This window comes from Candidatus Accumulibacter meliphilus (assembly GCF_036625345.1).
Lineage (GTDB): Bacteria > Pseudomonadota > Gammaproteobacteria > Burkholderiales > Rhodocyclaceae > Accumulibacter > Accumulibacter meliphilus.
This window is the reverse complement of sequence record NZ_JAZKTZ010000007.1, coordinates 286,805-343,876: the sequence shown is the minus strand read 5'-3', so window position 1 is coordinate 343,876 and position 57,072 is coordinate 286,805. Positions and strand designations below refer to the sequence as shown.

Below are 57,072 nucleotides of genomic sequence, written 5' to 3'. Positions count from 1 at the left end.
GGCGGTGTCCTGGTGCGTGCCGGTCATACGGAAGCTGGCTGCGATCTGGCGCTGCTCGCCGGGCTCGAACCAGCGGCGGTGATTTGCGAGATCCTCAACGAGGATGGCAGCATGGCACGCCTGCACGACCTGGTCGACTTCGCTCGCCAGCATGGCCTCAAGATCGGCACCATCGCCGATCTGATTCATTACCGCAGCCAGCACGAGACCCTGGTCGAGCGCACGCTGTCGAAACCGGTACAGTCTGCGCACGGCGAGTTCATGCTGCACGCGTATACCGATTGCACCTCGAACGAAGTACATCTGGTGCTCACCAAAGGCGAGATCTGCCCCGATCAGGAGACGCTGGTGCGGGTACATGAACCGCTCTCGGTGGTCGATTTCCTTGACCCGGGTGGCGAGCGCCATACGTTTTCGCTCGATGTCGCGCAAGCGGCGTTGGCGCGGGCAAGGGCGGGGGTGATCGTCTTGCTGCATCGTCCCGAAAGCGGCCAGGATATTCTCGCCATGCTCCGTGAGCCAGCCGCCAGCAAACGTCCGGCTGCGCGTTGGGACCCGCGCATCTACGGTATCGGAGCGCAGATCCTGCGCGATCTGGGGGTCGGCAAAATGAAATTGCTGGCCAGTCCGCGGCGGATGCCGAGCATGACCGGCTTCGACCTCGAAGTCACCGGCCATATTGCCAAACTGACCGACCTTGAAGGACTCTGATGAGCACCCAGACAACGCGTAACAACACCCCTCCCGTGCATCGCGACGAGAACATCGACGAATGTGCGGCTTCGCTGGACGGCGAAGGGCTGGCGATCGGCATCGTCATGAGCCGCTTCAGCCCGGAAATTGGTGAAGGCCTGCTCAGCGCCTGCCTCAGGGAACTGCAGCGCCTCGGCGTCGACGCAACACGCATTACGCTGGCCACCGTCCCGGGCGCTCTGGAGATCCCCCTGGCCCTGCAGACGATGGCACAAAGCGAGCGTTTCGACGCCCTGGTCGCACTCGGCGCGGTCATCCGCGGCGAAACCTATCACTTCGAGATCGTCGCCAACGATTCGAGCCGGGGCTTGATGGAAGTGCAGCTCGACAGCGGCGTGCCTATCGCCAACGGAATTCTGACCTGCGAAGACGACGATCAGGCGTTGGCACGCATGCAGCAGAAAGGCGGCGATTGCGCACAGGTGGCGGTCGAGATGGCCAATCTGCTGGTGGCGCTCGGGGAGCGCTCGTGATGGCCGGGGTCTCGCCGAACAAGGCCAACGCCAAAGCCACTGCCGCCAGGTCACCGCGTCGCCGGGCACGCGAGTTCGCCCTGCAGGGGCTCTACCAGTGGCAGCTGAGTGGCAACGACGAAGCAGCAATCGAAGCGCACCTCGGCGATGTCGAAGGCTTCGACAAGGCTGACCGTGAGTTCTTCGTCAAGTTGCTGCGCGGTGTTCTCGTTCAGCGTCCGGTGCTGCAGGAGCAGCTACAGGCGTATCTGGATCGGCCTTTTCACGAGCTGTCACCGATCGAGGCCAGCGTCCTGCTGGCGGGAGCTTTCGAGTTGGGTAATTATCCGCAGACGCCCTATCGGGTGATCATCAACGAGTCAATCGAACTGGCCAAGGCTTACGGTGGTACAGACGGCCACAAGTACGTCAATGGCGTACTCGACAAGCTGGCTGCCAGTTTGCGTCCGGCCGAGGTCGAAGCCAAGCGCGCAGCACGCGCCAAAGCACGCTGAGCAGCGTCGCCGAGCAAGCCCGGTAAGTCGTGCATTGGCAAGGAAGCGGCGATGCCCAGTGAGTTTGAACTGATCCGAACGTATTTTTCCAGGCCGACGCCGCAGGCGGTTCTCGGCCCCGGTGACGATTGCGCGCTGCTCGTGCCATCGGCAGGCTGCGAACTGGCGATCAGCACCGACATGCTGGTTGCCGGCCGTCATTTTCTGCCCGATACCGACCCCCGCCAGCTCGGCTGGAAAGCTTTGGCGGTCAACCTCTCCGACCTCGCCGCGATGGGCGCCAAGCCTCGCTGGGCGCTACTTGCGGGCAGCCTGCCGGAAGCGCGCGCGGAATGGCTGGCGTCGTTTTCGGAAGGCGTCTTTGCCTGCGCCAGTCGCTACGGCGTCGATCTGGTCGGCGGCGATACGACGCGCGGTCCGCTCAATCTGTGCTTCACGGTGCTTGGTGAGCTGCCTGCCGGCGAGGCGCTTCGTCGCGATCGGGCCTTGCCCGGTGACGATCTCTGGGTTTCCGGGTGGCCGGGCCTGGCGGCCCTGGGGCTGGCCCATTTGCAGGGGCGGACTGATCTCCCGGAGGCGCTCGCCAAACGCTGTCTGGCGGCCTTGCAACAGCCGCGGCCACGCGTCGAACTGGGTCTGGAATTGCGCTCGCGTCGCCTGGCGAATGCGGCCATCGATGTTTCGGATGGCTTGCTCGCGGATCTCGGGCATATCCTTGAACGCTCTGCGGTTGCCGCCGAAGTCCATGTGGGGCAGCTGCCATCGAGGCCCGCCGGCGTCGACCCGGCGTTCGCGCGCCAATGTCAGCTGGCCGGCGGTGACGACTACGAGCTTGTTTTCTCGGCAGCGTCGGCACGACGGCTCGAGCTTGCCGCGCTGGCCGCCGAGCTTGATCTGCCGCTCTGGCGCTTCGGTCGAATCGTCGCTGCGGCCGCCAGCCGCCTGACGCTACTTGACGAAGACGGCCAGGAACTAGCCGTCGATGGCCGGGGATTCGACCACTTTGCCTGATCCCCATCCTTACAATCCGCCCCCTCCGCCGTCCCTGCAGTTTCTCATGGCGCATCCCGCGCATCTGGTAGCCTGTGGTTTCGGCAGTGGTTTGTCGCCGCGCGCGCCGGGGACTTTCGGCACGCTCTTCGGCTGGTTGTCGTTCCTGCTCCTGCGTCCGTACATGAGCGACTTCGAACTGCTGGTTTTCATTGTCATCTGTTTCGGCGGCGGCGTGCTGGCGGTACACAAGACCGGCGTCGACCTGGGTGTCGTCGATCACGGCAGCATCGTCTGGGACGAGATCGTACCTTTCTGGCTGGTGCTGCTGTTCTGTCCCGATAACTGGTTGTGGCAGACCACCGCTTTCTGCCTGTTCCGCTTTTTCGACATCAGCAAGCCGCAACCCGCGCGTTACTTCGACGAGCAGGTGAAGAACGGATTCGGAGTGATGACCGACGACCTGGTTGCTGCCGGCTATAGCTTGCTGGTGCTGGCGATTCTGCGGTTCATCTTGGCATGAGCGCCAGCGATCAATTTTCGCTGGAAGCGCTGGCCGCCGAAGTTGGCGAGCAGCTACTGGCCAATGGCGAGCGCCTGGCGACCGCCGAATCCTGCACCGGTGGGTGGGTGGGGCAGTGCGCGACGGCGATTGCCGGCAGCTCGCGCTGGTTCGAGCGGGGTTTTGTCACCTATTCGAACGATGCCAAGATCGAGATGCTCGGCGTCGGCGCCGAAACACTTGCCGCGTACGGGGCGGTAAGTGAGGCCAGCGCGGCGGCAATGGCGCTCGGCGCCTTGTGTCGCAGCCGTGCGGATTGGGCTCTGGCGGTCACTGGGGTTGCCGGTCCGGCTGGCGGGTCTCCGGGCAGGCCCGTGGGAACAGTCTGCTTCGCATGGGCTGGGCCGCAAGGGCGACTCGAGACCGAAACCCGCTGCTTTGCTGGCGACCGCTCGGCGGTGCGCGCGCAGTCGGTGGCGCATGCGCTGCAAGGGCTGCTGCAGCGCACCAGGAGGCCATTGGACTGAGGCCCACAGCGAGCTCTGTGGAAATTTGATAGAACATTAATAAAATAAAGAAATGTGATACTTAGGCGCACCACAGGCGAGCCCCTTGGAATAGAATAAGCGACGAAAACCTGCTCTCTGTCATCGTTTCGGAGCATGCGATGCGCTCGAGAATCCACACTCCTCTCGCTATGTGGGGTATTTGTTCGCTGCTGGCGATTGCCTTCGTAGCGACGGGTGGCGCCGCGCTGGTCGTCGACAACGCTGGCGCCGCCACCGTGCTCGATCACAGCGCTTGGTGGCTCAAGCTGGCGGCCTTCCTCGGTTTGCTTGGCGGCGTCAGCTCGCTACTTCGCCGTCGCCGTGAGGAGTGCTTCGAGCCGCCGGAGCTTCCGCTCACCGTCGTCCCCCCGTTTGACAGCAGCGACGATTCCGGTTGGGAGCTGCAGGCCAACAACGAGCTCGATGTGTCGCCTGTCGAGAGCGACAGCAGCATGTTCGCCGATGCCGTCCCGGCGAGCCATGGCGTGCCGGGGTCGCCGGCCCAGCTGCAGCCAGAGCGCGGTGACGCCGAGGTCGCTGCGGTCCTCGAACTCGCCGAGATCATGCTCTGCTTCGGGCGCGCCCGAGGCGCAGAGCAGGCGCTGGAGTGCTTTGTCAGCGCCCACCCCTTGGTGGCGCTGACCCCCTGGCTGAAACTCCTCGAACTCTATCGACAGAATGGGCAGCGTCAGGCTTTTGAAGCGCTGGGCCTGCGACTCAGACGCCATTTCAACGTGGCTTCACCAGAATGGGAGTCGGTCGGCGAAGTCTTTGAAGTGCTGGCTTTTGTTGGCGAAGAACCAGGCGCATCGATCGATCAGCTGCTGCCGCAGCTGCCAACGCTTCGCGGAGTGGCACGCATCAGCACGCAGATTTCACGTACCTGGGGCTCGCCAGAATGCCTGACTTACCTTAACAAACTCCTGCGTGACAACCGCAATGGCGAACGACAAGGTTTTGCCGCAGGAGCGGTGCGCGAGTTGCTATTGCTGATCGGTCGCATGGAAAGTCGCCTCGCTCGCACCGCTTGAACCAGCGCCTCGCCGAGCCGCAACTCCCAGCCACAGTTTGTAAAGGCAGATCATTCCTCGGTGACTGTATATAATGACAGTCCTCGTTGGCGCGGAGCTTGCCATCTTCAGTGCCTTCGAACATGGGATAATTCCGCTCACTCAAGCAAGGGGACTGGCAATGGACGATAACAAGGCAAAGGCGCTGGCAGCAGCGCTGGCCCAGATCGAAAAGCAATTTGGCAAGGGCTCGATCATGAAAATGGGCGAGGGCAGCGTGGTGACCGATGTACCGGTTGTCTCCACGGGCTCGCTGGGACTGGACATCGCACTTGGCATCGGAGGCCTTCCGCGTGGCCGCGTGGTTGAGGTCTATGGCCCGGAATCCTCAGGCAAGACGACCTTGACCCTACAGGTCATCGCCGAAATGCAGAAGCTTGGCGGTACGGCAGCCTTTATTGACGCCGAACACGCGCTCGATCCGGGCTACGCGCAGAAGCTTGGTGTAAACCTCGATGAACTGCTGATCTCGCAACCCGATACCGGCGAACAGGCGCTGGAAATCGCCGATATGCTGGTGCGTTCTGCCAGTGTCGATGTGGTGGTCATCGATTCGGTCGCCGCGCTGGTGCCGAAGGCCGAAATCGAAGGCGAGATGGGTGATTCCTTGCCCGGCCTGCAAGCGCGCCTGATGAGTCAGGCGCTACGCAAGCTGACGGCGAACATCAACCGCACCAATACTCTGGTGATCTTCATCAACCAGATTCGCATGAAAATCGGGGTCATGTTCGGCAGTCCGGAAACCACCACGGGTGGCAATGCACTCAAGTTTTACGCGTCGGTACGTCTCGACATTCGCCGTATCGGCAGCATCAAGAAGGGCGACGAAGTCGTCGGAAACGAGACCCGCGTCAAGGTCGTCAAGAACAAGGTTGCGCCGCCCTTCCGCGAAGCCATCTTCGATATCCTCTACGGCGAAGGAACCTCGCGCGAAGGCGAGATCATCGAACTCGGTGTGCTGCACAAACTGGTCGAGAAGTCGGGTTCCTGGTATGCCTACAATGGCGAAAAGATAGGCCAGGGCAAGGATAATGCGCGTGAGTATCTGAAGAGCAAGCCGCAGATCGCCGCGGAGATCGAAGCAAAAATTCGCGCCGCCGTTAACGTTCCTTCACCGCCGGCGAAGACGGCCGCCTAGTGCTCCGGAGATGGGCGAAGCTTTGCGCGAGCGGGCTCTGCGCATGCTCGGACGCCGCGACTACGCGCGGCTTGAGCTGGCCGGCAAGTTGGCGCCGTACGCGGAATCGGCGGAGCAGGTGCAGGCCTTGCTCGACGACCTGACCGCCAGCGGCCTGTTGTCGGATGAGCGTTACGCCCTGGCGCGCGTAAATGCCCGTGCTGGGCGCGTCGGTGACGCGCAGCTGGCTCATGAATTGCGATCGAAAGGCGTTGCCGGCGAGCTGCTGAGCGCCGCGCTAGCGACGGGCGACGACGAGCTGTCGCGGGCGTGGCGCGTCTGGCAGCGGAAGTTCGCTCGTGAACCAGCGCTGGCCGCCGACGATATTGTGGCGCGCAGCCGTCAGATGCGCTTTCTGGCGGCCCGCGGGTTTTCCGCTGAAACCATCCGACGCGTCCTACGCGGCGATCTTGAAGACGATTGAGAAATGTCAGATACGCAGAGCACACTTTCCACACAGAAGCTCAAGAAGCGCTACAAGTCGCGTACCGTGGTACACGATGTCTCATTCGAAGTGCTCAGCGGGGAAGTCGTTGGTCTGCTCGGCCCGAATGGCGCCGGCAAGACGACCTGCTTCTACATGGTTGTCGGCCTGGTCGCCTGTGATGGCGGTGACGTTCATCTCGACGGGCAGGCGCTCACGCACTTGCCGATGCACAAGCGTGCCCAGCTGGGCGTCTCCTACCTGCCGCAGGAAGCCTCTGTTTTTCGCAAGCTGACGGTCAGCGAAAACATCAAGGCGGTCCTCGAACTGCAGAAGCTGTCGGCCGACGAAGTCGAGGCGCGTACCTTGGATCTGCTCGACGAACTGCATATCGGCCACCTTCGTCTCAGCCCGGCGACCTCACTCTCCGGTGGCGAGCGTCGGCGCGTCGAGATCGCGCGTGCCCTGGCCACCGGGCCGCGCTTCATTCTGCTCGATGAGCCATTCGCTGGCGTGGACCCGATCGCCGTGCTCGATATCCAGAAGATCATCCGTTTTCTCAAAGAGCGCGGCATCGGCGTGCTGATCACCGATCACAACGTGCGCGAAACCCTTGGCATCTGTGACCACGCCTATATCATCAACGAAGGGAGCGTTCTGGCCGCTGGCCGGCCTGAGGAAATCATTTATAATGAAAACGTCCGGAAAGTGTATCTGGGTGAGAATTTCCGCCTCTGAGCCCGCCGGTTTTTCAGCCACAATTCGAGAACCCTATGGGCAGTTTCCCGACCACAATGCGGCGACTTCCCCGGTTCTGTAAATGAAACCGTCCCTCCAGCTCAAGCTTACCCAGCACCTTGCCCTGACCCCACAGCTCCAGCAATCGATACGGCTGCTGCAACTGTCGACGATCGAGCTCGAACAAGAGCTCGAAAAGTACTTGCTGGAGAACCCGTTGCTTGAGCGTGAGGAGGAGTACGCGCGGACGGAGGCGCCAACGAGTGGTAGCGAGGAAGCGGCCGCCGACCCGGTGGCGGCGGACGAGCACGCAGAACGTCCCGAACTCTCCGAGCACAGTGAACAATCGTTCTCCGACGACGACGCCTGGCCCGGTGACGAAAGCGGCCAGCACAGTTCAACAGCTTCCGTCGACGACGAAGACAGCGACTATCAGGATGTCCAGGCAGCGACGGTTTCACTGCGCGAACACCTGCTGTGGCAACTCGGGCTGATGACGCTGCCCGACCGCGACCGCGTGCTGGTACGCTGCCTGGTCGATGCGCTCGATGATGACGGCTATCTCACCCAGTCGCTGGCGGAGCTTGCGGAAACCATGCCGGTGGAGCTGGAGCTCGAACCTGAAGAGCTGCAGATCGCGCTAAAGCACCTGCAGCATTTCGACCCGACCGGCGTCGGCGCACGTAGCGCACAGGAGTGCCTGGCCTTACAACTCGAAGCCTTGCCTGCTGATCAGACGCGTACGCTGGCGATCGAGATCGTCGGGCACTGTCTCGAACTGTTGGCCAGTCATGACTTTGCCAAGCTCAAGAAGCAGACGGGTTGTGACGACGACGCGCTACGCGCGGCACATCTGTTGATCTGCGGCCTGAATCCACGGCCAGGCGCCCAGTACGGTTTGGCGGATACCCGCTACATCTCACCCGACGTGGTGGTACGCAAAGTGCGGGGACAGTGGTCGGTCACTGTCAACGCCGATGCCTTTCCACGTCTGCGAATCAATAGTCTCTACGCCCAGATCCTTTCCCGACAACGGGGCTCCGGGCTTGCCGGCCAGCTCCAGGAAGCGCGTTGGTTGATCCGCAATGTGCAACAACGGTTTGACACGATCCTGCGTGTGGCGCAGGCTATCGTCGAACGTCAGCGTCAGTTTCTTGACCACGGTGAAGTTGCGATGCGGCCACTGGTCTTGCGTGAAATTGCCGATGTCCTGGGGCTGCACGAGTCGACCATCTCGCGGGTAACCACGCAGAAGTACATGGCAACGCCGCGCGGGATTTTTGAATTGAAGTATTTTTTTGGCAGTCACGTCGGCACGGACGCTGGCGGGGCATGTTCAGCAACGGCCATTCGTGCGTTGATCAAGCAGCTGATCAGCACCGAAGAACCGAAGAAGCCTCTTTCGGATAGCCAGATATCCGAAGTTCTTGGCCAGCAGGGCATTGTCGTTGCACGGCGAACAATTGCGAAATACCGTGAGGCGCTCAATATTCCGTCGGTCAACCTACGCAAGTCCATTTAGAAGAAGGAGCCACATCATGAACCTGCAAGTCAGTGGACACCACCTCGAGATTACTCCAGCACTGCGCGATTACGTCACCGCTAAACTCGAGCGAATCACCCGTCATTTCGATAACGTGATAGACGTGAACGTGATTCTGTCGGTGGAAAAGCTGAAGCAGAAAGCAGAAGTGACCGTTCACTTGGCTGGCAAAGACGTCTACGTGGAAACGGTCGATGAGGACCTTTATGCCGCCGTGGATGCCCTGGCCGACAAGCTTGAGCGCCAGGTCCAGAAGTACAAGCAGAAGTTGCAGGATCATCACCGCGGGAGCAAAATCATCGACCACATCGTCGTCGAGTGATCGATGCTTCGTCTGCGCACGGCAGGCTCGGCAGCAATCGCCGGCTAGTCCGTGCGCTTCCCAGTTTGAATTAATCCACGTCAGCCTTTTTCGGGTTTTTGTCGCATGAGCCAGATTACCCAGTTACTTCCCCTCGAAAATATCATTCTTGATCTTGACGCAAGCAGCAAGAAGCGCGTCTTTGAACACGTCGGCCTCCTTTTTGAAAACTACCTCGGCATCGCGCGCAGCGCCGTGTTCGACAGCCTGTTCGCGCGCGAGAAGCTTGGTTCGACCGGGCTTGGCCAGGGCGTGGCCATTCCGCACGGCCGCATCAAAGGCCTGAAAGATGCCACGGGTGCTTTCCTGCGCCTGGCTGCGCCGGTGCCGTTCGATTCCCCGGATGGCAAGCCGGTTTCGCTGTTGTTCGTCCTGCTGGTTCCCGAAGTGGCCACCGAGCAGCATCTACAAATCCTCTCCGAACTGGCACAGCATTTTTCCGACCGCACGTGCCGCGAAGCTCTTGCCAGTGCCATCGACTCAAATAGTGTTCGCCAGATCTTTGCCGACGGAACATGAGTGCCCCGCGCCAGTTCAGCGTAATCCAGCTGTATGAAGATCACCGCGAGAAGCTGAAGCTGTCCTGGGTCGTGGCAGTCGGCGTTGACCGCCAGATCGAGCTCAAAGAGCAGAGCAATTATGGTGCCGATGTCGTCGGTCATCTCAACCTGATTCACCCGGAACGGCTACAGGTTATCGGCCGTGCCGAGCATGCCTGGGCGCAACGCGTCACCGTGGACCGCCTGCGCCAACAGGTGCGGGAACTGATGGCGGCGAGGCCACCGGCGCTGATCATCGCCGACAATCTGGACATCCTGGCGGAGATTCGCGACGCTTGCGAGTCCACGCAAACGCCGCTGTTTGTCAGCCCGAAGCCCTGTTCGGCGGTCATCGACTTGCTGCGCATCTATCTTTCGCGCCGCCTGGCCGGTTCGACGTCGGTGCATGGCGTGCTGATGGATGTGTTTGGAATGGGTGTTCTGATTACCGGCGACTCCGGTGCGGGCAAGAGCGAATTGGCCCTGGAGCTGATTTCGCGCGGTCATGGTCTGGTCGCCGACGATGTCGTCGAGCTGGCATGTATCGCTCCGACAACGATCGAAGGACGTTGCCCGAGTATGTTGCGTGACTACCTGGAAGTGCGTGGACTTGGCTTGCTCAACATCCGCACCATTTTCGGCGAGACGGCATCGCGCCGGAAAATGAAACTCAAATTGATTGCCCATCTGCAGAGGCCGCTGAGCAGCAGCGATGGCCCGCGCCTGCCTCTCGACGCCCAGTCGCAGGATATCCTCGGTGTGTCGATACGCAAGGTCGTCATCCCGGTCGCCGCCGGGCGGAACATTGCGGTTCTGCTCGAGGCTGCGGTCCGCAACAGCATCCTGCAGCTACGCGGGATCGACAGCATGGGCGACTTTATTGATCGTCAGCAGCAGGCGCTGCTTGACGATGATCTTTAGCAGTGGCCTAATCACAGCGTTTCCTCAACCTAGGAGAATTTCCGATGAAAGCTTTGATCGCCGTTGTCGCTCTTGTCTTCGCCTCCAGTGGTGTTTTTGCTGCCGAAGAAAAGAAGGAACCCTCTGCAGCCCAGAAGGCACAACAGGAGAAAATGACCTTCTGTAACGCCGAGGCCAAAACAAAGGCTCTGACCGGCGACGAGCGCAAGCAATTCATGAGTAATTGCCTCAAGAAAGCGCCGGCCGCGGCGACTCCGGCAGCAAGCCCGGACGCTGTAGTAGCGCCTGCCAAGACGAGTCAGCAGGACAAGATGACGGAATGCAACGCCAAGGCTGGCAGCAAGGCGCTCAAGGGTGACGAGCGCAAGGCCTTCATGAGCGAGTGCCTCAAGGGCTAGACGAGAGGCATTCGGGCGTCGCTCGCCGGCGCCAGCTCTCCGACCGCAGACGGTGTTTTTTTGCGGTCGGTGGTTGCAGACCGGCGTTTCTGGGTTTTGCGTCGCACTGATATTTCTTCATCAGCGTCGCCAGCGGCCAGTTCTGCAAGCAGATTGCCCGGCGTGGCGGTGTGAATGTGGCCCCTTTGAAGGCTGACCACGTAGGCCTCGCGGCGGGGCTTACGGAGTTTTTCCAGGTGCTGATCAGCCTCATGCGCCGTTGCATACAGGCTGCCAAGAAAGGCATTACACGCCGCCCAACGTCCTGCGGGAGTACGCAATACGACAACCGGGCGACCGCCGTCGACAAAGGCCAGCAGGCAATTCGAATAACGGTCGGCCCAGGAAGCGGCCACCAGGTCCATGGCCTCGGGTCGTGGCACGCACGTGGCGACCAACGCGTCTAGCGGGGAATCATGCTCGGAACGAACAATTGCCGGGAAGTAAAGGTGAGCAGCTTGTCTGGCGAGCGATGTCATGACTTTGAGTTTTTAACACGCTCGGCCGCATTTGTAAAATCTGGCTCGTACGACGAGCGCACAGTTGTCCAGTTCTTCTCTGAGCCCCCTCTACATGCAAGCTAGCGAGTTTGACGTTCTTATAGTGGGTGGAGGCCTGGCGGGTCTCTCGCTGGCTTGTGCGCTGCGTGACACCCGGCTCAGGCTTGGTCTGGTCGAGCAGCGTCCCCCGCAGCGGCCAGCGGGCTGGGATGCGCGCGTTTATGCGGTTTCGCCGGCCAATGCCGCCTTCTTGCGGGAGATCGGCGCATGGAAGCACATGGCCGCCGAGCGCATTGCCCCGCTTTACGCCATGCAGATTTTCGGTGACGGTGGCGCCGAGCTTGACTTTTCGGCCTATGAGACGGGCATCCCCGAGCTTGGCTGGATTCTGGAGTCGTCGCTGATGGCCTGCGAACTCTGGGAGAGCGCCAAGCGGCAGGGCAATCTCAGCCTTTTTTCCCCGGCCGCACCGCACTCGTTGGCAATGGCTTCCGAGGCCGCCGCGCTGACCCTTGCCAATGGCGACACACTTTCGGCCAAGTTGCTGGTTGGCGCCGATGGACGGGATTCATGGGTACGCGAAGCGCTTGCCCTGCCGGCACTCAACACCGCGTATGGCGAGATGGGTGTGGTGGCCAATTTCGAATGCGAGCGCCCACATGGCAGCATTGCGCGGCAGTGGTTTCGTGCGGACGGGGTTCTTGCCTGGCTGCCGCTGGCCGGAAATCGTATCTCGATCGTCTGGTCCACCCCCGAGGAGCACGCAGAAAGGCTGCTCGCGATGTCGGCCGACGATTTGTGCGCCCGGGTCGCAGCTGCCGGCAGCCACCAGTTGGGAGCCTTGCAATTGCTGACTCCTGCCGCGGCGTTTCCGCTGCGCCTGATGCAGGTACCGCGGATCGTCGCCCCCAGGCTGGCACTGGTTGGCGATGCGGCACATGGTATCCACCCGCTCTCCGGCCACGGCATCAATCTCGGCTACCAGGATGCCAAAGCGCTTGCGCGCCTGCTCGCCGGGACGCCCGACTGGCAGGACATTGGCAACGAGCGTCTGCTCCTGCGCTACCAACGTGAACGGCGGGAGGAAACCCTGCTCATGCAGACGACCACGCACGCCTTGCACAAACTCTTCCGCGATGACTTCCCGGGGCTGAAGCCCTTGCGCAACCTGGGAATGAACCTGGCGAACGCTTTGCCAGTCCTAAAGAACTCTCTTGTGCGCTACGCAATCGGCGCCTTCTGAAACACTCGTACCTCAACCCGGAGAAACCAGATGTATATGAAATTCGTGCCATTTGTCGTCGTCGCTGCCGCGCTTAGCCTGCCCACCCTGGCAGATGAGGCAAGCGTCAAGAAGGCGCTCGAAGGCAAGCTCGGTGCTCCGGTCACCAGCGTCACCAAAACCCCTTATCTGGGGCTCTATGAAGTGTATGCGGATGGCCAGATCGTTTACACAGACGAGAAGGTTTCGGCCTTGCTGGTCGGCTCCTTGATTGACGGCAAGACGATGAAGAATGTGACCAGCGAGCGGATGCAGAAACTCACCGCGATCAAGTTTTCGGATCTTCCCCTGACGCAGGCGATCAAACAGGTGCGCGGTGATGGCAAGCGCGTCTTCGCGACCTTCGAGGATCCGAACTGCGGCTACTGCAAGAAATTGGCAAAAGACCTTGCCAAGCTGGACAACGTCACCATCTATACCTTTCTCTACCCGATCCTGTCGCCCGATTCCCTGGAAAAGTCCAATCAGATCTGGTGTTCGGCTGACAAGGTCAAGGCGTGGAACGATTGGATGGTTGACGGCAAGGCTCCGGGCGGCAAGGGCGATTGCGACACCACGGCGGTGAAGAAGAGCGTCGAAATGGGCCGTAAGTTGGCCATCAATGGCACGCCGACAATCTTCTTTGCCGATGGCGAGCGTATCCCGGGTGCAATCCCGCTTGCCAAGATCGAGGAGAGGCTTGCCGAGGCGCCCATCCCCACCAACTAGCCACGGGGCTTAGGCCCCCATGGCCACCGTCGGCGACGACCAGCCCCGGGTCGGCGCTGCGGTGTCGCGGTGGTGGAGCGCGTTCGTTCAGCGCTCGGTCAAGGTCAGCAGAATGTCAGCGTACCAGGCGCAGTTGAGCCCAAGTGCCTCGTCCTGGTTCGGGTCGCGGAAACCGACATCGAGGCGGGCGGAGTGGACGCCGAGAAGCATCCATGGCAAGTCGCTGGACGCGAAATCCTCTGCCGCGACGCGCATGACCACCGGCGCTCCGCTGGTCCCGCGGTGCGTGCGGGCGTCGGTAAGGAAGTAGCCTTCCCCCTGAAAACGAAGCCCGAACGAAGAAGCAACGATTGCCTGGCGTACCACCGGCATGTGGTGCAGGCTGTCCTGGAAGCCTAGCGGGAAGCCGACCACCAGCAATGAGCTGCCTACTTCCACCTGATCAAAGCGCACCGGCAGGTGGCATGGGGTAAAGGCGCGGTATACCCCCGTTTTTGGCAGCGCGGCGCCATCGATCGCGACCACCGCGACGTCGATCGCGCCCGCCGTATCGAGGCCTTGCCGCCAGACTCGCTGACCGTAAGCGTACAGGGGAATCGAGAATGCGGTCGACTCGGCGAGATTGTCCGGGTTGGTATGCAATTCGATCTCGATGCGATCCGGGACGTGCTGGCTAGGTTCGTCGTACAGCACGTGCCGACTGGTGACCAGGAAAAGCTGCTCATCACGCCTGAAGAAGAAGCCGCTGGCGTTGGTCAGCGCTTGCTGCTGATGGAAGGTCGTGATACGCGTTGCGGCAAGGAGGATGGATTCAATCATGGCCAGCCTGCTGCCGGTTCAGGGACCGATGGGGTGGCGGCCAGGAAGGCGAGGCGAGCCGAAAGAGCGCGCGCGGGGGGTGATCACAAGAAGCGCTGACAGTTCCCGCTGGCCCGCGGCGAGAAGCTGCCATATCTTCGATCTGCTGGTGGTGTGGATCTGTAAACGCCTTGGGTAGGCAGGCCGGAACGTACGAAGGGGACCACAAAAGTCTCCTTCGTGTCTCGCACGGTGCTGTGTTTGCAGGTGCTGTGGGAACGCGGTGATAAGGTCGCGTGTTGGTGTGTGCCGAGCGTCCTAGCTGTTGCCGTTATCCAGAAAACTGCGCAACTTGTCTGAACGCGACGGGTGACGTAGTTTGCGCAGGGCCTTGGCCTCTATCTGCCGAATTCGCTCGCGGGTGACGTCGAACTGCTTGCCGACTTCCTCGAGGGTATGGTCGGTATTCATTTCAATACCGAAGCGCATGCGCAGCACCTTGGCTTCACGCGGTGTCAAGGTATCCAGTACGTCCTTGGTAATGAAGCGCAGGCTCGAGTAGAGGGCGGCCTCGGTAGGTGCCAGGGTTGCCTGATCCTCGATAAAATCGCCCAGATGCGAGTCGTCGTCGTCGCCGATCGGCGTTTCCATCGAGATCGGTTCCTTGCTGATCTTGAGGATCTTGCGGATTTTCTCTTCCGGCATTTCCATCTTCTTGGCCAGCGTCGCCGGATCGGCTTCGAGGCCGGTCTCCTGGAGAATCTGCCGAGAGATACGGTTCATCTTGTTGATCGTCTCGATCATGTGCACCGGGATGCGGATCGTTCGCGCCTGATCGGCAATCGAGCGGGTGATCGCCTGGCGAATCCACCAGGTAGCATAGGTCGAAAACTTGTAGCCGCGACGGTATTCGAACTTGTCGACAGCTTTCATCAGGCCGATGTTGCCCTCCTGGATCAGATCGAGGAACTGCAGGCCGCGGTTGGTGTATTTCTTGGCGATCGAGATGACCAGACGCAGATTGGCTTCGGTCATTTCGCGTTTGGCGCGACGGGCCTTGGCTTCTCCGGTGGACATCTGCTTGTTGATGTCTTTCAGCTCCTTCAGCGGGATCCCGATGCGGTCTTGCAAGGCGAGCAGCTTGCGCTGTTCTTCGGTGATGTTCGGAGCATTGCGCGTGAGGATCGCGGCGTAGGTCTTGCCCGCCGCAGCGATTTCGCTGTCCACCCATTCGAGGTTGAGTTCGTTGCCCGGAAAGACCTTGATGAAATGCGGGCGCGGCATGCGTACGGTGTCTACACAGATCCGCTGGATCTTGCGCTCGCAGCGCCGTGCTTCGTCAACCATCGCCCGCACCGTGTCGCAGAGGCGCTCAATGGTTTTCGAGGTGAAGCGAATACCCATCATCTCGTCCGAGATCTGTTCCTGGAGCGTCAGATAGGCTTTGTCCTGCGAGCCCTTGCGGGAGAGCAGAGCGCGCGCCTTGCTGTCGTGCTCCCGAATCAGCTCAAGGCGAGCGAGTCCTTCCGTCCTGAGTTTGAGCAACGAGGCTGCTGCCGCCGCGCCCTCGGTGGATTCGCTGGTGTCGTCCTCTTCGTCGTCATCACTATCGTCGTCGTCGTCGGCGTTGTCGCTTTCGTCGGAATTCTCAGCGGAATCTTCCGGAGAGCTTTCTTCTTCGGGGTAAATCAGCCCGTCGATCAACTCCTCGATGCGCATTTCTTCGCGGCCGATCTTGTCGGCGCAATTGAGGATTTCGGCGATCGTTGTCGGGCAGGCGGAGATTGCCTGAACCATGTGCTTGAGGCCATCTTCGATGCGCTTGGCGATCTCGATCTCGCCTTCGCGGGTGAGCAGTTCCACCGAACCCATCTCGCGCATGTACATGCGCACCGGGTCGGTTGTCCTGCCGAACTCGGAGTCGACGGTGGACAGCGCTTGTTCCGCCTGTTCTTCAACGTCGGCATCGTCTGCCCCGGAAGCCGGTGCAGCGTCCGACATCAGCAGAGTTTCAGCGTCGGGGGCCTCGTCGTAGACCTGGATCCCCATATCGTTGAAGGTACTGATGATGCTCTCAATCTGCTCGGCATCGACGACATCATCGGGTAGATGGTCGTTGATCTCAGCGTAGGTCAGGAAACCGCGCTCCTTGCCGAGCTTGATCAGCGTCTTCAGGCGAGTCTTGCGCGTTTCGTCGTCGATCGGGGGCGGTTGGTTGCCAACCGCCAATAGATCCGCCGCTGCCTTGGCTTTTGCCGCCTTCGTCGTCGTAGTTGCCACCTTTTCCCTTGCCATGACCAATTCCCGGATAGCGTTATGCTGGAAAAACTCTAAATTCTACCATAGCTTACACTGCATGGCCGCCTTTGCTGCGCGCGCTGAGTGCTTGCAGGTACTCCTGTTTTTCTTCGTTCGATAGACCGACGACACCAAGTTTCTGGATCTTGTCCTGTAGTCGAGTGAAGGCCCGTTTGTGCTCACTCTCCAGCAGCTGTGCAAGCGTACCGTCAAATTCGCTGTCGATCTCGTCTTCGGCAAAAGGCTGTTGCATTAGTTCAGCTGCCGCGGCGTGCAGCATCGTCTCGTCCGCGCTGCCGCGCAGCTTTTCGAGCAAGGCGGGATAGGCCAGTGGCTCCGCACCGGCGCCGGCAATTGTTGCGCAGAGCAGGCGAATCGCGCGCGCTTCCGGCGCATGCTCGGGGAGCAGTTCGAGTGGCAAGCGGGAGGCCAGGGCGGGATTCTGGAGCAGGAGGCGCAGCAAGGGCCGCAGCAGCGAGGGTGCCTGTCGGGGCGCCGGTGCCGGCGCTGGCTTGACGATTGCACGCAGCGAGCACAGGCGTTCGACTTCTGCCTGCGAGAAGCCGCTGACCTGAGCCAGTCGCTTGACCAGTTGTAGCCGCAATAATGGCGACAGCATCCGGCCAAGCAAGGGCTTGGCGTCGGCGACGAGTCTGGCCCGCCCTTCGGCACTGCTCAGATCGCAGTGCCGGCTCAGTTCGCGCAACAGGAAATCAGAGAGCGGTGTCGCTTCGATGATCATCCGCTGGAAGGCTTCGCCGCCGCGTTGGCGTACCAGGCTGTCGGGGTCCTCGCCTTCCGGCAGGAGGACAAAGCCGATGCTTTTCTGCTCGGGAAGAACTTCGAGGCTGTTCTCCAGTGCTCGCCACGCGGCCTTGCGACCAGCTGCATCACCATCAAAGCAAAACACGACGCGGTCGGCTTGACGGAGAAGCTTTTGCACATGCATCGGGGTAGTTGCCGTGCCGAGCGTCGCTATCGCGTTGTCGACCCCGTGTTGTGCCAGCGCAATGACGTCCATGTAGCCCTCGACGACGATTACCGTTTCCCGGTCACGTATTGCCGTGCGCGCCTGCGGCAAGCCGAACAGCTCGCGGCCTTTCTCGAAGAGGGGGGTTTCGGGCGAGTTCAGATACTTCGGCTCGCCCGCGCCAAGGACGCGGCCACCAAAAGCGATCACCTCGCCCTTCTGGCTGACAATCGGAAACATTACCCGGTCACGAAAACGATCGTAGAGGCGGCCTTGCTCGTTCTTGATGACCAGGCCCGCCTGCTGCAGCTCCGGATGGCCATAGTCTGCGAAAGCAGCAGCCAGGCCTTGCCCTCCCGCAGGTGCGTAGCCAACGCCGAAGCGGCGGGCGATCTCGCCGCTGACGCCGCGCTCCTTGAGGTAGCGGATTGCGTTTTCCGAGCGTTTGAGTTGTTCGTAGTAGAACTTCGCGGCCTTGCCCATGCTTTCTGCGAGCTGCTGGCGTTGTGGACCGTGCTGCGGTGCGTGCCCTTGATCGTCAGGAAGCTGCAAACCGCAGCGCGCCGCGAGTTCCTTGAGCGCATCAATGAAGCCGGCCCCGGAGTAGGCCATGATGAAGCCGATGGCGTTGCCGTGCGCGCCGCAGCCGAAACAGTGATAGAACTGCTTGCTTGGACTGACGGTGAAAGAGGGCGACTTTTCGCTGTGGAACGGGCAGCAGGCCGCGAAATTGGCGCCGGTTTTCTTCAGCGGGACGTAGCTGTCGATCAGGTCGATCAGGTCAACGCGATACAGCAGATCCTGAATGAATGCGTCCGGGATCATCCGGGCCTCCCTCGGGCGGGTGGCTGGCAGCCCTGGTGGTGATGTTCAGGCGCCAGCAACAAGGCGCATTTTCACGAGCCGCGAAACCTCGCTCATGTCGGCGCGCCCCGCTAGTCCGGGTCGCAGCTGCGCCATCACCTTGCCCATGTCAGCAGGGCTGGCAGCACCCGTTTCTGCAATGGCATGTGAAACGACTTCGACAAGTTCTTCCGTCGACAGGCTCGCAGGCAGGTAGGCGCTGAGGAGTTCGGACTCGAATTGCTCCGCGTCGGCGAGGTCCTTGCGCCCGGCTGCTGCGTACTGGGTGATCGAATCCCGGCGTTGCTTGAGCATCTTGCCGATGACAGCGACGATCGCGTCGTCGTCGAGTGCAATGCGCTCGTCGACTTCTTTCTGCTTGATTGCCGCCAGCAGGAGACGCAAGGCGCCGAGCGTTTTCGCGTCGCGCGCGCGCATCGCTGCCTTTACGTCTTCGTTGATGCGTGCTTTGAGGGTCATCGCCAGGCACCTCCCGATCTACATGATTGCTGCACGAAGGCAGCTCCGCGCGCACAGAGTGCGGGTGCTTCAGAAGCGCAAAAAGCCGCCCATCTTCAGACAGGCGGCCGTTCAAACGACGCTGACGATCTCTAAAAAAGCTTGGGAGGCAGGGTCTGGCTGCGCATGCGCTTGTGATGACGCTTGACCGCGGCGGCCAGCTTGCGCTTGCGCTCGGCGGTGGGTTTCTCGTAGAACTCGCGCGCTCTCAGTTCGGTCAGCAGGCCCGTTTTTTCTACGGTGCGCTTGAAGCGCCGGATGGCAACTTCGAAAGGCTCATTTTCTTTTACACGAATGGCAGGCATAGACTCATCCAAGGTTCAGGTGGGTATGGTACAGCTTAGCCGCGCATTATATACATGCTTGCCGTGCGACGCCAAGCATCAATTTCGCAAGCCAGGATCCGCCGGCCTCGCGATGGCAACTCGGAGGTGTTGTTCCTGGATCAGCCCTTCTCGTTTGGCCCCTCTTTCTGCGCTGCTGGTTTTTCGGCTTGGGGCCCGGCAGCGATATTCTGCTGACGGCGGATTCGCACCTCATGAATACGGCGCCGCGATGCGCGTTCGATTCTTACTTCAAGACCCTCGAGGGCGAGGTGCTCACCCGCTTCGGGAATACGTTCGAGGTGGGTGATCACCCAGAGATTTACCGAGTCATACGGCTTGCCTGTGAGTTCCTGGCCAAAGTGGCCTTCCAGGACGCGCAGTTCCGTCATGCCATCGACCAGCAGCTCGCTGCCGTTCGCCTTTCCGAGGAGCGTCTGATCCGCTTGCGAAGCTTCCGTGTCATCATGAATCTCACCGACCAGCTCTTCGAGGATGTCCTCCAGCGTGAAGATGCCGAGAAGGCCGCCAAACTCGTTGACCACCACCATCAGCCGCTCCTTGTCGGCTTTCAATATCCTCAGCAGGCTGTCTACCGGCTGATTCGGCGGTACGAACAGCGGCTCTCTGCCAGCTTCCCTGAGCGGCTTGTCGAGATTGCCTTGGGCCACTTCGCCAAGGACGATCTGCAGAGTGATGACCTGATTGATCTCGTCCGGATTGCCCGAGTGAAGGGGGATCCGGTAGTGCGAGCTGGCGATGATCTCGTCCAGGGCGTCGCGAATAGAGCGGTTGCCGTCGAGCGAAAAGACCTCGTGGCGGTGCACCATGATGTCGCTGGCGCGCAAGGTGCTGAAATCGAAGATTCGCCGGATCATCATGTGCTCGCCGGCCTCGATCGATCCTTCCCGGGTGCCATGAGCGGCCAGAGCGATCAGCTCTGATTCGGTGATGCTTGGATCCTTTGGCGGGCTGCTGAGGCTGTGCATCCATTCGATGAGTCTTTCCATTGCCCACACCAGCGGGAAGAGCAGTTTGCCAAGAATCTCCAGTGGCGTTGCTGCCAGCAAGGCGACGACTATGGCGTAGCGTGTGGCATAGGTCTTCGGCGTGATCTCGCCAAATACCAGGAGCAACAGGGTGATGAGCCCGACGGCAAGGCCGGGGCCGAGGTGGCCGAAATGCTCGGTGGCCACCACCGTGGCCAGGGTCGCGGTGCCCGTGTTTACGAGATTGTTGCCGATCAGGATGATGACCAGCGTCCGATTCAGGTTGCTCTTCATGCGATGCAGCGCCCTGGCACCTAGCCGTCCTTCGGCCAGCAGCGATTCGGTGCGTGCCCTGGAGAGGGTGGTGAGGGCGGTTTCGGAACCTGAGAAGAAGGCCGAGAGGGTGAGCATGATCAGCAGCAGAAACGCTTCAAACACGGTGAGATGGCTCCCAGAGTTGGCGCGCCCGGCTCGCGATATTCAGGGGCCGGGGTAAGGACTTCCTAGCGTTGATACACTACTTGCAAGGCCGGTGCAATGTTGTCGAGCTGAGGCGCCCGCTGGATGTTCGGGGCGGCAGCCGTGGTGCGCCAGTGCCGGCCGACGCTGCCTCGTCGTCGAGCGGCGTGCTCTTACCAGGCCGCAAGCTCGTCGGCGTTCGGCAATTCTGGCGGCGAAGGCCCTGGCAGAAAAGCGCTAGCTTCGGCGAATGGCGAGCTGCACCCGGGCTTTTCCCTGCACCGTGTCAGGTACGCTAGCCGTCTGCGGGCCAGCTTTGGCGGGTCGCGCGCCGTGGGCGCCGCGGTTTGACTTTGGCATCAAACCCGCTGATAATCGGCGGTCGTGCGCAGGTGCGGGCAAGTTCGTATTTAGGCGAAGCAGCTACGGACGCTTATGCCGCCGCTGAATTGCCGGCGTGGTCGTCAGGAGCTTCGCTGCCGTGGTTTTGTCCGCTTTTGCATCGTGCGCTTTCAAGGCGTTCCGAAGACGGCGTGCAAATTTTCTCGAGGAGTGAAGAATGGATCCAGCACTTTGGATAGAGCTGGCGGTTTTTGTCGTCCTGCTGGTGTTTTCGGGTTTCTTCTCAAGCACTGAAACCGCGCTGTTTTCTCTGAGTTCGTTCCACCTTGATCAGATGCGCAAGGCCAAGAACCCGCGCATCGATCTCATCGAGCGTTTGCGTAGCGAGCCGCGCCGGCTGATTGTCACCATTCTGATTGGCAACGAATTTGTCAATGTCGCCGCTTCGGTGATCTCTGCCGCAGTGATCATCAAGCTGTTCGGCGCCGAGAACGACATGCTCAATCTCCTGGTCATGGTGCCGATCCTGCTGCTGTTTGGCGAGATCACTCCCAAGGTTCTGGCGATTCGCAACAACATGGCGTTTGCCAGCTTCCAGGCACGCCCAATCCATCTGTTTGCGCGTCTGATCACCCCGCTGCGCGAAGTGATCCGCCAGGTCGCCGAGTTTTTCATCACGCTGATCGTCGGTAAGCAGCGCTCGCAGGGCAATCTGGTTACGGAAGACATGATCCGTACCCTGGTGACCGACGCTGTTGGTGAAGGCGCTCTCGACAGCCAGGAAGCGCGCTACATAGAGAAAATCTTCGACTTCGGCAACAAGTCGCTGCGCGACATCATGCGGCCGCGCTCGGACATCGAATTTCTGTCGGCGGATCTTTCGGTGCCCGAGTTGATTGCCGGGATCAAGGCTACCCGTCAGTCGCGCTATCCCATTTATCGCGAGCGGCGGGATACAATCCTCGGCATCTTGCACACCCGTGATCTGCTCGGTGTCGACCTCGGCAGGCTGGAGCGCGACCCGCATGCTTTTCGCAAGCTCCTGCGGCAGCCGAACTTCTTCCCTGAGTCCAAGCCGGCGGTCGAGCTGTTCCATACCTTCCGCCAGCGCAAACTCTCGTTCGCGCTGATCGTGGACGAGTACGGCGGTGTCACCGGTCTGGTGACCATGGAGGATTTGTTGGAGTGCGTTTTCGGTGAGATTGCCAGCCCATCGGATAGTGAGGCACCGGACCGGCACATGGTCAGCGAATTCGACGATGGCCGCCGCCTGATCGACGCCGGTATGTCTCTGGAGGAGTTCAACCGCACTTTCGCGGTGACTATCGACTGTGAAGATGCCGAGACGATCGCCGGTGTTTTGCTCGACGCTTTCGGCGAATTGCCGGCGACGGGCGCATCGATTGTTCTCTGCGGCATGAAGCTGACGGTCGACAGCGTCGAATTCAATCGCATCAGCCGGGTGCTGGTCGAGCCACCGGCTGTGGAGTCGACGGCGGACGCGGGTGATGGCACAGAGGTGGGGGCCGCGGTCGAAACGGACGCGACGAGCGGCGGGGAGTCCGGCGACCAAGGCGCGGCTACGGATGCGAAGAGCGCCCCCGTCGAGCTGCCGAAGAAAGCGGAGGGCGTCTAAATGTCCGATATCTGGCTCACTGTTCTGTTCATGTTCGCCTGCCTGATCGCGGAGGCATTTTTTTCCGGCTCGGAGCTCGGGATCGTCAGCGCCGACCGCATGAAGCTTCGCCACGATGCGGCTAAGGGCTCACGGGGAGCACGCCTGGCTCTCGATATGCTCGAGAAGCGGCCCGAATGGTTGCTGTCGACGACTCTCGTCGGGACGAATATCGCCGTTGTAGCCAACTCGACGATCACCACGGCGATGATGATCTCCTTGTTTGGCGACGCCGGCAGCTGGATGGCGGTGCTCATTGTCGCGCCCTTGATCTGGGTATTTGGAGAAATCGTCCCGAAGAGCATTTTCCAGCAGCGCGCCGATGTCATGGCTCCTTATCTGATCTACGTGCTGCGCTTCTTCTCGATTCTCTTTTCGCCGATCCTGATCTTCTTCGTGACTCTGTCGAAGTTTCTTTCCCGGCTCGCCGGCGGCGCGGACGAACAAAACCCCTTTACCCTGCGCCAGCAGATTCAGAGCATGGTGCAGATGCCGCCGCACGAAGGGGGTGACATCCAGCTGATCGAGAAGAACATGATTCGGCGCATGTTCAATTTCTCGGAGACCACCGTTTCGAAAGTGATGGTGCCCTTGATTGACGTGGACGCGGTCGAGAAGACCTGTACCGTTGCCGAGGCGATTCGCCTGGCTGTGGCCGGCTCGCACATTCGCTTGCCGGTCTTCGATGGGCGTATCGACCGCGTCGTCGGAGTGCTCAACACGATGGATTTGCTGGGTGTGGACGGGTCCGCGTCGATCGAGTCTTACATCAGCCCGACGCAATACGTTCCGGGTAGCAAGAGTGCCGAATCGATGCTCGTCGAGCTGCGCAAGGATGGCGATGCGATGGCCGTGGTGATGGACGAGTTCGGCGGTGCCGAGGGGATAATCACCATCGAGGACATCATCGAGGAAGTGATGGAGGATATGCAGGACGAGTACGATCGCCAGGAGAAGCCGGCGGAGTGGTTGAAGAAGCTGGGCCATCATGACTACCTGGTCAGCGCCCGGGCCGATCCGGCAATGCTCAATGAAAAGCTGGGGCTGAAGCTGCCCGAGGGCGACTACGATACCTTGTCCGGTCTTCTCCTCGAGCATGCGCGCGAAATCCCGAAGGTGGGAACGGTCATCGAAGTGGCGGGTATCAAGTTTACCGTCCAGCGGGCGACGCCACAGGTTGTCCAGGAAGTGCAGATCCTCTGGTAGACCGGGCCAGCCAGCTGGCTGTGGCCCGCTGCGCGGGAACATCGGGCTGGAAGGGCTTGGCCCGCAGGCGCTCCGGTGACGATGCCGGCGGCGAGCTACTTGCCTTGATCGCTGACTTCGTCGAGCGGCGTCACGGTGACCGCGACATCCGGCTCGTGGGCGTCGCCGCCGAGAATCACTCCCCGCAGCGGTGAAACGTCGGCAAAGTCGCGCCCCCAGGCCAGCGTGATGTGCTGGGTGTCTGGCAGGAGGTTGTTGGTGGGGTCGAAGTCGACCCAGCGGCCACCTTCGAGTTCCGGGCAGTACACCGACACCCAGGCGTGTGACGCGTCGGCGCCGACCAGCCGCGGTTGGCCGGCTGGCGGGTGGGTGAGCAGGTAACCGCTGACATAGCGCGCAGCCAGGCCCTGTGAACGCAGGCAGGCCAGCATCAGGTGCGCGAAGTCCTGGCAGACGCCGCGTTTGTCGGCCAGCACCTGCAGCACGGGGGTGGCGACCGTGGTTGCTTCCGGGTCGAACTCCAGCTCCTCGTAGATGCAGCTCATCAGTGCCTGAACGGCCTCGAGTAGCGGCCGTTGCGGGGGGAAGCATTTGCTGGCGTAACTCAGGAACTCGTGCTTTACGCGTACGTGCGGCGATTCGAACTGGAAACGGCTGGCGTCGACGAGAACCGGACGCGAGCCATAGGCCAGCGCTTCGCGTACCCTTTCCCAAGCTGGCGAGCAGGCCAGGAAGCCAGGCCTCTGCCCCGCAGAGCCTGATCGAAGGGCTTGGCGACCGGCTTCCGGCGAGTCGCCAAGCAGCATCGGCTGCGGGTCAAGCGGCAGGTGTGGCAGCACTTCGATGGTGCTCTCGGCGCGAACGGTGAGGCTGTCGTGCGGAAATTCGATGGCCAGTTCCCGGATCGGATTGCCAAAGCTGTCGTGCCGCTGGCGGCTCGCGCTGGCCTCGGGAGCGACCGTGATCTGATGGCTCAGGCAGCGCTGCCAATGGCAATCGCGCGGCGTCAGATGCAGCATCTGGCGCGACAATGAAACCGGGCTCTCGTAGCGGTAAATCGTTTCGTGAACGACGTGATAGCGGCTGGCAGGCAGGTTCGCGGGGGTCATGAGGTGAGTGTGTAGTGACTGACGTCGCTGACGTGGCTGAAATAGCGCATCGCCAGGCGGTCGGAAAGTGCTGCCCCGGCAGCGGCCGTCTGCTCGAGAATCGTCGCCAGTTGCAGGCAGGGGTTGCAAGCGCGGCAATCGTCGAAGCTTTTTCCCTCGAAAAGGCCGAGGTCGAAAGCTTGCAGTCGTTCCTGCGCTTGCCGCAGGGTTTCGTCGCGCGGGCCACCGAGCAGGCGGGCCTGCTGGTCCAGGTAACGGAGCAGGATCTGCAGTTGGAAGGCAACCGAGTGCGGGTTGGCGTCGTCGAAGACGACCAGGTCGAGCGTCGGTAGCAGCTCCGGTTGCGTCATGTAAGACGAACGGTAGGTAATGATGCTGTCGGTGAACTCCAGCAACCACTCCAGGCCGCCGGGAGCGCGGGTTGATTCCAGGCGCAGGAAATGCGCGCAGGCTTTGGCGAGGAAGATGAGTCGCTCGATGCGCCGGCCGATGATCAGTAGGCGCCAGCCGTCGTCACGCGTCATGTTGTCCATCGCAAAGCCGGCCAGTGAGGACGAGGCGAGCAGGACCTGGTCGAGAAAAGCCAGCGCGTCGCCAAGTTCCTCGGCTAGCGCTTCGCTGCTGCGCAGCCGGCTGTAGGTCTGCAACTGGTGTTGCAGGCGATTCAGGGCATGCCAGTTATCGAGCGAGAAGCGTTCGCGCACCTGTGCGGCAACCCACAGCAGGCGGCGTAGGTCGCCGGCCAGCCCGGCGCCCCATTCCTTGCCGCAAATTGCAGTCAGCATCAGCGCCTCACGCTGCACCCGCGAGGCGGGGACCTTGGCCTCGGTGTCGCTCTCCGGGTCGGCTTCGGCGACTGGCAGGAGCTTCAGCGCCAGGCACAGGTCGAGCGCTGAACTCAGCGCCGGGGCGGCGTCATCGCCCGCGTCCACCAGCCGCGCGAGCGCGACGCGCAAGAGGCGGGCGGTTTTGTCGCAGCGCTCGGAGTAACGGCCGAACCAGTAGAGATTTTCGACGACTCGCGAGGAAAGCTTGAGGCCGCCGCGTACCAGATCGGCTTTGCCGACCGAGTGCTTGAGCAGGCTGAAAGTGTTGACCGCGGCATTGGTGAGCACCCAGGTATCCTTGCTCGAGCCCCCGCGCTGCATCGAGATGGTGCGCGCGTTCGCTTTTGCCGATACGCGCGTCAGTCCGCCCGGCATCACCACGTGACCAGACGGCGTGGCGGCGACGTAGACGCGCAGGGCAACGCCGCGCGGCAGCAGGCGCCGCTTGTGGTCCGGACTCCAGCTTGGCGCCTGCGAGTAATTAACCAGCTCCTGAGCAACGTAGGCCTGCGGCCGCGCGCGAAGACGGGCTATCATTTCGTCGCGGCTGCTGCCGGTCAGCTCGTTGCCGAAGAGCGGGTCGAAAGTCTGCGAGGGGTAGGCGCCCTTGATGACGAGATGCTCAAGGTTGGCGATGGTATAGTCGAGCGCCTCCTGCTCGCCGCACCACCAGGTGGCTACCGACGGCATGGCCAGCCGCTCACCAAGCAGCTTCTCGCAAGCGCCGGGCAGGAAACCGGGCAGGGCTGCGGACTCGAGCAGGCCGCTGCCGAGAGCGTTGGCGACCAGCACATTGCCAGCGCGCACCGCCTGCAGGAGGCCGGGAATACCCAGCGCCGAGTCGCCGCGCAGTTCAAGCGGGTCGCAGTAGTCGTCGTCGAGCCGGCGCATGATGGCGTGCACACGGCGCAGGCCGTTGAGTGTCTTCAGGTAGACGCATTCACCACGCACCGTCAGGTCCTGCCCTTCGACCAGTGGAAAAGCGAGATAGCGGGCGAGGTAGGTGTGTTCGAAGTAGGTTTCGTTGTAGGGGCCTGGCGTCAACAGCACGATCAGTGGTGGCTCGTCGCCGTGCGGTGCCCAATGCGCCAGGGCCTGCTGAAATTTGCGGAAGAACGAAGCCAGGTGCTGGACGTGCAGGTCGCGGAACTGTTCTGGAAAGAGGCGGCCAATGATGGTCCGGTTTTCGAGCGCATAGCCCGCGCCGGATGGCGTCTGCGTGCGGTCCGCGATCACCCACCAGCGGCCGTCCGGCGAACGCGCGAGATCGGCGGCGTAGAGGTGCAGATAGGTGTCGCCGAGTGGTTTGATCCCCTGACATGGCCAGAGAAAATTGTTGTGCCCGTAGATCAGTGCCGACGGTACGATGCCGTCCCTGAGCAAGGTCTGTTCGCCGTAAAGATCGCGCAGCACGGCGTTGAGCAGGCGCGCACGCTGCTGCACGGCGCTGGCTATCGCCTGCCACTCGTCGGGGCAGAGAATCAGCGGCAGAGGATCGAGTTCCCACGGCCGGTCGGCGCCTTCGGGATCCGCATAGACGTTGTAGGTGACGCCGTTTTCGAGGATGCGCTGGCGCACGTAGTCGAGGCGGTGACGCATCTGTTCGGGCGTCGCCGCCTCCAGGTGCGCAAAGAATGGCTGCCAGGCGCGGCGGATGCTGCCATCTTCGGCAAGCATTTCGTCGAAGCGATCAGGCTTCTGCGGATAGGTCGACAGCAAGGATCGTGGCATCAAGCAAACAGGCCCGGGAGTTAGCCCGGGCCGACTGGTTTCAGGAACGCCGCAAGTCTAGCGTAAACGGGAAGCCGGCATTGTCCGGCAGCGGTGCTACGTCAATCTCTCCGGGCGAGTGGCCGAAGGGCGTGAATCGCGCCAGACGGCGGCCTTCGGCCTCGTTGGCGTTAACCGGGTAGCGGTCGGGGTTGCGACCGCCGGGGTGCTCGACGTGATACTGGCAGCCGGCGAGCGAGCGCTTCATCCAGGTGTCGACCAGGTCGAAAACAAGCGGCGCATGTACGCCGATCGTCGGATGCAGGGCAGACGGTGGGTTCCAGGCGCGGTAGCGGACGCCAGCGACGAATTCGCCGACTTTGCCGGTCGAGCGCAGCGGCACGCGGCGACCGTTGCAGGTGAGCACGTAGCGCTCGGCTGCCATACCGCTCAACTTGACCTGCAGACGTTCGAGCGACGAGTCGACGTAGCGCGCAGTACCGCCGACCGAGCCTTGTTCTCCCATCACGTTCCACGGCTCGAGCGCATGGCGCAGCTCGAGTTCCATGCCCAGCACCGAAATGCTGCCATGCACCGGGAAACGGAACTCGAAATGGGGCGCAAACCACGCGCTGTCGAGTGCGTAGCCGGCGCCGCGCAGGTCGCTGATGACGTCGTCGAAGTCCTGCTGCACGAAGTGCGGCAGCATGAAACGGTCGTGCAGCTCGGTTCCCCAGCGGAGCAGCCGCTCGGGCGCATAGGGCGTGCGCCAGAAGTGTGCAATCAGTGCGCGCAGGAGCAACTGCTGAGCGAGCGACATGCGTGCGTGCGGCGGCATTTCGAAGGCCCGCATTTCGAGCAGCCCGAGGCGGCCGGTGGCGCCGTCGGGAGAGTACAGCTTGTCGATGCAGAACTCGGCACGGTGGGTGTTGCCGGTCGCGTCGATGAGCAGATTGCGCAGCGCCCGGTCGATCACCCAGGGCGCAATGCCTTCGGCAGCCTCGGCCGTCGCGCTGGACAGCTCGCTGAAGGCGATCTCCAGCTCGTACACTGAATCGTTACGGGCTTCGTCGACGCGTGGCGACTGGCTGGTCGGGCCGATAAACAGACCCGAGAAGAGGTAGGAAAGGGACGGATGGTTGTGCCAGTAGCTGATCAGGCTGCGCAGCAGGTCGGGTCGCCGCAGGAAGGGGGAGTCCAGTGTCGTCGCACCGCCGAAGACGAAGTGGTTGCCACCGCCGGTACCCGTGTGGCGACCGTCGAGCATGAACTTCTCGGTGCACAGGCGCGACAGATGCGCCGCCTCGTAGAGGTGAGTCGTGCGCGCGACGAGTTCGTCCCAGCTTGCCGACGGCTGGATGTTGACTTCGATTACGCCCGGGTCGGGAGTGACCCGGAAGTTGGTCAGTCGTGGATCGGACGGTGGCTCGTAGCCTTCGACGATCACCGGCGCAGCGAGGGCCTCGGCGGTGGCTTCGACAGCGGCGATCAGCTCGAGGTAGTCCTCGAGCGTTTCTGTTGGCGGCATAAAAATGTAGAGCACGCCGTTGCGGGCCTGCGCCGAAAGCGAGGTCCGGGTGACCAGGCTTGCCGATTCGCCGGCGCGCGGTGGGCTTTCATTGCCACCATCGGCGCCGTGGGCAAGGGCATCATCGACACGCTCCAGTGCCTTTTCGGCGAAGCGTTCGCCGCTCACTGCCGCGCTGACGGCAGGCAGGCCCAGACTGCGGCTGATGGCGAACTGCGCGTGCATCTCGCTGTGTGCGGGCAGTGCCGGGAAGGCCTGTGTCGGGTCGGGCGCGTGCACGTAAGGATAGTCGGCCTTGGCTACCCAGGGCTGCGAGTCGAGCGGCAAGCGATAGCCGACCGGCGAATCGCCCGGAACCAGATAGCAGCGGCCGCCGCGCAGATACCACGGTCCGCTTTGCCAGCCGCCTTGGGCACGCGCCTGCAGCGGCAGCACATGGCCGACCACCGCATCGAGGCCCTGGCGAAAGACCTTGGCCAGGCGCTCACGTTCCAGCGGGTCATCGAGGCGGGACGCAAAGGGGTCGACGTTGACCGGCAGGCGATCTTCCCGCCACAGGTGGTAGTAAACATCCTCGTAGGCGGCGAATACGTACTTCGGGTCGATGGCCAGGTGCTCCGCGAGTGTTCGCAGGAAGCGCCCGGCCAGTTGACCGTCGGCACCATAGTCGCGGCTCTCGTCGGCGTAGAGTGCCGGATTGTTCCACATTACTTGGCCGTCGCGGCGCCAGAAGCAATTCAGCGACCAGCGCGGCAGCTGTTCTCCCGGATACCACTTGCCCTGGCCAAAATGCGGCAGTCCTTGCGGCGCATATTTGTCGCGCAAGCGCTGAAAGATTTCCGCTGCGCGCGCGCGTTTCGTCGGGCCGAGCGCTTCGGTGTTCCATTCGCCGCCGTCGTGGTCGTCGATGGAGACGAAAGTCGGTTCGCCACCCATGGTCAGACGCACGTCATCGCGGACGAGGTCGGCATCGATCTGGTGGCCGAGGGCCTCGATCGTCTGCCACTGCTCGTCGCTGTACGGGCGGGTCACCCTTGGCGCTTCCCAGACACGCTCGACCTGCATGTGGTGCTCGAACTGGCATTCGCATTTCTCGGTCAGGCCGGTAATCGGCGATGCCGACGATGGCTGCGGCGAGCAGGCGAGCGGGATGTGCCCCTCGCCGGCGAACAAGCCCGAAGTCGGGTCGAGGCCAATCCAGCCTGCTCCGGGCAGGTACACTTCACACCAGGCGTGCAGGTCGGTGAAGTCGTGATCCGTTCCTGACGGTCCGTCGAGTGACTTCACGTCGGGTACCAGCTGGATCAGATAGCCTGAAACGAAGCGCGCCGCCAGGCCGAGATTGCGCAGTACCTGCACCAGCAACCAGGCGGAGTCACGACACGATCCGAGCGCCAGCGTTAGTGTTTCCTCCGGCGTCTGCACGCCGGGTTCGAGGCGAATGACGTAACCGACCTTGTGCTGCACGCGCTGGTTGAGATCGACCAGAAAGTCGACGCTGGCGCGCGCTGCGCGGGGAATCGTTGCCAGGAACTCCGTCAGCAGCGGGGTCCGCGGCAAGGGGGTCAGATAGGGTTCGAGCTCTTCTCGCTGCCAGGCCTCGTATGCAAATGGAAAGCTCGTTGCGTAGGGCTCGGGAAAGAAGTCAAAGGGATTGATCACCGACATCTCGGCCACCAGATCGACTTCAACGCGAAATTCGCGGGTCTTCTCGGGGAAAACCAGGCGCGCCAGGTAGTTCGCCTGCGGATCCTGCTGCCAGTTGATGAAGTGTTGTGCCGGCGTAATTTTCAGCGAATAGCTCAGAATTGGCGTGCGCGAATGCGGTGCTGGCCGCAAGCGGACGACTTGCGGTGCGAGGCTGATCGGCCGATCGTAGCGATAGTGCGTGACATGGTTGAGGGCAACATGAATGGACACGGTTTACTCCTGGGGGAAGACGAAGAAGGTTTTCGGCAAAGCATACGCCAGGCTGGGCAGCTCGCGCCGGTGATCACCGCGGCGCGCACAGGCCATGCAGCAGCAGGAAGGCTATCGGCAAGAAAGAGTCGCATCGTCAGAGTTGCAACTGTTTCAGCAAATCGGCCTCGAGTTTCACACGACAGGCACTTTCCTCGAGATGGCTGCCGCTGATCAGGAAGGTGTCTTCGACCCGTTCGCCAAGGGTGACGATCTTGGCTGTGTGCAGATTGGCGCGATGGGCTGCCAGCTGCGTGGCGATGGTGAACAGGAGGCCGGGGCGATCGGCTGCGACGACGGTCAGCACGAACATTTTTCCGGTTTCATCGGCTTCGAGGCTCACCAGAGGCTGGATGCTGACCAATGGCTGCAATGGAAAATGTCTCACTTGACGCGAGACCCGTCCGCTGGCCGGTGCCTCGCTGGCTGAGTGCCGAGACAGGCGTTGGCCAAGTTCGTGCTCGATGTAACTGATCATCTCGCGCTCGCTGTGGCGATTGGTGACATCGAGTAGGACGAAAGTATCGAGGGCGTAGCCATCGCTGGTGGTGTGGATCTTGGCGTCGACGATGCTGTAATCGGCGCTGCTGAAGAAACCGACTATGCGCACGAACAAGTCGGCTTGATCGTGCGCGTAGACCATCACTTCGAGTCCTGTGGCGAGCGGGCTGAGGCGTGCCTTGACCAGGGGAATGTCGGTCTGGCGGCGGTCGTGCAGCACGCGTGCGTGCCAGGCGATCTCCTCGGCTGATTGGCGCAGGAAGTAGACCGTATCGACCTGCTCCCACAAGCGTTCATGGATGGTTTCGGGAAGCGCGAGAAAGCGCATCACGCGCCTTGCTTCCTCTTGCCGCTGGGCGATCACTCCAGCGGGCATCGGCGGCGCTTCGCTCGACAGCAGGTGTCGCCGGGTGGCGGTGAACAGCTGCTCGAGCAGTTGTCCCTTCCATGCATTCCACACCTTCGGACTGGTGCCGCGGATGTCGGCAACGGTCAGCAGGTAAAGGGCCACCAGATGTCTCTCATCACCGATGATGTCGGCAAACCTGGCTATGACAGTGGGGTCTGAGATGTCCTCTTTCTGGGCGCTTCTGGACATCAACAGGTGCTGGCGAACCAGCCACACGACCAGTTCGCTTTCGTCCGCCGCGAGGTCGTGGTCGGCGCAGAACTGGGCAGCGTCGATTGCGCCGAGTTCCGAGTGGTCGCCGCCACGGCCCTTGCCGATGTCGTGAAAGAGAGCCGCGATGTACAGTACCCAGGGATTGCCGAAGTCACTGATCAGGCGGCTGCAGAGCGGGTACTCATGTGCAAATTCCTCGATGGCGAAACGGCGCAAGCGGCGCAGCACTTGCAGGATATGCTGATCAACCGTGTAGACGTGAAACAGGTCGTGCTGCATTTGCCCGACGACACGTCCGAAATTGGGCAGATAACGACCCAGGACGCCGAGTTGGTTCATGCGCCGAAGGGACTGGGTCAGGCGATTTCCGTAGGTGAATAGCTCCAGAAAATGCCTGCGGTTGGTCGGGTTGCGGCGGAAGTCGTCATCGATCAGGGTGCGGGCACGCCACAGGGCGCGTTGCGCACGAGCGGTCATGCCGTGCAGCCCAGCATGCTGCTGGAGTAGCAGGAAGGCCTCGAGGATGGCCCCCGGGGTTTCGTCGAAGACGTCTTCGCGCACCACGTCGAGGAGCTCGTGCGCATTCTGGAAACGCTCGTTGATCGGCTGGGGTGGCTCCGCCCGGGGCGGTACCAGTGCGCTACCGATGTTCTGCAGCAGAATGGCGTTGATCTGCAGGACCGCTTTCGCGCGCCGGTAGTAACGCTGCATCAGTTGTTCGCTGGCGCGTCGGGTGGCGGTGGCGGTCATGCCGAGTTGTTCGGCCAGGGCCGTCTGGTACTCGAAGAGCAGGCGATCTTCGCGCCGTCCGGCGAGCAGGTGCAGGCGTGTGCGCAAGTCGCGCAGGAAGGCCTCGCTGCTCTCCAGCAGCTGTTCCTCGTCGATGGTGATGAAGCCGCGCCGTTCGAGATCTTTCCAGCAGTTGCCATAGCCTGCCGCCTGGGTGGTCCACAGAATCAGCTGCAAATCGCGCAGCCCGCCGGGGCCTTCCTTGCAGTTTGCTTCCAGACTGTAGGGCGTTTCGCCGAAGCGTTGGTGGCGGTCCTCCTGCTCGATGCGCTTCGTCTGGAAGAAGTTTTTTGCGTCCAGTGCCGCTTTGACGCGCACCGAAAAGCTGGCGAAAAGTGGCGCGCTGCCAGCCAGCAGGCGGGCTTCGATCATCGACGTCTGGACGGTAATGTTGCCGCTCGCCTGCTCCAGGCACTCCTCGATGGTGCGCACGCTGTGGCCGATTTCCAGTCCGATATCCCAGAACAGGCACACCAGGCGTTCGAGCTGCGCGGTCAAGGCGTCGTCTGCGTGCTCCGGCAGAAGAATCAGCAGATCGACATCGGAGGCCGGGTACAGCTCACCGCGTCCATAACCGCCGACGGCCAGCACCGCGAGCGAGGCTGGCAAGTTCACCGCCTGGCACAGGTCGCAGAGCACGTCGTCGATCAGCCGGCAGCGCCCATGCAGCAGAACGAGGGCATCCCCGGTCGTGAGAAATCCATCGCAGATCGCTCTTTGACCGTCCTGCAGGCGATTCCTGAAGCTGCTGATCAGCTTGCTTCGCGCTGCGTTATCGGCGCTCATGGTCTGTCGCCCGTCGCTACGGGTGAGCCGGCGTGCAAGAGGAATCCTGGCAGCAACGGCCAGACAAGCAATGCCCGGCGTGCAAGCCAGGGGAGAAGCATCGGAATTGTCATCTCGTCTTTCGCTGATCAGGAAAAGCCTTTTTGGGGCAGCAGGCCATTGCTGTCGGTCTGGCCCAACTCGGGTGCGGCCCGATAGGTGCAAGCAAAAGTCGCGCCAGGAGCACTGGCGAGCGCCGCCGCCGCCTTCGTCTTGGGTCGCGGCAGGTGCTCTACAGGGCTGGGTCGCTGGCGGCAAACGTTTTTTCTGAGCGGAACTACGCTACACTTGGCGGCAAAGTTTGTCCGCCGGCCGTGGCGCCGGTGCGCTTCGATCGGCTGCTCGCACAGACTTGGGGCGGCAGTGGTGATCGAATGGGGTGTGTGCCTGTCAGGTGCGGGCGAGCAATTCTCCGGAGAGACCGTCAGCTTGGCGGTCGGCGCTGCAGAAGCCGGGGAGTGTGTCAATTGAGCGCAGGTTGAACAGGATGAAGACGCCTTTGTTTTGGGCCTTGGCAAAGGCGAGCAAGAGGTGCTGGCCGGCGGATTGTCCGCCACCTGCAAGTCGTGATGTCGAGTATCTGACGGGGAGTTGAGTGATGAGCAGCGAACGTAAGGCGACTTTGACCATTACCGGAGAAGCTCCGGTGGAATTTCCGATTCTGACGCCGACACACGGCAACGAGTGCGTGGATATTCGCGCGCTCGGCGGCAACACCGATCGCTTTGGGTATGACTCCGGCTTCGAGTCGACCGCCAGCTGCAAATCCAGCATTACCTACGTCGACGGAGCGAAGGGTGAGCTTCTCTATCGAGGCTATCCGATTGAGCAACTGACCGAGCGCTGCGATTTTCTTGAAGTGGCGTATTTGCTGAAGAATGGCGAACTGCCAAATGTAGCGCAAAAGCTGAGCTTCGCGGAGACGATCAGGAAGAACACGCCGGTGCATGGCCAGATGGTGAATTTCTACCATGGCTTTCGCCGCGATGCGCACACCATGCCGGTGATGGTTGGCGTGGTTGGCGCGCTGTCCGCGTTCCATCGTGAAGCGGCAGACTTTTCCGATGTCGAGCAGCGCAGCCTGACCATTCATCGCATCATTGCCAAGATGCCGACGCTGGCAGCGATGGCCTACAAGTACACGATGGGTCATCCGCCGGTACATCCGCGTAACGACCTCGATTACGCGGCCAACTTCGTGCACATGATGTTCGCGAATCCGGCGGAGAAATTCGAGCTGAACCCGGTGCTGATGCGGGCCTTCGACCGACTGTTGATCCTGCATGCCGATCATGCTCAGGACGCTTCAACCTCGACGGTGCGCATGGCGGGCTCGTCCGGGGCTAACCCCTTCGCCTGCATTTCGGCGGCGATAGCTTGCCTGTCGGGTCGCGAGCACGGCGGCGCCAGCGAAGCCTGTCTGGCGATGCTCCAGGAAGTCGGCGATGTGCGGAAAGTTGCGGCGATGATCAGCCGCTCCAGGATCGAGAGCGATCACTCCAAAGTCACCGGCTTTGGCCTTTACGTGTACCGCAACTTCGATCCGCGCGCAAAGCTGATGCGCCGATTGTGTACCGAAGTGCTGACCGAGCTGCGCCTCGAGAATGATCCGCTGTTCAAGTTGGCCATAGAACTCGACAGGATCGCACTCGAAGACCCGTACTTCGTCGAGAACAAGCTCTACCCGAACGTCGATTTCTATTCGGGTATTCTGCAGAAAGCGCTGGGTCTGCCGGCTTCGATGTTTGGCTGCATCGTTGCCGTGGCGCGCACGGCGGGCTGGATGGCGCAGTGGGAAGAAATGCGCGCCGACCCGGAATACAAGATCGCCCGCCCGCGTCAGCTCTATATCGGCCCCGCACGGCGCGATGTCCCTGCCGCTTCGGCGCGTGGGTCTGAGCGCATACCCGCGTAGCAGACAGCAGCTGACCGGTAGCTTACAGAGGCCGCGTGACCGACAAGGCGCCGCGGATCTCGCCAGTGACATAGCCGGTCGCCTGGTCGTGTGGGTAGTCCTTGGCCAGCGCTGCCTTGAGCTCGGGCGATAGCGAATCAGCCGGCCCGTGGCAGGTCTGGCAGACCTCGACAACGGGCAGCGCTTTCATGTAGCGGAAGCTGCGTTGCCCACCACCGGCGGCGACGATCTCGCCAACTTCCAGCTGTTGAGGCTTCGCACCGTTGGCGACCATGATGTTGAATTCGGCCAACTGGCGCGCTTCCCAGGCGTCAGGCGTGCCGGTCGTCGCGTTACGTGTCTTCAGGCTGACACGGTGGATCGTCCAACCGGTCTGCTGTTGCATCTCTAGCAGTAGTTGCGGCGCTTTCTCCTTGCAGACCGCTATGGCGGCGACGGGACCCTGTTCCTGCACTGCTGTCTGCATCGCCTGCACCACTTTTGGCAAGACCGGCAGCGCTGTTTTTCGTGTTTCGCTCATTAGTGCAGCGCTATCCTGCGCGTACACGGCCTGTGTGGCGGAGGCGAGCGAAAGAGCAAGAATAAGGGCTGTGGATTTCTTCATGATGGCTCCCGAGAGTGTATAAGAGATGTCTAATATATCATGTCAAGGCCTCGCCGGGGACGCGCGCTCTTGCCTTGCGGCGCGATCATCCTGTACGTTGCAGGCTTTCGCCCGCCTTTCCGCCGCGAGCCGCGTGGCCCCGGGTCAGGGTGTCATGCACCGTCGCGGTGCTTCGCAGGGCGTTTTGCGCACCATTCACAGGCGCCGTTGCCTGTTTGCCACATGGCGTTCACCCTCTTGAGGCTTGTTTAGCTTGTGGCACGGTTTCTGCTTAATACTGCTTAATCCACTCTGGCGGTGAGCCTCATGAACGTAGACTTCTATAACGAGATGTACGATTTTGCCGGCGGCTTGCGACCCCATTACGAGGGTTTTGCGGCCTGGCTGACAGCGACCTCGCCCGAGCGTCTGGCGAGCAAGCAGGCCGAGGCAGACAGCGCGTTTCACCGCCTTGGCATTACCTTTGCCGTCTATGGAGAAAAGGCCGGCACAGAGCGCCTGATCCCCTTCGACATCATCCCGCGCATCATTCCGGCGAGTGAGTGGACGGTGATGGAAGCAGGCTTGCGGCAGAGGGTGAAGGCGCTTAATGCCTTTGTGCACGACATTTACCATGATCAGGAAATCCTCGGCGCCGGACATATTCCGTACGATCAGGTGCGCAACAACGCGCAGTTCCGGCGCGAGATGATCGGCGTCGACCTTCCCTCCGGGATTTACGCTCATATCGCGGGCGTCGACATGGTGCGTGCCGGGGCAGGTGAGTCCTACGTCCTCGAAGACAACCTGCGCGTGCCGTCGGGCGTGTCCTATATGCTCGAGGACCGCAAGATGATGATGCGGCTTTTTCCGGAGCTCTTCTCGCGGCACATGGTTGCGCCCGTTCAGCATTACCCAGATCTGCTGCTCGAAAACTTGCGCACCGTGGCACCGAAAGGCGTCGCCGACCCGACGGTGGTGGTACTGACTCCCGGCGCCTACAACAGCGCTTATTTCGAACACAGTTTTCTTGCTCAGCAGATGGGTGTCGAGCTTGTCGAGGGCAGAGATCTCTTCGTCAAGGATCAGGCAGTCTTCATGCGCACCACACAGGGTCCGCAGCGGGTCGACGTGATCTATCGTCGGCTCGACGATGACTTTCTCGATCCGCTGGCCTTCAACAAGGAATCGATGCTCGGTGTTCCGGGCTTGCTCGGCGCCTACCAGGCCGGCAACGTCAATCTGGCCAATGCCATTGGTGCCGGCGTCGCCGATGACAAGTCGATCTATCTCTACGTGCCGGAGATGATCCGCTTCTACCTCGGTGAAGAGCCGATACTTCACAACGTACCGACCTGGATTCTGCGCAAGCCTGAGGACCTCAAATATGTACTGGCGCACCTGCCGGAACTGGTGGTCAAGGAGGTGCATGGAGCGGGGGGCTACGGCATGCTGGTCGGGCCGGCTTCGAGCAAGGCCGAGATCGAGGACTTCCGCGCGCGTATCGTCGCCGCGCCGGAAAAGTACATCGCCCAGCCGACGCTGGCGCTGTCCAACTGCCCGACCTTCGTCGACTCGGGCATCGCGCCGCGCCACCTTGATCTGCGTCCGTTTGTGCTCTCCGGAGAGAGCATCCGCATGGTGCCCGGTGGCCTGACGCGGGTCGCCCTGCGTGCAGGCTCGCTGGTGGTCAATTCCTCGCAGGGCGGCGGTACGAAGGATACCTGGGTGTTGGAAAACTGAGATGGATGGAGAACCGAGATGTTGAGCCGTACAGCTGATCACCTTTACTGGATGGCTCGCAGTACCGAGCGCGCGGAAAACATGGCCCGATTGCTGGACGCCTCCTACCAGATGTCGATGGTCCCGCAGGCCCTTGCGGCGCAGAACGAGAACTGGCGCGCCATCCTCGCCCTGAACAGCCAGGAGGAAGCTTTCGCCCAGGTTTATGACGAGGTGAACGCCGAAAATGTCCTGCGGTTCACGGTCGCCGACGCCGCCAATCCCTCGTCGATCTTCAGTTGCCTGCGTGCCGCGCGCGAGAATGCGCACGCGGTGCGCGGTACGCTGACCGCTGAAATGTGGGAAAGCGTCAATGCCACCTGGATTGAACTCCGCGAGCAGAATGTCGAGCAGGTTCTGGCGCGCGGCGTCAGCGAGTTCTTCGAGTGGGTCAAGCTGCGTTCGGCCGTCATCCGCGGGGTGACCTTCGGGACCATGCTCAGGGACGACGCGCTGCATTTCATTCGCCTCGGCGGACTGCTCGAGCGGGGTGACAACACGGCGCGCATTCTCGACATGCAATATCACGTCCTGCGCGATGGCGACGAGGGGGCGAGCGATTTCTATCGCTGGGGCGCGTTGCTACGCTCGCTGTCGGCGTTTCAGGTTTACCGCAAGGTCTATCGTGATGCGATCACCCCGGCCCGGGTCGCCGAACTGCTGATTCTGCGCATGGATCTACCGCGATCCCTGCATTCCTGTGCGGACGGCATCGTTCGCATGCTGCCCCTTATTGCCAACAGCGCTTCGGCGGAGACTCAGCGCCAGGCGGGCGTACTGCATGCCAAGTTGCACTTCGGGCGTATCGAAGATGTGCTGGCCGGTGGGTTGCACGAGTATTTGACGGATTTCATGGATCGCATCTATGAACTTGGCGAGGGCATCAGTCGCGACTTCCTTATGCCCGCCTGAACGCTTCTCGGTGGCCGCTTGCGACTCGGCTGCTGCGCGTCATATCCGTTGCTAGCTCGTCAGCGCTGAAGCATGACGACGCCGGCCCAGTAGTGGCAAGGCGTTGCGGTGGGCAGGCAAAAAAAACCTTCGCACAAGAGGGCTAGACAGCCGGGCGGACTTCTGGCAGGATAGGTGGAGCGTAATCAATCTGCGCTTCAGTCGGAGGTTTTGCGATGCTTGCAACGAGTGCGGGGGAATGGGTGCACTGTGGTCGCGTGTTCAGCGCGACGGAGATTGCCGAGCTCTGCGCGACGGTCGCGTGGCTGCCGGGATTGGCACGCAAGGAGTTGGCGGCGACGGTCTGCGAGCACCTGGGCTGGACCACCCTGACGGGGACGGCGAAGATCAGCGCCTGCCTGGACTTCCTGGAGCGTTTGCAGGCGGCCGGATTGCTGGTACTGCCTGCGTTGAGGCCCTCGCCGCCGCGCCGTTGCGCGCCGCCCTCGGCATCCGTCGCCCCCGTTGCCGAGCCGGCGGTGCACTGCGCCCTGTCGGCGCTCGCGCCGGTGTCCCTGGAAGTGGTTCGCGACGCGACCCGGGTGGCGCAGTGGGATGCGCTGGTGGCGCGTTGGCACCCGCTGGGTTTCCAGGGGGCCTTCGGCTACCGGCTGCGCTACTTTATCACGGCGGGCGACCGGCGGCTGGGCTGCGTCCTGCTGTCCGGTGCTGCCCGCGCGGTGGCCGTGCGCGATCAGTGGATCGGCTGGACGGCCCAGGCCCGCCGCGAGAACCTGGCGCGGGTGGTGAACAACAGCCGCTTCCTGATCTTTCCGCACGTCCGGGTGCCGCATCTGGCCAGTCATGTGCTCGGGCAACTCGCGCGCCGCACACGCGCGGACTGGCTCGAACACTGGGGCTTCGAGCCCCTGCTGCTGGAGACCTTCGTCGATCCGCGTCACTATGCCGGCACCTGCTACCGTGCCGCCGGTTGGCAGTTGCTTGGGGCAAGCAGCGGGCGCGGGCTGGCCCGCCCTGGCCAGTCCTATCACAGCACGCCCCGCCAGGTGTGGGTCAAAGCGCTGACCTCGGATGCTTGCGCCTCGTTGTGTGCCGCGCCGGGGAGCCCGCGGTCATGAGCAAACCTTGCCGTCGCCCGACACGCGTGGCCATCAAGAAGCTGCGCTCAGAGAAGAAACGGCAGGAGAAGGTACTGAACGCGAAGCTGCGCGCAACGGGACAAGTCCCCCACTCAGCCGCTCCATTGCCCAACAGAAGCTCGGCCTTCGCGACCGTCGACGAGGAACAAAAGGCCCGCGAGGACGCCGTGAGCAAACAGATGCGCCTCCTGCGCAAAGAGCTGCCCGCCTTGCTCGCTCAACTGGAACAAATTCCCGACCCGAGAGATCCCAAAAAGCGCCGGCACAAGCTGACCGTGCTTCTGCTCTACGGCTTGCTGATGTTCGTCTTTCAGTTCTCCTCCCGGCGCGAGACCAACCGCGAAATATCCCGTCCCCAGTTCATGGCCAACCTCCACCTGCTGTTCCCGGAGATCGATACCCTGCCACACGCCGACACCCTGTTTCGGCTGTTGCGCGACATTGACCTTGAACAGCTCGAACAGGCCCACGTCGATCTGGTGAGGCGGCTGATTCGCGGCAAGAACTTTCGCCGCTATCTGATCGACCACTGCTATCCGATCGCCATCGACGGCTCACAGAAGCTCGCTGGCGACACCCTCTGGACGGAGGAACTCCTGCAACGTACCGTCGGCAAGGACGAAACCCGTCACACCCAGTACTTCGTCTACGTCCTCGAGGCCAGCTTTGCCTTCCACAACGGCCTGGTCATCCCACTGCTCAGCGAGTTCCTCGAACACGCGCTGGGCGAACCCGAAGCGCAAAAGCAGGACTGCGAGCTGCGCGGCTTTGTGCGCTTGAGCGACCGGCTCAAGACGCTGTTCCCCCGCCTGCCGATCCTGCTCCTGCTCGACGGCCTCTACGCCAACGGGCCGGTGATGCGGCGCTGCTTGCGCGCCCACTGGCAGTTCATGATCGTGCTCAAGGACAAGGATTTGTCCACGGTCTGGCAGGAGTTCCGCGCGCTCCACGCCCTGAAGCCACAAGTTGTGCAGCGCGGTTGGGGAAGACGCCGACAACACTTCAGCTGGGTCAACGACATCGACTACGCCTTCGCTGCCAACGGGCGTCAGCGTCTCAAGCTGAATCTGGTGGTCTGTGAGGAAAGCTGGGAGAAGATCGATGAACAGGCCAGGACCGTCACCGAAACATCGCGCCACGCCTGGCTCTCCAGCCAACCGCTCAGCCAAGACAATGTCCATGAGCGCTGCAACCTCGGGGCCCGCCACCGCTGGGGCATCGAAGCGGGCTTCCTCGTCGAAAAACATCAGGGCTACCACTACGAGCATGCCTTTGCCCTCGACTGGAATGCCATGAAAGGCTATCACCTCCTCATGCGCCTGGCGCATGTGTTCAATACCCTGGCACGCTTCACCCGACAGCTACGCGATCTCTATCAGCAACTCGGCGTGCGCGGTGCCATCGCCTTCATTCGAAGCTCCTGCGCCGCCCCCTGGCTCGACCCAGCACGAATCCGCGCGCTCCTCGCCGCTCCATTCCTGCTTCAACTTGAGTGACCTCACACAGGCGTACCCGAAACATCCTCTCGAGCGCGGCGTACGCCGCGTTCGGAAAGGCTCGCCTGGCGATCGTACCGCCGTCCAAAAAATTCTTTCGGCATCCTCCTGGCTGACTCCACCACCCGTCCTTTGCCGCTAGCCAACCGCAATTTGACCGCCTCGACCGCAAAAGCGGGCGTTACCGGCAAATGAGCCTGATTCGGCTGGGTCATGCGTCAGGGCTGCTAGCTCGTTATCCACATTGACCCGACTATCGACTTATGATCTAATCCCGCCTTCTGTGGGGTCGCTTCCCGGATGGCGCGTCTTTCGGTGGCACGGTCTGTCGGCGTCATTTTTCGGCAGCCTTGCAGCCGCTGCGTATTAACAGCAGCCTGTCCCTGCAGTAGCACAACATCGGGCGATTAACTCAGTGGTAGAGTGCCACCTTCACACGGTGGAAGTCAGTGGTTCGAACCCACTATCGCCCACCATCATTGCCGTCGCCACAAATTCCGGACTGGCCTGGCCCGAGTTGTCCGCCAGTCGTCCATGGCCGCGCCATTGATCACCCTGACATTGGCCAGCAAGGCTCTTCACGAGCCGCCAAGCAGGCGCCTTTCTGGTAGAATCCGGGTGTTGCGCTTCGCCTTAGTCATTCGACGACAATCCCGGAGAGTCGTTGGTGCTCCTCTTCGTTACGACATCACCAAGACATGACCACTTCGTCGCATTCCTCCTTCATCATCGTCGGACGGACCACCGCCGGCAAGAAGTTCCGCCCAAGCGACTGGGCCGAGCGTTTGTGTGGCGTTCTCTCGGCGTTCGGTGCCGAGAAACGAATGCGCTATTCACCGTACGTCGGGCCGCGCAACTACAAAGGCGAAAAGGCTGTTTTTGTCGATGGTGGCTTGTACGAAGTGGAGCCCATGGCCTATAGATTCGTGCTGCATTTCGCACAGGACAACGATCTCGAACTGATCGAAGGCGTCCTGCCCGGCCGTTAGGCGATTTTTGTCAACGGACAAGCCGTCTTCCGTGTTGCGGCAACCGTTACAGAGTTCGATGACGCGCCTTCGCCGGAAGCCGACGGGCTCGCCGGCTTGCCGGTTCATCGCCTAGTTGCAGGCGCACGGCATCCGGCATTCCCCTCCTGCTTCCTCAGCGAATCCTTTTTACGCGTGCGCCAAGCTGGCCGAGCTTTTCCTCGATGCGTTCGTAGCCGCGGTCGAGATGGTAGATGCGCTCGATCACGGTTTCCCCCTGTGCGACCAGACCAGCGATGACCAGGCTGGCTGAGGCGCGCAGGTCGGTGGCCATTACCGTCGCCCCGTCGAGATGGTCGACACCGGTGACCATGGCGTTGCTGGCATCGATCTTGATGTCAGCCCCGAGGCGGATCAGTTCGACGGCGTGCATGAAGCGATTCTCGAAGATCGTCTCGCGGATAACCGCCGATCCCTCGGCGACACAGTTGACGGCCATGAACTGCGCCTGCATGTCGGTCGGAAACGCCGGGTAGGGTGAAGTGCGGATGCTCACCGCCTTTAGCCGTGGCGGTGCCTGCAGCGTGATCGCCGTGCGCTCGATGAGCAGTTCGCAGCCGGAGTCAAACAACTTGTCGATCACGGCGTCGAGATTGGCAGCCGCGGTATTCGTCAGCCGGATATTGCCACCTGTCGCCGCGGCCGCGCAAAGATAGGTGCCGGTCTCGATGCGATCGGCCATGATCGCATGCCTTGCGCCATGCAGGCGCTCGACCCCCTGGATGCGAATCCTGGCGGTGCCGGCGCCGGCGATCTGCGCACCCATCGAAACGAGGCAGTTGGCCAGGTCTACCACCTCCGGTTCGCGAGCAGCATTCTCGATGATCGTTTCGCCCTTGGCCAGGACTGCCGCCATCATCAGGTTTTCTGTGCCGGTGACGGTGACCATGTCAGTGACGATGCGCGCCCCGGTGAGGCCACCTTTGCCTCGCGCCCTGGCTTGGATGTAGCCATGCTCGACAAATACTTCGGCACCCATCGCCTGCAAGCCCTTGATGTGTTGTTCGACCGGCCGCGCACCAATTGCGCAACCGCCCGGCAAGGACACTCGCGCTTCACCATGGCGCGCCAGCAGAGGGCCGAGGACCAGGATCGACGCACGCATGGTCTTGACCATATCGTAGGGGGCAAGCGGGTTGTTGAGCCCGCGGCTGTTCAAGACCAGCCCGTCGGCGCCGAGGTCTTCGACAGCGACGCCCATCTGTTCGAGCAGGCGCAGCATCGTCGAGATGTCCTTCAGCCGCGGCACGTTGGTCAGATGCAGCGGCTCGGACGACAGCAGGCTGGCGCAGAGAATCGGCAGGGCGGCGTTCTTGGCTCCCGAAATGGCGATTTCGCCGGCCAGCGGCGTGCCGCCCTCGATCAGCAACTTATCCACGCGTCGCGCTCCATTCGGCAGGCGTTTGCGTCTTCATCGACAGTGCATGCAGTGCGCCGCTGTTGAAATGCTGACGTAGTATTGCGTTCACTGCTTGCTGCCTTTGCACGCGGCTCTTGCCGGCGAACTCGCCGCTGACGATCAGGGCTTCGAAATGCTGGCCATCACCGGCGACTTCGAGATGCTCGCAGGCGATGCCTTCGGCGATGATTTTGCGGACTTGTTCAGGGTGCATCATGATTCAGGACCTCAGTTTGTAGCCGCTCCTGAGGAGCGCCAGCGTTGCCGCCGACACCAGCAGGAAAGTTGCGGTGACGACTGCCAGACTAATTTCCGGCGGCACGTCCGAGACGCCGAAAAAGCCGAAGCGAAAGCCGTCGATGATATAGAACACGGGGTTGAAACGCGAAACGTGTTGCCAGAATTCGGGCAGCGAATGAAGCGAGTAAAAGACGCCAGAGAGCATGGTCAGAGGCATGATCAGGAAGTTCTGAAAGCCCGCCAACTGGTCGAACTTGTCGGCCCAGATGCCGGCGATCATCCCCAAGGTACCCATGATCCCGCCGCCGAGAGCAATGAACAGCAGAATCCAGTGCGGAGCGACGAAAGTCAGGGGCGCGAACCACATGGTTACCGCCAGCACGCCGCCGCCGACCACTACGCCGCGCAGCATCGCGGCAAGAACATAGGCCAGGAAAAACTCGCCGTAAGAAATCGGTGGCAGAAGCACGAAGACGACGCTACCCGTCACTTTTGACTGAATCAGACTCGACGAGCTGTTGGCGAAAGCGTTCTGCAGCGCTGACATGATCACCAGCCCGGGAATCAGAAAGGCAGCGTACGGCACACCGTTCACCTGCACGTGAGACTCCAGCACATGCGAGAAGATCATCAGGTAGAGCAGTGCGGTCAGTACCGGTGCACCGACGGTCTGGAAACTCACTTTCCAGAACCGTAAAAGCTCCTTGTAGAGCAAGGTCACGAAGCCACTGCTCATCTTGCGGCGTCCTGTTCGCTACCACTGTCCTGCATGACGCCGAGAAAGACGTCCTCGAGGTCGGCTTGCGTCAGTCGCAGGTCGTCAATGCCGCAGCCAGCCGCGCGCAGGGTCGCCAATAGCGGTTCGAGTTCGTCGAGGCTTGCCAGGTGGAAGGAGCAGGTTTGCTCACTTTCGCTTGCGCGAGCGCGCAGCGCGGCCGGCAGCGAAGCTGGCCCGCCCGCCAGACGGAGGTTCAGTGTCTGACCCGAGAAGCGTGCCAGCAGGTTGCGGGTCGTATCCAGGGCCACGACCTGTCCCTGCTTGAGCATCGCGATTCGCCCGCAAAGAGCTTCTGCCTCCTCAAGATAGTGCGTCGTCAGGATGATCGTGTGGCCGTCCTGGTTGAGACGGCGAATGAATTGCCACAGGCCCTGGCGCAACTCGACGTCGACGCCGGCGGTCGGCTCGTCGAGGACCAACACTGGCGGCTTGTGCACCAGCGCCTGCGCGACCAGGACACGCCGCTTCATGCCACCGGACAGGCGGCGCATGTTGATGTCGGCCTTGGCAGTGAGATCAAGATTGGCGAGAATCTCGTCAATCCAGTCGTCGTTTTTGCGTATTCCGAAATAGCCGGATTGAATCCGCAGCGTTTCGCGTACCGAAAAGAAGGGGTCGAAAACGAGTTCTTGCGGAACCACGCCCAGCCTTCGCCGCGCTTCGCGGTAGTCGCTGCGCACATCGTGGCCCATGACGCTCAAGGTGCCGGCATCCGGGCGGGTGAGGCCGGCCAGGCAGGAAATCAGCGTTGTCTTACCCGCGCCGTTCGGGCCGAGGAGACCGAAAAACTCGCCTTCGGCAATCTGCAGCGAAACGCCCGCAAGCGCCTGCAAGCTGCCAAAGCGCTTTTCGACTTGAGAAAGGGAAACTGCGACGCTCATGGCATCGGGCATCGGGTCGAAGCTGCGTCGTCCGTTCAGGCGAGCGGGAGGAGTTCGGAGACGCCGTATAGCTCTGCCAGGCTGATCATGCTCGCCGGTGGATGGGCAATTCGCAGCTGGACGCCGAACTTGGCAGCCTTGCGCTGCCACGCGAAAAGCGTGCCCAGCGATGAGGAATCAAGCTCGGTCACGCCGGCAAGGTCGAGCAGCAATTCGCCTGCTTGTGCGCCGGAATTCAGCAGCGGGTAGCCTGCTTCGAGCAGCGCACGAGCGTTGGCGATGAGCATCGGCGCGGTGACACGCAGCCGGCCTTCCGCTTGCTCGATCATTTGTTGGCGTTTGCCAGTTGTGTGTTTCTATTGCCGAGCATCTGGATCAGCCCGTCGATACCCTTGTTGCTGACTTCGCGGGCGAAGGCACCCCGGTAATTGGTAACCAGGCTGACACCGGAGACGATGACATCGTAGACTTTCCATCCGCGGCCCTGCTTTTCGAGCGCGTAATTGAGCGGGATCGACTGGCTGCCCGGTTGCACGACTTCGGTCTTGACAATGACATCGGTTGCGCCGGCTGCAAAGGTGCTCGGCCGGTAGGATACGCTCTGGTCCTTGAACGAGGTCAGGGCATTCGAATAGGTGCGTACCAGCAGGTTCTTGAACTCTTCAGCCAGGCGTTGCTGCTGCTCGGGTGTGGCCTTGCTCCAGTTGCGTCCGACGGCAAGGGCCGTCATGCGCCGGAAATCAAAATACGGCAACACCTTTGTTTCGACCAGTTTGAGGGCCTTGGCGGTGTCGCCGCTCTGAATGTCCTTGTCCTGACGGACGATGTTCAATACATCGTCGGTGACCTGCTGCACAAGTGCATCCGGTGATTGCTCCAGTGCGACCGCGGAGCCCGTCAGCAGCAATAGAGAAAAGAAAAGTGACAGTAGCGATCTCATGAATATTTCCGTGCAAGTAAGGACTGCTGCTTGACGCAGCATGGTCTACAGCAGCCGACGCGGCTGCTCAATGGTCAGAGGAAAGTGGTGGCGGGGGACTGTCGACACCGTCGAATATCAAGCTGCGACGATTCTGCAGGTAGGCATCGCGTATATACGAGTATTTGTCGAAAGCCGCCTCTTCAACCACCTTGTCAGCCGCCAGGTAGCCCGCTCTTATGTCTGTGTAGCGCAGCGCAACCAGGCTGTTGCGCAGCGCGACGTCGTCGACGCGCCAGACCGGATCGTAATAGGTATCGACCAGCCAACCGAAGGTGTCCCGTGTCGTACGCGGTCCGATGATGGGCCAGTAGAAGTAGGGGCCGTTGGGAACGCCCCAGGTGCCGAGCGTCTGGCCGAATTCTTCGGTGTGTTTGACCAAGCCCATTTCACCGGCCACGTCAAAGACGCCGCCGATACCAACGGTACTGTTGATCAGCACTCGTCCAACATCGGAAAGGGCGTCAGCACCCTTGCCCTGCAGGAGGTTGTTGATTGCCGTCCACGAGTCCCAGATATTGCCGAAAAAATTGCCGACCGCGACTTTGACCGGCAGCGGCGTCACCGCGTCGTAGCCTTGGGCTACGGGCTTGATGGCAACCTTGTCCAGGCCTTCATTGACGGCAAACATGGCGCGGTTGAAGCCCTCGAAGGGGTCTGCCGGATCCTGATCTACCGTCGCGCAACCGCTGGCAGCAAGGATCGTCACTGCGCAGGCACAGGCGGTAAGGCGGCGCGGAAAAGTTGGTTTCACTGATTTCCTTCCGTTATTCTGTCGGACCTTCGGAGGCCTTGTTGAACATGAACTGACTGATCAGGCTTTCCAGTACCACTGCGGATTGCGTTTTCGTGATCACGTCGTTGGCCTGCAGCATCTTTTCGTCGCCGCCTGGATCGAGCCCGATGTATTGCTCACCGAGCAGACCGGCAGTCAGGATCAGGGCGAAAGTATCTCTTGGAAAACGATAGCTCTCGTTGATGTGGAAAGTGACCACCGCTTCGTAGTCCTTGGCGTCGAAGCGGATGTCAGCCACCCGGCCGACGACGACGCCGGCGCTCTTTACCGGCGCCCTGACTTTCAGGCCGCCGATATTAGCAAACTTGGCCGTCAGCGGGTATGTTTCGGCGAAATTGCCAGCCGAGATGTTGCCGACCTTCAGCGCCAGGAACAGTACGCCAGCCAGTCCCATGGCAACAAAAATTCCGACCCACAGGTCGAGTAACTTGCGACTCATCAAGCCTCCCGCAACATGAACGAGGTTAATACAAAGTCGAGCGCCAGGATCGCCAGTGCCGACTGCACGACGGTGCTCTTGATCGAGCTGGAAACGCCTTCCGCTGTCGGTACTGCATCGTAGCCCTCGAACACGGCAATCAGCGAAACCGCAATGCCGAAGACAAAGCTCTTGATGATGCCACTCCAGATGTCATGGTAAAAATCAACCGAAGCCCCCATCTGTGACCAGAAAGCACCTTCGTCGACGCCGATGAAGACGACCCCTATCAGGTAGCCGCCGAAGATACCTGCCACCGAGAATAGCGCCGCCAGTAAGGGCATCGAGATCACGCCACCCCAGAAACGCGGGGCCACGACGCGGGCAATCGGGTTGACTGCCATCATGTCCATTGCCGTGAGCTGCTCGGTTGCCTTCATCAGGCCGATTTCGGCCGTGATCGCCGAGCCGGCCCGCGAAGCAAAGAGCAGTCCAGCAACCACGGGGCCAAGTTCCCGGACCAGCGACAAGGCTACGAGAACGCCAAGCGCGTCGGCCGAGCCGTAGCGCTGCAGTGTTTCGTAGCCCTGCATGCCGAGCACCATGCCAATGAACAAACCAGAAACCACGATGATCAGCAGCGACTGGAAGCCGGAAAAATAGAGTTCGCGGATGGTCAGATGTATACGCCGGAAGGACTGTCCGGACGAGAGCAGCAGCACGACAAAGAAACGGGCAGCAAAGCCCAGCTGCTGGAGGGCCGAAGTTACGCGGTGTCCCAGGTGGGTTACCATCGCCACGGCCATACTCCAAGCATCGTGTTTAGGCTCGCTCATGGGGCAGCTTTCCCAAGCAACTCCTCAACAAGAGGCTTGGCAGGATAGTGGAAGGGGACCGGTCCGTCCGCCTGCGCGAAAACGAACTGGTGCACAAAGGGATGTTGCGAAGCGCGGATCTCGTCGGGCGTACCCATCGCCACCACTTTTCCGTCAGACATGAAATAGATGTAGTCGACGATCTGCAACGACTCCTGAATGTCATGGGTGACCATGATCGAGGTTGCGCCGAGCGCATCATTCAGCTTGCGAATCAGTTGTCCGATGACTCCCAGGGAGATCGGATCGAGTCCGGCAAAGGGCTCATCATACATGATCAGCATTGGGTCGAGCGAAATCGCCCGTGCCAGTGCTACTCGTCTGGCCATGCCGCCGGAGAGCTCGGCGGGCATCAGCTGATCGGCGCCACGCAAGCCAACGGCATTGAGCTTGAGGAGGACCAGGTCGCGGATCAGTTCTTCGGGCAGATCGGTGTGCTCGCGCATCTGATAGGCGACGTTGTCAAATACCGAAATGTCCGTAAACAGCGCGCCGAACTGGAAAAGCATGCCCATGCGCCGGCGCAGATCGTAGAGCTCGTCATGGCGCAATTTGGGTACCGACAGGCCGTCGACCAGCACCTCGCCGCGGCTGGGCTTGAGTTGCCCACCAATCAGCCGCAGCAGAGTGGTCTTGCCGCAGCCGGAACCGCCCATGATCGCGACGACCTTCCCGCGCGGGATCTGCATGCTGATCCCCTTGAGGATCGGTCGATCGTCGTAGGCGAAATCAAGATCCTTGATTTCGACCAGATTATCGTCAGACACTGTTGAATCCTGAGACAAAAAAATCCGATTATACCGGACTCCCAGCATCAGCCGCGTGAATTGCTTGGCGCCCGTGTATCTGGGAAACAATGACGTGTTAATCTATCCGGAAACAACGGCCCGTTTTTCATTCTTCCCATGACGGAAATCTCCTTGCCCGAAAAACCCCTGCTGCTGATTGTTGACGACGACCCGCTGATCTGTGACAGCTTGAGTTTTTCGCTAAGTTCGCTCTTCCAAGTGGTCACCAGCCATTCGCGCCCGCATGCCCTGCAGCTGCTTCGGCAGTTGCGCAGGCCGCCGGAGCTGGCGCTGCTTGATCTCGGTCTGCCGCCGCTGCGACATCGTCCGGACGAGGGTTTTGCGCTGATCTCGGAGCTGCTCAAGGTCGCACCGGAAATGCGCATCGTTGTCCTCTCCGGACAAAGCGAGGACGGCAACGCACGGCACGCGCGGACACTTGGCGCGGCCGATTTCGTGGCCAAGCCGTGCAACCCCGCTGATCTGCAGCAGCTTCTCCAGGGGGCGCTGACGTTTCGCGCCCTCGTCGAGAAACGCCCGCCGGGCGCGGCTGCCTCACCGCTGATCGGTCACAGCCCGGCTATCGACAAACTGCGCTTGCAGTTGCGCCAGTATGCCGATCTGCCTTTCGCGGTACTGATCGAAGGCGAATCCGGGAGCGGCAAGGAAATCATCGCCTCCGCTGGTCTGCATTACGATACGCGCCGCCGCGAGAAGCCGTTCCTGGCGCTGAATTGTGCTGCAATTTCGCCGAACCTGGTTGAAGCGACCTTGTTTGGCTACGCGCGCGGCTCGTTTACCGGCGCTATCGCCACCAAGGCGGGCTACTTCGAAGACGCCACCGAGGGCACCTTGTTCCTGGACGAGATTGGCGAACTGGCGCTCGAACTACAAGCCAAGCTGCTGCGGGTGTTGGAAAACGGCGAGTATCAACGGGTCGGCGAAACACAGCCGCGCGTCAGCCGGGCGCGCATCATTGCCGCCACCAACCGCGATTTGCGCAAGGAGGTGCGGGCCGGCAATTTCCGGGCCGATCTCTACCACCGCCTGTCGGTGTGCGCCATCGTGGCTCCGCCATTGCGCGAGATGGGCGACGACAAGCTGCTCCTGCTCGAACACTTCCGGCAGCTGTACGCGGCGCAAGCGCAGCTACTGCCGTTCAGTCTCTCCGCTGAGGCAAGCCGCCTCTGGCTCGACTACTGTTTTCCCGGCAATGTCCGCGAGCTGCGCAACATCGTCATTCGTCTGGCCAGCAAGCACTCGGGGCAGGTGGTCGACGTGGCTGCGCTGGAAGCCGAGCTTGACGTGCCTGACGAGCCCCTGGCCGCTGCGACGGGTATCGCCACTGGCGGTGAGGAGGCCGACGGCGAGGCCATCATCGCGGCGGCAATGCAGCGCTTGCGGCAACGCCAGCCCTTCAGTCTCGATGGTTTGCTCAATGCCACCGAACGCGGCTATATCGAAGCCGCGCTGAAGCTGGCGCATGGCAATGTCAGTCAGGCTGCTCGCCTGCTCGGCATCCATCGCACGACGCTCTACAACCGCATGGAATCGTCGGCGCGGGAACTCTGATGTATCTAGAACATTTCGGCCTGCATCAAGCGCCGTTTCGGATCACGCCGCATACCGAGTTCTTTTTTGCCGGCGGCAAGCGCGGCGCGACGCTCGAGGCCCTGATCTACGCGATCACTCACGATGAAGGCATCGTCAAGGTCAGCGGCGAGGTGGGTAGCGGCAAAACGATGCTCTGCCGGATGTTGCTCGAGAAGCTTCCGGATAACGTCGAGACGGTCTATCTGTCCAATCCGATGCTCTCGCGCGACGAAATTCTCTTCGCCATTGCCGAGGAGTTGCGCATTCCCCTTGCGGAGGGGCGTAACCATCTGCTGCTTCGCTCGCTTCAAGAGCGTCTCCTGGAGATCTACGGCAGCGGCCGCCAGGTGGTGGCCTTGATCGACGAGGCGCATGCCATGCCTCCCGAGGCTCTGGAAGAGATTCGGCTGCTTTCCAATCTGGAGTCCAACCGCCACAAACTGCTACAGATCGTCCTCTTCGGTCAGCCCGAGCTGGATTCCCGCTTGCGGCAAACGAGCATGCGCCAACTCAATGATCGCATCACCCACAATTTCAGGCTGGAACCGCTGCGCCGCAGCGATGTCTCGGTTTATCTGTTGTTCCGCCTGCGTGCGGCTGGTTATCGGGGGCCGGATCCTTTCACCAAAGGGGCCATCGAGCTGATCAGCAAGGCCTCCGAAGGGCTCAGCCGACGCATCAACATTCTTGCCGACAAGGCCCTGCTCGCCGCTTTCTCGGAAGGCGTGCATCAGGTCGATCGGCGGCAGGTCCGGGCGGCGATTCGCGACGTCGAGTTCCGCCGCCTCAAGCGCCGTTTTGGCATCGGCTGGGCCTGGGCAGGCGCCGCTGCAGGTCTTTGCGTGGTGGCCGTCGTGGCTTATCTCGCCGGCACGCGGCACCTTGCCAGCCTTGGCAGTCCGGTCAGCGCTCCCCTTGCCGAGCTGCCGGTCGCCGTGCAGCCGCTCGCCGCGGTCGCGGCACAGGGCGTCGAGGCACCGCTTGCGGCGCCGGCCTTGCCGCTGGACGCAGCGTCCGGCGCCGCAACGGCGGAGCTTTCGGTCGCCGCTGCGGAGGCCTCGCCACCAGACTCCGAGTTGCCGCGTGCGCCAGCGTCTTTGACGCTGGCTGAGCGCAGCGCGGCCAGCGCTGCCTGGCTGGCAAAGACTCCGGATAGTCATTTTTTCATTCAGTTGCTCGTCGTTGATGCCGCAAGTGAGAAGGAAGTGCTGGATTTCATTGACAAGCATGCCGCAACGCTTGACCTGCAGCAGCTTCGCGTTTATCGCTCCAGTCTGAGTGGCCGCGACCGGCTCGGCGTCATTTATGGCGACTATCCGTCGCGCGAGTTGGCCAACGCTGCGCTGGCCAAACTCGTCGCGGTCAGCCCGGCGAGCAAGCCCTACGTTCGAGCGGTCAGCCGACTACGCTGACAAAGGTCTCCGGGGCGCCTCTGGATAGCGTCGTAATGCAATAAAAATCATGCACTTGCCTCGAAGTTCTGTCGTGGTATCATGAAGTCAACCTTTAACCGGAGCAAGCCCGAGCGTGCCTCTGCAAACTCTCAGCGCCATCTTTTTTGCCCTTCTCCTTGGCGCCTGTACGCCAACGACGCTCAGTGGCGGGCCGGCGCCTGCCCACCTGCAAGCCGACAGCGTGGTCAGCACGCCGGGCACTATTCCTGCCCCGGTTCAACAGAGCCTCTCTCTACCGCGGCCACGGCCGGCCGGCAAGACCGAGACCTACAGCGTGGTGGTCAACAGCGTCGCCGTTCACGATCTGCTTTTTGCTCTTGCCCGCGATGCCAAGCTGAACGTCGATATCCACCCCGGCATTGTCGGCGAAGTGACTCTCAACGCCATCGATCAGACCCTTCCGCAACTGCTTACGCGCATCTCCAAGCAGGTAGACATGCGTTTCGAACTCGATGGCCCGAACCTGGCGGTGATGCCCGATACGCCTTACCTGAAGAACTACAAGGTCGACTACGTCAATATCTCTCGCGACGTCACCGGCACGATAGCGACCAATACGCAGATTTCCACCAGTGCGCTGGCGACCGGCAGTGGTGGCGCAGTGGGGACGGGCAACACCTCGCGAATTCAAATCGAGAACAAGTCGAATAACCGTTTCTGGGCGTCCCTCGAGAAAAACCTCAAAGACCTGCTCCATGAGACCGACAAGGTCTTCCCGGAAGGCTCGACCGAGACGGTGACCGAGGAGGCTAGCGCACAAAGCACGAGCGGTACCGGTGCCGGCGGGCCGGCACCGGCAAAGAACGCTGCGGCGCGCCTGACGCAGCTCGCACAAGGCTTGGCCGGCAGTCCCAATCCGGCGACGCTGCAGAACACTGGTGCTACCGTCGTCAAACGTATGACTTTTCGGGAAGCGGCCTCGGTGATTGTCAGTCCGGAAACGGGAGTGGTCGACATCCGGGCGACCTCCCGGCAGCATGAGCGCGTGCAGGAATTCCTCGATCGGGTAATGGGCAGCGCGCGGCGGCAGGTGCTGATCGAGGCGACCATCATCGAGGTGGGCTTGAGCGATGGCTATCAGCAGGGTATCGAGTGGAGTCGCATTACCAGTGGTAGCGACTACAGCGTGACCAAACCCGCGTTGACCACCAACGTCGGAAACGCGGTGACGCCTTACGTCCTCAAATACCGGGATACCAACCCCTTGAATCTCCTGTCGACCGTAGAGCTGCTGCGCGCTTTCGGTACCGTCAAGGTGCTTTCCAGCCCGAAACTGACGGTCCTCAACAACCAGACCGCAACGCTCAAGGTTTCCGAGGATTTCGTCTACTTCAATGTCAAGCAGGACGTTGTTCCGGGTAATACCAACACCAATGCCACGGTGACCACGACGACCACGCCGCAGTCCGTCTCGATCGGTTTCTTCATGAGTCTGACGCCGCAAATCAGTGACAACGGCACGGTGACCCTGAACGTTCGCCCGTCGATTTCCAGCATTGCCGAGCTCAAGCAGGATCCCAACCCGAGTCTTGCCGCCAACAACATCAAGAACCTGGTGCCGCAGATCCGCATGCGCGAAATCGAGTCGATCATGCGTGTCGAAAGTGGCGACATCGCCGTTCTCGGCGGGCTAATGGAAGACCGCTTGGAAAACCGTGACGGGCGTCTGCCCGGCCTTGGTGATATTCCGTTTGTCGGTGAGATCTTCAACACCCGCAATAACTCGTCGACGAAGTCGGAGCTGGTGGTCCTGATCCGCCCAACGGTGATCAAGGACGCGTCCATTGATGGCGACTTCAGCAGCTTCAGAGATGTTCTGCCAGGCAATGATTTCTTCAAGACCGATCAGGTCTACCGGCCGTTCTCGCTTCCCGAGCGCTCTCCGGAGCCCTTGCAGTGAGTCTGTTGATGGACGCCCTGCGGCGCGCCGAGGAAGCCAAGCGCAAGGCTAGTGCCAACGCTCGGTCGACGGCTACGGTGCCGAGCGAATTGCGGCTTGACCCATTGCAGCTGGAAACTCCGGCGAGCGGGGGGGCTACGGAGACGCTGGAGGAACAGCCGCTTTCCGCGCTTGCCGCGGGCTTCGACGCGCTGCAAACTGATCTGGCTTCGCCGACTTCACCGTCGGCGCCAACAAAAGCTGCCGCTACAGCGGCAAGCTCGCGAGCCAACTTCGAGAGTCAGCAGGCCGATGAGCGCAGCGCGGCGAGAAACCTCTTTGCCGTCAAGCAAACGCCCCGGTCGCGCACCTCGCTATGGCTTTTTCTCGGACTGGTCGGCGTCGCAACGCTGGCCATCGGGGGTTATTTCTGGTGGCAGTTGCAGTCGATTTCCGGCGGCACGCTGGTTGCACCGACGGCCGTCGCTCGGCCGCCTGCCTATCCGGTGCCTGCAACGCAGCCAGCCCAGCCCTTGGCCGCGCAGCCAACACCGCCCGCACAATCGCCGACCAGTACGCCGCCGGGTTCTCTGGAGGGGGCTGCAGAAGTTCGCGGCGAGCTACCGCCAGCGGGCACGCCCGCCGCAGAAGCGCGGCAACGGTCGACGCCGGCGAAGCGACTTCCGGATCCCTCAGCGACCACTTCCGCGGCGGCGAAGCGCCCCTCCGGAGACCCTGCAAGCCGTCCGCGAGCAGCTGCTCCGGGGGTCTTCCAACCCAGTATCAGCGGCAAGCAGCAGGCGCAGACCCTCGACAATGCCTACGATGCCTGGCTCTCTGATCGACTGGACGAGGCGCACCACGGCTACGAACAGGTTCTGCGCAGAGACCCCCGGAATGCCGACGCGCTGCTCGGTCTGGCGGTTATTGCCAGCCAGCAGGGGAACGGCGAGCGCGCACAGGCGCTTTATCTGCAGGTTCTCGAGTCCGACCCAGGCAACGTGACGGCGCAGGCGGCGCTGATCAACATGCGCGGGCAGAGCAGCGCCGCTCGCTCAGAGAGTCGCCTGAAGACCTTGATCGCCAAGCAGCCGGACTCGGCGGCTTTGTTCTTCGCGCTCGGTAACCTCTACGCCGGGCAGAGCCGCTGGAGCGAGGCGCAGCAGGCCTATTTTCAGTCCTATTCCCTGGAGCCAGGCAACGCCGACCATGTCTTCAACGTTGCTGTCAGTCTCGACCACCTACGCCAGAAGAAGCTGGCCGCGCAGTATTACCGGATGGCCTTGACTGCCGCCGAAACCTCGCCTAGCGCCTTCGACAAGAATGCCGCCGCACAGCGCATCCTTGACCTGCAGCAATGATGTTCATCGTCTGCGCCGATCGCCGTCGCTGAAGTGCCTGTTCGTGCGCTCATGAACTCTCCAGCCACGCCCATCCATCCCGCCCATTCCCGGCCGCTGGGCCAGATTCTGCTCAGCAAGGGAATTCTCAGCGAAGATCAGCTGCGTATTGCCCTGCTCGAGCAGATGAAGTGTAACCAGCCGATCGGCAAGCTCCTGGTGTCGCTCGGCTTTGTCTCCGAGGCGACCCTGCGCGACGCGCTTTCGGAAAGTCTTGGCAAGCAGAGTGTCGATCTGTCGAATGCGATCATCGACCCTTCAGCGCTGAAATACGTTCCGCGCGACCTCGCCAAGCGCCACCACCTGCTGCCGCTCGACTACGATGGCGAAAACCTGCGTTTGACGGTCGCCATTGCCGACAGCAACGACATTGTCGCCCTGGATCGAATACGTACGCTGACCAGCGACGAGATCGAGATCGACACCCTGCTGGCCGGCGAGACAGAAATCGACCGGGCCATCGACCAGTACTACGGCCACGAGTTGTCGATCGACGGCATCCTGCACGAGATCGAGACCGGCGAGATCGACTTCCGCGGCCTGCAATCGTCGGCCGACGAGTACAGCCAGCCGGTTGTTCGCCTGATCGACTCGTTGCTGACCGACGCCGTCAAGCGCGACTCGTCGGACATTCACTTCGAGCCGGAAGCCAGTTTCCTGCGCATCCGTTACCGCATCGATGGCATGCTGCGCCAGATTCGCTCGCTGCACAAAACCTACTGGCCGGCGATGGCGGTGCGCATCAAGGTCCTCTCGGGCATGAATATCGCCGAAACACGCGCTCCCCAGGACGGTCGCATTTCGCTCAACTTGCGCGGTCGGCAGATCGACTTCCGCGTTTCTGCCCAGCCGACGATTCACGGTGAGAATATCGTCCTGCGCATTCTCGATCGGCAGAAAGGGATCGTGCCGCTCGAAGGCCTGGGTCTTGCCGACAAACAGCTCGATCAGCTGAAGCTGATGATTGCCCGCCCGGAAGGGATCA

Annotated in this window: 53 protein-coding genes and 1 tRNA gene (2 of these 54 only partly in view); 31 read left to right on the top strand and 23 right to left on the bottom strand. The window is 61.6% G+C overall.

What is annotated here, in order from left to right:
- The 15 genes from ribBA to V5B40_RS16350 form a co-directional block, all read left to right on the top strand.
- Positions 1-711 carry the 3' portion of a bifunctional 3,4-dihydroxy-2-butanone-4-phosphate synthase/GTP cyclohydrolase II gene (gene ribBA, locus V5B40_RS16420; RefSeq protein ID WP_332355480.1) on the top strand. It extends 423 nt beyond the left edge of the window, so the window shows 711 of its 1,134 coding nt (coding positions 424-1,134); its start codon lies off the left edge, out of view; it ends in the stop codon at positions 709-711.
- Positions 712-746: 35 nt separating this feature from the next.
- Complete coding sequence (gene ribH / locus V5B40_RS16415; RefSeq protein ID WP_332355514.1) at positions 747-1,226, top strand: 6,7-dimethyl-8-ribityllumazine synthase; 480 nt, start codon at positions 747-749, stop codon at positions 1,224-1,226.
- Positions 1,226-1,720 carry a transcription antitermination factor NusB gene (gene nusB / locus V5B40_RS16410; RefSeq protein ID WP_332355479.1) on the top strand — a complete coding sequence of 165 codons (495 nt, stop codon included), beginning with the start codon at positions 1,226-1,228 and terminating at the stop codon, positions 1,718-1,720. Before ribH ends, nusB begins: the two co-directional genes overlap by 1 nt.
- Before the next feature lie 51 nt (positions 1,721-1,771).
- Positions 1,772-2,731: a thiamine-phosphate kinase gene (gene thiL / locus V5B40_RS16405; RefSeq protein ID WP_332355478.1), complete on the top strand. Its 960-nt coding sequence runs from the start codon at positions 1,772-1,774 to the stop codon at positions 2,729-2,731.
- Positions 2,732-2,777: 46 nt separating this feature from the next.
- On the top strand, positions 2,778-3,233 hold the full coding sequence (locus tag V5B40_RS16400) for a phosphatidylglycerophosphatase A family protein (RefSeq protein ID WP_332355477.1): 456 nt from the start codon (positions 2,778-2,780) through the stop codon (positions 3,231-3,233).
- Positions 3,230-3,739, top strand: coding sequence for a CinA family protein (locus tag V5B40_RS16395; protein WP_332355476.1), 510 nt, complete (start codon positions 3,230-3,232; stop codon positions 3,737-3,739). The genes V5B40_RS16400 and V5B40_RS16395 overlap by 4 nt, the downstream gene beginning before the upstream one ends.
- 140 nt (positions 3,740-3,879) lie before the next feature.
- The gene (locus V5B40_RS16390; RefSeq protein WP_332355475.1) at positions 3,880-4,791 is read left to right on the top strand and encodes a type IV pilus assembly protein FimV; all 912 of its coding nucleotides are present in this window, start codon (positions 3,880-3,882) and stop codon (positions 4,789-4,791) included.
- Between the two features lie 160 nt (positions 4,792-4,951).
- Entirely contained in the window at positions 4,952-5,968 is a 1,017-nt protein-coding gene (gene recA / locus V5B40_RS16385; protein WP_332355474.1) for a recombinase RecA, read from the top strand.
- Positions 5,969-5,978: 10 nt separating this feature from the next.
- Positions 5,979-6,431: a recombination regulator RecX gene (recX, locus tag V5B40_RS16380; RefSeq protein ID WP_332355473.1), complete on the top strand. Its 453-nt coding sequence runs from the start codon at positions 5,979-5,981 to the stop codon at positions 6,429-6,431.
- Positions 6,432-6,434: 3 nt separating this feature from the next.
- Entirely contained in the window at positions 6,435-7,169 is a 735-nt protein-coding gene (lptB, locus tag V5B40_RS16375) for an LPS export ABC transporter ATP-binding protein (RefSeq protein ID WP_332355472.1), read from the top strand.
- Positions 7,170-7,251: 82 nt separating this feature from the next.
- A complete protein-coding gene (locus tag V5B40_RS16370) occupies positions 7,252-8,691 on the top strand; it encodes an RNA polymerase factor sigma-54 (RefSeq protein WP_332355471.1) in 1,440 nt (479 codons plus the stop codon).
- Positions 8,692-8,707: 16 nt separating this feature from the next.
- Positions 8,708-9,034: a ribosome hibernation-promoting factor, HPF/YfiA family gene (gene hpf, locus V5B40_RS16365; protein WP_169066232.1), complete on the top strand. Its 327-nt coding sequence runs from the start codon at positions 8,708-8,710 to the stop codon at positions 9,032-9,034.
- 105 nt (positions 9,035-9,139) lie between these two features.
- Complete coding sequence (ptsN, locus tag V5B40_RS16360) at positions 9,140-9,592, top strand: PTS IIA-like nitrogen regulatory protein PtsN (protein ID WP_332355470.1); 453 nt, start codon at positions 9,140-9,142, stop codon at positions 9,590-9,592.
- Positions 9,589-10,533, top strand: coding sequence for an HPr(Ser) kinase/phosphatase (hprK, locus tag V5B40_RS16355; RefSeq protein ID WP_332355469.1), 945 nt, complete (start codon positions 9,589-9,591; stop codon positions 10,531-10,533). The genes ptsN and hprK overlap by 4 nt, the downstream gene beginning before the upstream one ends.
- A 44-nt stretch (positions 10,534-10,577) precedes the next feature.
- A complete protein-coding gene (locus V5B40_RS16350; RefSeq protein WP_332355468.1) occupies positions 10,578-10,931 on the top strand; it encodes a PsiF family protein in 354 nt (117 codons plus the stop codon).
- On the opposite strand, the gene V5B40_RS16345 is transcribed toward V5B40_RS16350, so the two are convergent.
- Positions 10,928-11,335, bottom strand: a complete 408-nt coding sequence (locus V5B40_RS16345; protein ID WP_332355467.1) for a hypothetical protein — start codon at positions 11,333-11,335, stop codon at positions 10,928-10,930. The two genes, V5B40_RS16350 and V5B40_RS16345, sit on opposite strands and share 4 nt — an antisense overlap.
- 208 nt (positions 11,336-11,543) lie before the next feature.
- Between V5B40_RS16345 and V5B40_RS16340 the strand changes: the two genes are divergently transcribed.
- Positions 11,544-12,713, top strand: a complete 1,170-nt coding sequence (locus V5B40_RS16340; RefSeq protein WP_332355513.1) for a UbiH/UbiF family hydroxylase — start codon at positions 11,544-11,546, stop codon at positions 12,711-12,713.
- A 30-nt stretch (positions 12,714-12,743) separates the two neighbouring features.
- Positions 12,744-13,460, top strand: a complete 717-nt coding sequence (locus V5B40_RS16335; RefSeq protein WP_332355466.1) for a DsbC family protein — start codon at positions 12,744-12,746, stop codon at positions 13,458-13,460.
- An 87-nt stretch (positions 13,461-13,547) separates the two neighbouring features.
- Here the strand turns inward: V5B40_RS16335 and V5B40_RS16330 are convergent, their stop codons facing one another.
- The 6 genes from V5B40_RS16330 to V5B40_RS16305 all read right to left on the bottom strand — a co-directional run bounded on the left by V5B40_RS16330 (position 13,548) and on the right by V5B40_RS16305 (position 20,638).
- Complete coding sequence (locus tag V5B40_RS16330) at positions 13,548-14,279, bottom strand: S1 family peptidase (protein WP_332355465.1); 732 nt, start codon at positions 14,277-14,279, stop codon at positions 13,548-13,550.
- 297 nt (positions 14,280-14,576) lie between these two features.
- Positions 14,577-16,553 carry an RNA polymerase sigma factor RpoD gene (gene rpoD, locus V5B40_RS16325; protein ID WP_332355464.1) on the bottom strand — a complete coding sequence of 659 codons (1,977 nt, stop codon included), beginning with the start codon at positions 16,551-16,553 and terminating at the stop codon, positions 14,577-14,579.
- A 52-nt stretch (positions 16,554-16,605) separates the two neighbouring features.
- Positions 16,606-18,351, bottom strand: a complete 1,746-nt coding sequence (gene dnaG, locus V5B40_RS16320; RefSeq protein WP_332355463.1) for a DNA primase — start codon at positions 18,349-18,351, stop codon at positions 16,606-16,608.
- A gap of 45 nt (positions 18,352-18,396) precedes the next feature.
- Positions 18,397-18,849 carry a GatB/YqeY domain-containing protein gene (locus V5B40_RS16315; RefSeq protein ID WP_332355462.1) on the bottom strand — a complete coding sequence of 151 codons (453 nt, stop codon included), beginning with the start codon at positions 18,847-18,849 and terminating at the stop codon, positions 18,397-18,399.
- 131 nt (positions 18,850-18,980) lie between these two features.
- On the bottom strand, positions 18,981-19,193 hold the full coding sequence (rpsU, locus tag V5B40_RS16310; protein ID WP_042334924.1) for a 30S ribosomal protein S21: 213 nt from the start codon (positions 19,191-19,193) through the stop codon (positions 18,981-18,983).
- A 140-nt stretch (positions 19,194-19,333) separates the two neighbouring features.
- The gene (locus V5B40_RS16305; protein ID WP_332355461.1) at positions 19,334-20,638 is read right to left on the bottom strand and encodes a hemolysin family protein; all 1,305 of its coding nucleotides are present in this window, start codon (positions 20,636-20,638) and stop codon (positions 19,334-19,336) included.
- A 580-nt stretch (positions 20,639-21,218) separates the two neighbouring features.
- On the opposite strand from V5B40_RS16305, the gene V5B40_RS16300 reads away from it, so the two are divergent.
- On the top strand, positions 21,219-22,637 hold the full coding sequence (locus V5B40_RS16300) for a hemolysin family protein (RefSeq protein ID WP_332355460.1): 1,419 nt from the start codon (positions 21,219-21,221) through the stop codon (positions 22,635-22,637).
- Entirely contained in the window at positions 22,638-23,882 is a 1,245-nt protein-coding gene (locus V5B40_RS16295; protein WP_332355459.1) for a hemolysin family protein, read from the top strand. It begins immediately after the preceding gene.
- 95 nt (positions 23,883-23,977) lie between these two features.
- Here V5B40_RS16295 and V5B40_RS16290 read toward each other — a convergent pair whose 3' ends face one another.
- The 5 genes from V5B40_RS16290 to V5B40_RS16270 form a co-directional block, all read right to left on the bottom strand.
- On the bottom strand, positions 23,978-24,991 hold the full coding sequence (locus tag V5B40_RS16290; RefSeq protein WP_332355458.1) for a transglutaminase family protein: 1,014 nt from the start codon (positions 24,989-24,991) through the stop codon (positions 23,978-23,980).
- Positions 24,988-27,549, bottom strand: a complete 2,562-nt coding sequence (locus tag V5B40_RS16285; protein ID WP_332355457.1) for a circularly permuted type 2 ATP-grasp protein — start codon at positions 27,547-27,549, stop codon at positions 24,988-24,990. The genes V5B40_RS16290 and V5B40_RS16285 overlap by 4 nt, the downstream gene beginning before the upstream one ends.
- Before the next feature lie 40 nt (positions 27,550-27,589).
- On the bottom strand, positions 27,590-30,976 hold the full coding sequence (locus V5B40_RS16280; protein WP_332355456.1) for a DUF2126 domain-containing protein: 3,387 nt from the start codon (positions 30,974-30,976) through the stop codon (positions 27,590-27,592).
- Positions 30,977-31,112: 136 nt separating this feature from the next.
- Positions 31,113-33,713 (bottom strand): [protein-PII] uridylyltransferase, encoded by a 2,601-nt coding sequence (locus V5B40_RS16275; RefSeq protein WP_332355455.1) that lies wholly within the window; start codon positions 33,711-33,713, stop codon positions 31,113-31,115.
- Positions 33,714-34,142: 429 nt separating this feature from the next.
- Complete coding sequence (locus V5B40_RS16270; RefSeq protein ID WP_332355454.1) at positions 34,143-34,382, bottom strand: hypothetical protein; 240 nt, start codon at positions 34,380-34,382, stop codon at positions 34,143-34,145.
- Between V5B40_RS16270 and gltA the strand changes: the two genes are divergently transcribed.
- A complete protein-coding gene (gltA, locus tag V5B40_RS16265) occupies positions 34,351-35,667 on the top strand; it encodes a citrate synthase (RefSeq protein WP_332355453.1) in 1,317 nt (438 codons plus the stop codon). The two genes, V5B40_RS16270 and gltA, sit on opposite strands and share 32 nt — an antisense overlap.
- A 22-nt stretch (positions 35,668-35,689) precedes the next feature.
- Here gltA and V5B40_RS16260 read toward each other — a convergent pair whose 3' ends face one another.
- A complete protein-coding gene (locus V5B40_RS16260; protein ID WP_332355452.1) occupies positions 35,690-36,271 on the bottom strand; it encodes a Tll0287-like domain-containing protein in 582 nt (193 codons plus the stop codon).
- Between the two features lie 306 nt (positions 36,272-36,577).
- On the opposite strand from V5B40_RS16260, the gene V5B40_RS16255 reads away from it, so the two are divergent.
- From V5B40_RS16255 to V5B40_RS16230, 6 genes are all read left to right on the top strand, one after another.
- Positions 36,578-37,993, top strand: a complete 1,416-nt coding sequence (locus V5B40_RS16255; RefSeq protein WP_332355451.1) for a circularly permuted type 2 ATP-grasp protein — start codon at positions 36,578-36,580, stop codon at positions 37,991-37,993.
- Between the two features lie 18 nt (positions 37,994-38,011).
- Positions 38,012-38,944 carry an alpha-E domain-containing protein gene (locus V5B40_RS16250; RefSeq protein WP_332355450.1) on the top strand — a complete coding sequence of 311 codons (933 nt, stop codon included), beginning with the start codon at positions 38,012-38,014 and terminating at the stop codon, positions 38,942-38,944.
- Between the two features lie 215 nt (positions 38,945-39,159).
- The gene (locus V5B40_RS16245) at positions 39,160-40,062 is read left to right on the top strand and encodes a DUF4338 domain-containing protein (RefSeq protein WP_332352692.1); all 903 of its coding nucleotides are present in this window, start codon (positions 39,160-39,162) and stop codon (positions 40,060-40,062) included.
- Entirely contained in the window at positions 40,059-41,579 is a 1,521-nt protein-coding gene (locus V5B40_RS16240) for a transposase family protein (protein WP_332352691.1), read from the top strand. Before V5B40_RS16245 ends, V5B40_RS16240 begins: the two co-directional genes overlap by 4 nt.
- 401 nt (positions 41,580-41,980) lie before the next feature.
- A tRNA-Val gene (locus V5B40_RS16235) sits at positions 41,981-42,055 on the top strand.
- 222 nt (positions 42,056-42,277) lie between these two features.
- Positions 42,278-42,568, top strand: a complete 291-nt coding sequence (locus V5B40_RS16230; protein ID WP_169066212.1) for a DUF3579 domain-containing protein — start codon at positions 42,278-42,280, stop codon at positions 42,566-42,568.
- Positions 42,569-42,722: 154 nt separating this feature from the next.
- Here the strand turns inward: V5B40_RS16230 and murA are convergent, their stop codons facing one another.
- From murA to V5B40_RS16180, 10 genes are all read right to left on the bottom strand, one after another.
- Positions 42,723-43,985, bottom strand: a complete 1,263-nt coding sequence (gene murA, locus V5B40_RS16225; protein WP_332355449.1) for a UDP-N-acetylglucosamine 1-carboxyvinyltransferase — start codon at positions 43,983-43,985, stop codon at positions 42,723-42,725.
- Positions 43,978-44,223, bottom strand: a complete 246-nt coding sequence (locus tag V5B40_RS16220) for a BolA family protein (protein ID WP_332355448.1) — start codon at positions 44,221-44,223, stop codon at positions 43,978-43,980. Before V5B40_RS16220 ends, murA begins: the two co-directional genes overlap by 8 nt.
- A 3-nt stretch (positions 44,224-44,226) precedes the next feature.
- Positions 44,227-44,982: an ABC transporter permease gene (locus tag V5B40_RS16215; protein ID WP_332355447.1), complete on the bottom strand. Its 756-nt coding sequence runs from the start codon at positions 44,980-44,982 to the stop codon at positions 44,227-44,229.
- A complete protein-coding gene (locus V5B40_RS16210) occupies positions 44,979-45,905 on the bottom strand; it encodes an ABC transporter ATP-binding protein (RefSeq protein WP_332355446.1) in 927 nt (308 codons plus the stop codon). The genes V5B40_RS16215 and V5B40_RS16210 overlap by 4 nt, the downstream gene beginning before the upstream one ends.
- A 35-nt stretch (positions 45,906-45,940) precedes the next feature.
- Positions 45,941-46,234, bottom strand: coding sequence for an STAS domain-containing protein (locus V5B40_RS16205; protein ID WP_332355445.1), 294 nt, complete (start codon positions 46,232-46,234; stop codon positions 45,941-45,943).
- The gene (locus V5B40_RS16200; RefSeq protein WP_332355444.1) at positions 46,231-46,845 is read right to left on the bottom strand and encodes an MlaC/ttg2D family ABC transporter substrate-binding protein; all 615 of its coding nucleotides are present in this window, start codon (positions 46,843-46,845) and stop codon (positions 46,231-46,233) included. The genes V5B40_RS16205 and V5B40_RS16200 overlap by 4 nt, the downstream gene beginning before the upstream one ends.
- 67 nt (positions 46,846-46,912) lie before the next feature.
- Complete coding sequence (locus V5B40_RS16195) at positions 46,913-47,638, bottom strand: MlaA family lipoprotein (protein WP_332355443.1); 726 nt, start codon at positions 47,636-47,638, stop codon at positions 46,913-46,915.
- A gap of 13 nt (positions 47,639-47,651) precedes the next feature.
- Positions 47,652-48,119 carry an outer membrane lipid asymmetry maintenance protein MlaD gene (mlaD, locus tag V5B40_RS16190; RefSeq protein WP_332355442.1) on the bottom strand — a complete coding sequence of 156 codons (468 nt, stop codon included), beginning with the start codon at positions 48,117-48,119 and terminating at the stop codon, positions 47,652-47,654.
- On the bottom strand, positions 48,119-48,904 hold the full coding sequence (mlaE, locus tag V5B40_RS16185) for a lipid asymmetry maintenance ABC transporter permease subunit MlaE (RefSeq protein WP_332355512.1): 786 nt from the start codon (positions 48,902-48,904) through the stop codon (positions 48,119-48,121). Before mlaE ends, mlaD begins: the two co-directional genes overlap by 1 nt.
- Positions 48,905-48,930: 26 nt before the next feature.
- The gene (locus V5B40_RS16180; protein WP_332355441.1) at positions 48,931-49,740 is read right to left on the bottom strand and encodes an ABC transporter ATP-binding protein; all 810 of its coding nucleotides are present in this window, start codon (positions 49,738-49,740) and stop codon (positions 48,931-48,933) included.
- 138 nt (positions 49,741-49,878) lie between these two features.
- On the opposite strand from V5B40_RS16180, the gene V5B40_RS16175 reads away from it, so the two are divergent.
- The 5 genes from V5B40_RS16175 to V5B40_RS16155 form a co-directional block, all read left to right on the top strand.
- Entirely contained in the window at positions 49,879-51,333 is a 1,455-nt protein-coding gene (locus tag V5B40_RS16175; RefSeq protein WP_434735883.1) for a sigma-54-dependent transcriptional regulator, read from the top strand.
- Positions 51,333-52,766: an AAA family ATPase gene (locus V5B40_RS16170; protein ID WP_332355439.1), complete on the top strand. Its 1,434-nt coding sequence runs from the start codon at positions 51,333-51,335 to the stop codon at positions 52,764-52,766. The genes V5B40_RS16175 and V5B40_RS16170 overlap by 1 nt, the downstream gene beginning before the upstream one ends.
- A gap of 115 nt (positions 52,767-52,881) precedes the next feature.
- Complete coding sequence (gene mshL, locus V5B40_RS16165) at positions 52,882-54,708, top strand: pilus (MSHA type) biogenesis protein MshL (RefSeq protein ID WP_332355438.1); 1,827 nt, start codon at positions 52,882-52,884, stop codon at positions 54,706-54,708.
- A complete protein-coding gene (locus tag V5B40_RS16160; protein WP_332355437.1) occupies positions 54,705-56,048 on the top strand; it encodes a tetratricopeptide repeat protein in 1,344 nt (447 codons plus the stop codon). Before mshL ends, V5B40_RS16160 begins: the two co-directional genes overlap by 4 nt.
- Positions 56,049-56,099: 51 nt before the next feature.
- On the top strand, positions 56,100-57,072 hold the 5' portion of the coding sequence (locus V5B40_RS16155; protein WP_332355436.1) for a GspE/PulE family protein. Its footprint extends 749 nt past the window's final position; only the first 973 of its 1,722 coding nucleotides appear in the window; it begins with the start codon at positions 56,100-56,102; its stop codon lies off the right edge, out of view.

Bases quoted from the DNA above. Each gene is read 5' to 3' on its own strand.
- V5B40_RS16390 (WP_332355475.1), top strand. From the start codon at position 3,880: ATGCGCTCGAGAATCCACACTCCTCTCGCTATGTGGGGTATTTGTTCG.
- gltA (WP_332355453.1), top strand. From the start codon at position 34,351: ATGAGCAGCGAACGTAAGGCGACTTTGACCATTACCGGAGAAGCTCCG.
- V5B40_RS16215 (WP_332355447.1), bottom strand. From the start codon at position 44,982: ATGAGCAGTGGCTTCGTGACCTTGCTCTACAAGGAGCTTTTACGGTTC.
- recX (WP_332355473.1), top strand. From the start codon at position 5,979: ATGGGCGAAGCTTTGCGCGAGCGGGCTCTGCGCATGCTCGGACGCCGC.
- V5B40_RS16290 (WP_332355458.1), bottom strand. From the start codon at position 24,991: ATGACCCCCGCGAACCTGCCTGCCAGCCGCTATCACGTCGTTCACGAA.
- V5B40_RS16245 (WP_332352692.1), top strand. From the start codon at position 39,160: ATGCTTGCAACGAGTGCGGGGGAATGGGTGCACTGTGGTCGCGTGTTC.
- V5B40_RS16250 (WP_332355450.1), top strand. From the start codon at position 38,012: ATGTTGAGCCGTACAGCTGATCACCTTTACTGGATGGCTCGCAGTACC.
- V5B40_RS16330 (WP_332355465.1), bottom strand. From the start codon at position 14,279: ATGATTGAATCCATCCTCCTTGCCGCAACGCGTATCACGACCTTCCAT.
- mlaE (WP_332355512.1), bottom strand. From the start codon at position 48,904: ATGGCCGTGGCGATGGTAACCCACCTGGGACACCGCGTAACTTCGGCC.
- V5B40_RS16350 (WP_332355468.1), top strand. From the start codon at position 10,578: ATGAAAGCTTTGATCGCCGTTGTCGCTCTTGTCTTCGCCTCCAGTGGT.
- V5B40_RS16255 (WP_332355451.1), top strand. From the start codon at position 36,578: ATGAACGTAGACTTCTATAACGAGATGTACGATTTTGCCGGCGGCTTG.
- thiL (WP_332355478.1), top strand. From the start codon at position 1,772: ATGCCCAGTGAGTTTGAACTGATCCGAACGTATTTTTCCAGGCCGACG.
- hprK (WP_332355469.1), top strand. From the start codon at position 9,589: ATGAGTGCCCCGCGCCAGTTCAGCGTAATCCAGCTGTATGAAGATCAC.
- V5B40_RS16300 (WP_332355460.1), top strand. From the start codon at position 21,219: ATGGATCCAGCACTTTGGATAGAGCTGGCGGTTTTTGTCGTCCTGCTG.
- ptsN (WP_332355470.1), top strand. From the start codon at position 9,140: ATGAGCCAGATTACCCAGTTACTTCCCCTCGAAAATATCATTCTTGAT.
- V5B40_RS16400 (WP_332355477.1), top strand. From the start codon at position 2,778: ATGGCGCATCCCGCGCATCTGGTAGCCTGTGGTTTCGGCAGTGGTTTG.
- V5B40_RS16345 (WP_332355467.1), bottom strand. From the start codon at position 11,335: ATGGACCTGGTGGCCGCTTCCTGGGCCGACCGTTATTCGAATTGCCTG.
- V5B40_RS16240 (WP_332352691.1), top strand. From the start codon at position 40,059: ATGAGCAAACCTTGCCGTCGCCCGACACGCGTGGCCATCAAGAAGCTG.
- rpoD (WP_332355464.1), bottom strand. From the start codon at position 16,553: ATGGCAAGGGAAAAGGTGGCAACTACGACGACGAAGGCGGCAAAAGCC.
- dnaG (WP_332355463.1), bottom strand. From the start codon at position 18,351: ATGATCCCGGACGCATTCATTCAGGATCTGCTGTATCGCGTTGACCTG.
- V5B40_RS16200 (WP_332355444.1), bottom strand. From the start codon at position 46,845: ATGAGATCGCTACTGTCACTTTTCTTTTCTCTATTGCTGCTGACGGGC.
- V5B40_RS16270 (WP_332355454.1), bottom strand. From the start codon at position 34,382: ATGGTCAAAGTCGCCTTACGTTCGCTGCTCATCACTCAACTCCCCGTC.
- recA (WP_332355474.1), top strand. From the start codon at position 4,952: ATGGACGATAACAAGGCAAAGGCGCTGGCAGCAGCGCTGGCCCAGATC.
- V5B40_RS16230 (WP_169066212.1), top strand. From the start codon at position 42,278: ATGACCACTTCGTCGCATTCCTCCTTCATCATCGTCGGACGGACCACC.
- V5B40_RS16275 (WP_332355455.1), bottom strand. From the start codon at position 33,713: ATGAGCGCCGATAACGCAGCGCGAAGCAAGCTGATCAGCAGCTTCAGG.
- mlaD (WP_332355442.1), bottom strand. From the start codon at position 48,119: ATGAGTCGCAAGTTACTCGACCTGTGGGTCGGAATTTTTGTTGCCATG.
- nusB (WP_332355479.1), top strand. From the start codon at position 1,226: ATGGCCGGGGTCTCGCCGAACAAGGCCAACGCCAAAGCCACTGCCGCC.
- V5B40_RS16285 (WP_332355457.1), bottom strand. From the start codon at position 27,549: ATGCCACGATCCTTGCTGTCGACCTATCCGCAGAAGCCTGATCGCTTC.
- lptB (WP_332355472.1), top strand. From the start codon at position 6,435: ATGTCAGATACGCAGAGCACACTTTCCACACAGAAGCTCAAGAAGCGC.
- V5B40_RS16205 (WP_332355445.1), bottom strand. From the start codon at position 46,234: ATGATCGAGCAAGCGGAAGGCCGGCTGCGTGTCACCGCGCCGATGCTC.
- V5B40_RS16220 (WP_332355448.1), bottom strand. From the start codon at position 44,223: ATGATGCACCCTGAACAAGTCCGCAAAATCATCGCCGAAGGCATCGCC.
- V5B40_RS16370 (WP_332355471.1), top strand. From the start codon at position 7,252: ATGAAACCGTCCCTCCAGCTCAAGCTTACCCAGCACCTTGCCCTGACC.
- V5B40_RS16340 (WP_332355513.1), top strand. From the start codon at position 11,544: ATGCAAGCTAGCGAGTTTGACGTTCTTATAGTGGGTGGAGGCCTGGCG.
- V5B40_RS16395 (WP_332355476.1), top strand. From the start codon at position 3,230: ATGAGCGCCAGCGATCAATTTTCGCTGGAAGCGCTGGCCGCCGAAGTT.
- V5B40_RS16335 (WP_332355466.1), top strand. From the start codon at position 12,744: ATGTATATGAAATTCGTGCCATTTGTCGTCGTCGCTGCCGCGCTTAGC.
- V5B40_RS16260 (WP_332355452.1), bottom strand. From the start codon at position 36,271: ATGAAGAAATCCACAGCCCTTATTCTTGCTCTTTCGCTCGCCTCCGCC.
- hpf (WP_169066232.1), top strand. From the start codon at position 8,708: ATGAACCTGCAAGTCAGTGGACACCACCTCGAGATTACTCCAGCACTG.
- rpsU (WP_042334924.1), bottom strand. From the start codon at position 19,193: ATGCCTGCCATTCGTGTAAAAGAAAATGAGCCTTTCGAAGTTGCCATC.
- V5B40_RS16295 (WP_332355459.1), top strand. From the start codon at position 22,638: ATGTCCGATATCTGGCTCACTGTTCTGTTCATGTTCGCCTGCCTGATC.
- V5B40_RS16170 (WP_332355439.1), top strand. From the start codon at position 51,333: ATGTATCTAGAACATTTCGGCCTGCATCAAGCGCCGTTTCGGATCACG.
- V5B40_RS16315 (WP_332355462.1), bottom strand. From the start codon at position 18,849: ATGACCCTCAAAGCACGCATCAACGAAGACGTAAAGGCAGCGATGCGC.
- V5B40_RS16175 (WP_434735883.1), top strand. From the start codon at position 49,879: ATGACGGAAATCTCCTTGCCCGAAAAACCCCTGCTGCTGATTGTTGAC.
- V5B40_RS16210 (WP_332355446.1), bottom strand. From the start codon at position 45,905: ATGAGCGTCGCAGTTTCCCTTTCTCAAGTCGAAAAGCGCTTTGGCAGC.